We start from the raw sequence: 43,818 nt of genomic DNA on the forward strand, positions 1-43,818 counted from the left end.
GCAGAAGATACGGCTGGGATCGGTCAAACGGGATGAAGCGGCTCATCGCGACACTCTACAGCCTTACCCCTTCACAGGGTACCCCAACCCGACAGGCTGGTAGGCCGTATCGAGGATATGGCCGACACCAAGCATGGCCATCCCGTCAGAGGCATAGACATGGCCGACGATATCCGCCAGCGCGAGGGAGTCCGTCGCTTTACATGTGGCGTAGCGGATCACGCCGTGCACCTTGATCGTGACCGGATGGCCGGTCTTGATGTCGATGCGCGAGGCGCCGAGGCCATGCGCCCAGCGAAGGAGGGAGTCCAGCCCCGGCGCGTTACGCCGTCGCTCCTCGACCCAGGCAAACCCTTTCCTGCCTTCATCCGGCCAGCGTTCGTCGGTCGTGACGGGGATGGTGATATTCATCGGCAATGCTCCGGATAACCGTAGTCGCTTCCGCGCCGGACGTGGCCCTGAAGCCCCGGCTGGCTCGCGATCCGGATCGTGCGGTCATTGAGGTGGAGGGTGTCTCCTCCTCCCACGGCGTCCTGGTGCTCGAACACGACGCGTGGTTCTTCGACGCGCCCGGCGTTCAGCAGCACCCGGTAGCGGGCCATGCCGGTAATGTCGCGCTGCAGGCGCGACAGATCGGAGAGGAAGATTTCGGTTGCCTGCTTTTCTCCATCTGCCCAGCCTTCCGCCACCCACTGGTTCCAGTGTGACACTTCCGCCTTTGTGCGGGGCAGGGCCGCGGCTACCGGGTGATGCGGTTTGCCCCATGTCCGGACGAGATACGTGCGCCAGTCCGGGGGCGCGGATGTCAGTTGTGCCTCCCGGGTGATCTCGAAAACACATTCTGTCTCGTGCGCCACCTGGCCGGTGTCATTGAGCGCAAAGGCCATCTGTGCCTCGGTGACGATGGGAGGCTGCATGAGGGTCTGGCCACTCCCGATCGGAAGCACGATCGACCGGAAATCATAAGTGGCGTCGAGTGTCTCCTCATGGCGCCGCAGCATCTCGTTGATGGCGAATGCCCGGGCGGCCAGACCGCCCTGCGCACCGTAAATATGCGCGGCTTCCCGAAGCTGGACGCTTCGACCGGGTTTCAGGTCATCGCCTGGCTCGTCATTGGGGCGGGTGTTCTCAAGGGCCTCAAGAGAGGGGGGCGCTTCGCCGCCGACCACCTCGTCGAGCGTTGAGGCTCCTGTCACCGGTTTATTGATGGGATTGGCAAGGGCGGGGTCAGCCCCGTCCACCTGATCCGCACCCGGCTGGGGCGGCTGTGGCTCCGGGACCAATGTGCCGCTGCGGGCCGATGGCGGGGATGGAGACGATGTCGGTAGCCGGACGTGCTGCCCCTCCTCAATGACAACCTTCCCCGTGGAGACAGACGCCGCATGGGTCGGGCTGCCTGCGGCCGTCACGACGATGGCCGAAGATAGAAAGAGCGCCATCTTACGCATGCCATGCCACCGTTATCGCGTGGTGAAGCGGGTCTACCGAGACCATGGCCTGATCTCCGGCCTGATCGCCCAATGTCCGAAGGATATCCACCACGGCGGCAACGCTGTTGGTCGCGACGTGCATTGCTCGGGGATGGCCGGTGACAGTCACGCTATAGCCAATCTCCTGGCCAAGTTTTGCGACGGCCTTGCCCAGCGGGCCGTCCCACACGAACCAGATCCGGCGGGTCAGGTCATCGGGGAGCGGGGGTTGGTTGGTAGATGCAACGACCGGAGACGGGCGGATGCTGCCAAGTTCCCGAAGATCAGTCGTGGTCTCTGCTATTGACCGCTGCAAGGCCAGTTCAGGATTGGCCATGCCGGTCGTCGCAATGGGAGAAGGTGACGACAGGCTCTGCGCACAGGCGTTGAGCGCCATGGACAAAAGAAAAATGAGCAGAGAATGTTTCATGAGCTTCTCCGGATGATGGGAGAAGCTTCGAAGATCATCTTGCGACTGCTACAGCAAAAATTGGCTGCGTTGCTTTTTATTTCATGCAGGCCCCGAGAGCAGATTTGGGTCTTCTTTGGAATTTGCTTTCGCTAAATTGACCCGCAGGGTCATGGCAGGCGCTTAGTACGACTTGATATATCCTAATTATTCCCTATTATGGGATCAATTGGAGACGCACATGATAGAAATCCAGCCCGTTACCCCACGCGAAGCGCAGTTTCTAATCGGTATGTCAGAAAAGGATATCAACCGGGCGATTGATCGTGGGGAAGTAGAGAAGATCAGCGAGCCGGAAGAGGGCATGCCGGTTCACGGTGTGGAGAAAGGGCGTAGGCGGGTACGAAAGATCGGCCTCTCGGAGTTGTTGTTTCTGGCGCTTGAAAAGCAGATGCATGCGGATCTAACTCCGATGGGGCGTCGGAAGCTATATCAGGCCTTCAAAAAAAATGAAGCAAAAGCCAGAACCGTAAGCTTTGGTCCTTTTAAAGCCAATATTACCGAAATTCAGCGTAACTTTCTATCCAAATACAAGAAACTCCTCGATGCCAAGAAAAATATATTAGAGGAGGATGGGACTGATCCTGTTATCAAGGGAACGGATATATCTGCTTATCGTGTTGCTGCCCTCGCACAGGGACAGACAATCAAGGAGATCAAAGCGGACTATCCGACCCTGACCGAGGAACAGATTGAATCTGCTATTGCTTACACGGAGGCTTATCCCAAACCTGGGCGTCCATATCCGGTCCGTAGTTTCCGGCGGGCGGCTGGTGCATTGGCCGAGATGGGTATTTTTGATGCCATAGAGACTGGAACTGAATCGGCAAAAGAATGATATTACTTCCCAGTGATCTGGACACCGATGGTCTCGGCTAACTCGACTAGAGCCGCATAAGTGTCTTCATTTTCCACGATATCGACCGAAGGTGCAATACTGCTCAATGGATCTGGTGGCAAGCGATCTCCAAATAGGATGATAGCGCGCGCACGGTCGTCCTGACGCGACACCCACTCTAAACCTTGAACGTCTGGGCACTGAGCGTGAATGGCTTCGGCCCACTTGCGCGTTTGAGGATATATATCCTTATCAGTCTCAATGAGATCAACACGTGGAATACCGAGCTTGCGCAAGGCTGTGCTGCTAAGATCTGCAAGCGTGAGGTCAGTCGAGGACTGAAGTTGTGAATATTGATGGTTCTTTAGCTTTCGCTTTGCAACGGTCTTCAGTCCTGGCTCATGGGGAACATCATGGAAGACGGTCTCCATGGCTGCACATTCTAACGTCGTGCCGCCATAAATGGTCGGAATGGATATACCATTTGCATCAATGATCGGGCTAAATCGGGCATTTCCTTGGGGACCAGGATTGAACGTATTTGCTCCGTAAGTCTCAGGATGGATGCGGTGGATTGTCTTGTCTGCCGACCAAATCGTTTTTTTTACGAGAGCATTAAGGTCTGGAGGGGGACGCGCGATTGTGCAGGACGTTGCTGTGACGGCGACAGGCGGGGTCGACGGTGACTCTGTCGTCTTCGGTTTTGCGCGAGATGTGGATATCTTCGTTGTACCGGAATGCGCGGTGCTACGAGGCTTTGGCTGAGTTGGCCGCCTCGGTTTAACCATGGAGCACACCTGCAATTTCGTCTTCTGCTGCCGCTAAGACGCGCTCTGGCGCACTTTTAAGTAAATCCTTAGGAGCCGTGCCGCCAAGAAAGCTGTTTGCTGACGCAAACCAGATTGCAATGTCCCATGCATCCAGTTTGCCTTTGAACACCTTTAGAATTGGGACAAGTCCCTTGATTGGGCGGTATTGCATGTCGCGGTCGAGTGCATACGCCGGATACAGATCATTCCCGTCATGTCGCAAAGCAAAAACTTTTCCTTCGCGTTTCCATTTGTTTGGCTGGGCGCTGGCATTTTGGCCTTTGAAACCTGCAATTTCAGATAGTCGAACAGCGCTGATCCACTCTGCGCTCTCAAGAACCGTTTGCCGAGCATCTGCGTTCATGCGTGCCTCAGTAATGAGGTGCTCGGGAGGAGACGCAGCCGGAACAAGTGCATCAACAAGCTTCTTGAGGGTCGCTGTTTTATGAATGGCAAGCCGATCAATGATCAGGGGAGCAATAAGCCGAACGGCCTCTGCAAATGCCGATGCGGTGCTTTTATTGGCATGTGCAAGTTGAAACACAACGAATTGATTGTTGTCTGTATCCTGCAGACTTTCGCGAATTTCACGAACAGAGCCAGTTATCGGCTTAATGCCGGTGTTCGTGATTTCTCGATTTGGGACTGCGACCATGATTCCCTCCTGGGATATGATAGATAGATATATATATAGATATCCTACCTAGTCAATGATGGTGAGTAGCGGTGATCGTTCCGTGACGGGTGATGCAGCAGGCGACGCCTAACACCACTTGTGAGGTGGCGAGTTCGAAGTCGATTGAGGCACGCGTAAGGGCTTTGGGCAACATGGGAACGAACAGGGCCTGGGGCAGCATTGAAGGCAAATTTGGTACCTTGAAGACCGATGCTGCGCCCGAAGCAGGGGGGCGGATCTGCGCTCTTTTTTATACGCACCTGCACTATGGCGGGGAGTGCGAACACCGTTTTCTACGCGAGGAGCCGACTGCTGGTAGGAAGGGTGCCGTAAAAGGCGGGTGCCAGAGTTCGCAGAAGGTCATATATGACGGTATAAGGCGTGTTGTATGTCAGATATGAATTATAGTCATGGGCTCACCCAAATTTCGCTTGGCTCTTGAACAACTTGGCCATGACCTTCGTGGCGCGCGCCTGGAAAAGGGAGATTCCGGTGTTGGGATCGGCACTCTGGCCGACCTGATTGATATCCGCATGGACGATCTGGGACTGGCGTTGACTGCTGAACGTCAGCCTCGTCGAGGCCGAGCTTCCGCGACCACGTTACGCAGGCAGCAGGACAAGGATAAGGCCGCGCATGGGAGAACGGGTGTTATTGATCTGGACGGTGCTTCGTTCTGATGCCTGATTTCAGCGCCAATATCGTAATCGGCGTTTGCTTCAACATCGCTGTAACATTCAAGACGTGAGGCAGTCAGGCGAATATCGGTCACTTTCTACCCAGTGGTAAATTCGAGTTCCGATTGTTCATCAATGGCGCGCAGGGTTTCATACAATCCTGCGGCCACGCCTCTACCTTCCACGATCTCATCCGCCAGTTCATCCAGAACGCTGGCAAATGCTTCATCGGTCGCGAGACCGAAAACATTCATGCGCTCGCTTTTTCTGCGTTCGATCTCGCTATTTGCTGTTCCCGAGGGAAATACGGTGGCGAGCATCCGCAGGGCGCGGGCAAAATGGATCCGTTTATAAAGGCGCGAACGGAGCGCCGTGTCGCCAGGCGTCGTTGAGAAAGACCAGAGTTCGATTGGCCCCAGGACGTTCACCAGAAGCTGTTCATACTTTGCTTCTCCGGCCGACATGTCCACGAAGAATGGCGCACCATTCTTTCCCGGACCCGGCAGCGCGTTGCGAATGACATAGGCGCTGGCATCGGACAGCTTGAAACGTCGGATAAGACTGTCTGCCGTCTCCTGATCACCGCATTTGAGGACCCATCGGGCGGTTGATATCTTGTAGAGATCCTCGCTGAAATCGGTATGGTTCTGTGAAATGAAGGCGAGCTGGACGTTGTGCTTGCGTCCCTCGCGGCCGTCGCGCACAGCCTGCTTGTCTACCTGGGGCGCGGGTTCGGTGCGGTGCCACTCATCGAAGTCGACACGTTTCGTCGTTTCGTACATCTCCGTGAAACGGGCGAGATGATAGTCCCGCATGGACGGGGGCATATGCGGGTCGTCCGCATAATCGGGATGCAGAAAGAAATTCCGGGCCAGGATATGGCGGCCAAGCATATACATGAGTGCCGTCTGGCGGTTGGCTGCGGGAGAGCCGGAAGGTGCCACCTCGGCAAGATCGAGAACGATCACGCGCGCATCCCCCATATCCAGCCTTGTCGGGGACGCCAGCATGGGAAAATTCTTGATCACGTTCATGATGTAGCGATCAAACGTGTCGATCAGGCTTTCACCAGTTTCCAGGGTGATCTTGGAATAGCGTTTTTCGATTTCCGGGCTGCGGGCCGCAATCAGCAGATCCTGCAGGACCGGTATGGCATGACGCTGGGCAAAACCTGCGAGGCGGTACTCCCTGAGACTGACAAGGGCATCGACGACATCCCGCCACCATGTCGGATCGTCCTCTCCCGCATGGTGGGGCAGGCTTATGCCCAGCGATGTTATTGCGGCATCGACATCCGGCTCGATCCCTGGCGTGTAGATTTTAGGCGTGCTCCCCTGCACCCCGGTACAGAGGCGGTAGGCTTCATCAATCACGTCCTCTACCAGGTGGTCCATGCCCTCCCAAGGCCTGCCATCCAGCGGCGTGGCAAGGAGCGAGATGAAATTCTGCAGGAAAACGCGCTCGAGTGGCAGGGGATATTCCAGTCCGACCTGGGTATCGAAGACATTGACCTCGAAGCCCGGGATTGCCTGCATTTTGACGTAAACCGCCTCGTGCTGGCGTTCGGGGCCAAGCGCGTTGCGCAGCATCTCGATCAGTCCGCGCGAGGACGGCCCTATATCGAGCTTGCCGATATAGGGGAGCTTGGTGCCGTGGCTGCTGATCGCGGCGCTGCTGAGGATCAAGCCCAGCAGAATGGTATTGGCCAGAACGGATTTTCCGCCGCCAGGCGGGGCTACGATAATGTCTACGACGGATGGGCGTAGCCCGCCCCCGGTCGGATCGTAGGGCCAGATTGAACCATCGGGTTTGCGGAAGAGGATGGATCCTCTCTGCCACGGTGATGCACTGCGTGCCCACGGCATCATGGAGAACGCGTCACCGACAAGGGCGAGCGATGAGGTCGCAGTCGAACCGAGCGCCAGGGCAGGGACAGAACCCATGGCCGCTTCCAGCGGATCGCCGGAAATCCGAGTTGTCTTGCTGTTGCCCCACGCATCAATCGCCTGGGAGAGGTCCGACGCCTGCCGTCGCAGCTTCGCCTCTGCTCCAACCGGAGCCCAGGTTGTGGCGGTCATGCGCATCCGCACGGAATTATGGTTGTTTTTCTGGCGCTCCAGCTTGAGTGCGGCAAACGCCCGTCGAATGTCGCTATTTCCGGGGAACATCGCCAGAAACCCGGCTCCGGCTTCCTTGAAGCCGAAGGCGGCGCGGCCACCACCCTCCAGGATCATGGCGCTGCGCCATGGCAGTCTCTTGCGGCCAAGCACGCTGGAGAGTTCGGAAAACGGGCGCGGATCCTCTGGGCCAATCGTCATGTCGACCGGGGCGTATGTATAATCCCCCACGGTCACGAGTTGTCCGCCTTTCGTTTCGGCGTCGGCATTGAAAATCTGGTCCCGGATCGCCGGCCAGAGCAGGCCCTGCGGGTGTGGCTGCGGATCATCCAGATCGTCGGGAAGCCGTGGCATGACCCGGTCACCCAGCAGGGTCGGTTTCCAGGCGGACCCCGCCGTTTCACGATAGGTCGCTTCGCGCGCGACCTGCAATGCCTGATGTGGACCGAGGAATTCGCAGGAAATGTCGAACCCCTGCAGGGCAGCCTGGACGCGTGAAATGAACGATTCATGGCGGGCCGCCATGATATCGGAGCGCAGGGCAAAACGTTGGGTATTGCCCACGCGGGGAAATTGGGAGGCAAGGGTCCGGCGCTCCTCTGCCACCTGTTTGCGGTCCTCACGTGTCAGTACGCTGGGCCGGGTCCACAGGACATAGCAAGTGGCCTCCCAGCGCATGACGTTTGGCCAGCGCCGGCGCCTCTCTTCGATGACGTCCGAAAGGTCTGCTCCGATCTGTCTGGCTATGGACCGGCAACCATTGAGACTCAGGCGGTCAATCTCGATACCTGAGCGCTCGGGATCGGAAATATACCATCCCACAATGGCATGGCCACGTTCTTCAAGGAGACCCTGCAATTCTATACGCTGCTGCTCGGCGAGCGCTTCCACTTCCTGCCGCGTGCACATGCGACGCAGGCCATTGATGCGCAGTACGGAGACATATTCACCGCGTTTGGTGATGAGATGGTCCCCGTGCGTACTTTCCACATCGCAGAATGAGGCAAGGGGCTGGCGCAGCCCGAGGCTGATGCCGGCCAGCAGACTGGAAAGAATACCGCCCATTGATATGATCCTGTCATGTCATGACCGGTTGGGGATCGGCATCAAGCCATTCCCTGACGAGCGCCGGGTAGATGTCGGTGGGGCCGTTGTAGAGACGGCCCAGGGGGAAGAGCCGGATGCCGTCCATCAGGGTGGTCGCGCTTTCATTGATCTGCGGGTCAGCCCGGTTCGCCATCAGCAGGGCAGTCGCCAGCAGTCGGGGAGAGGTTGTCTCCAGCCGCCGCCGGGCTTCGGTCGTTCGCGCGTGCAAAGCGCGGAGCACAGCGAGAGCGCTTTTGCATTGCGCAGGCATCATCGCGGTGTCCGACCCTGACGCAATCGTGTCCATTGCACGATGCCAGACGACATCCTGTCCGTTTGGCCCATTGCCGAGCGTCTGGATGAGGGCCTGATGCGCGCAGCGGGTCAGGGTCATGATGCGGGCCTGCGGCAGTTTCGGCCACCATATCAGGACGGCTTCGCGTTCAATGGCCGGACGGGTCGGATCCTGCAGAATGTTGCATAAGGCGCAGACAGGCCCGGGTCCGTCACCATGCCATGGAAACCTGCGACCAGGCGTTATCAGGCCGCAGCAGGCACATGTGAAAAGGCCCGACTCACCCATCTCCCTGGCGCCTGGCGCTGACGGATCCCATGGGCGCGGCAGCAGCCGGAAAGACTGTGTGAGACGGGCCATTGCGATCGGGTTCCTAGCCGCCGCTCGTGAACTGATAGGCCTGAGCCTGCGTACCAACGGTTGCCGAGCCGCCGGACGCGGTGTTGGCAGCCTTGTTGATCCACTGCGGACCCGTTGCGAACAGACCGCACAGCACGATGCCGGCGATTGCCATACCGACCTTTCCGGGCGAACGGTTCTGTTCGTTGCGGCTCTGCCAGGCCGCCCATACGCCGCCGATGAAGCAGATGAAGGCAGCGACATACATGCATGCAGCAGCGACAAAGCCGCCCGCTGTCAGCCCCTCCTGGGCGGTGGCCTGCATCTGGGCCCCGATACCGTTTGCGCTGCCGGTTGCGGATTGGGCCAGCGCATGGCTGGCAATGAGGATCGGGACGGCCAATGTGCCAAGTGCCGTGACGGCACGCTGTCTGTATCCGGCCCGTTGTGTCACCAGACGCGTCAGTCGCGCCGCGTCGGGGATGCTTGTGCGAGAGAGGTTCATGGTCAAGGGCTCCGTTAAAGAGGGAGGCATGTCCCTCAGAGGAGTCTTCGGCCAGTAACATGCGACTGCGAATGTTTTTTCCGAAAAAATCTACCTTGTCGAACATTACACTATGACTTCGGTATAAAAATGGCTATCCGGCGTTTGGGGTTGATGGGCTGAATCCCCGGCTGGTTGGGAAGGCAGCTCAGGCCACCGCCTGAGCTACCATATCGGGGTGCCGTCCGATGACCCGAACGTAGGCTACAGCGAAGTCGGGGGCCATCGCCCGTGCCTGCTCCCAGTCCCGTAATGTACCGACAGGAACGCGGAAACGGCTGGCAAATTCGACCTGAGACAGACCGAGATCGTTACGGGTTTTACGGATCAACCGCGCCCTTTGCCCACGCTCCATGCCTTCGATGGATACCGCGCGGTCTTCGGAATCCGCCGGATCAGCAGGCAGAATGATATGCTCTCTCTTCACCTTTGTTGCTCCTTCTCACGGAAATAAAGCGGGGCAGATCGTCCCGCCAGACAAACACACCGGTGAACAGCTTCTCGCCCACGACGCCAACCACTTTGTAGCGATCCTCCTCATCCTCAATGCGGATGGTGGGCAAGATCAGGTGATTATCGTCCTCGAAAATACGGTCGCCAAAGGCCAGAGACAGTTTGTGCTTTTTTTGGTTGGCGAGGTCTTTTGCGGGGTCAAACCTGTTATCCATGAGACGATAATACGGGATTACCGTAGTTGCTGTAAAGTGAAAACTACGGGCATCCCGCAACTTTTAGCCATTTCGACAGGTCACCATCAACCTCGTATGCCCGATAGCATAAAAATCCGGGGCATATATCTTTATCCAGAATCGCTCGAATATTTAGTAATAATGAAATATTTCTTGTTTAATTTCTATAAAATATGAACAGTAAGCGAAAGTGATCGAGAATAGTTTAGGTATTAACGTGAATACACCCTTATTTCTGCATGGACATCAAATTTTATGGGTCTGTTATACTAATTATAAACAAGTATCATACGATCAACCATTGATTGGAACGGACGATAAACTCTCAATTATCCTTGATAGGCATTTTAGAAATACCATAACCAAGAACGCCAATGATGATTGGCATGCCAATAAAGGCGAAGAACTGCATAAAGGTCATTCTCGAAGCCCTCCTAAAACGGCTTGTGCCCGCTGATGGAGAAAATACGCCATTCCCAGCCAGAAAGCGACTCCCAAGATAACGATATGAGTAGGAACGCGGTTGGCTGTCAGATTAAAAAATGACGCAGCCAAAGGAGATAGAACACCTAGCGAAAGGCAAGATCCCGCAGCGGTATTCAGCAGGTTTGCCCGCAGCTTGGTCCGTTCGTTATGAACAAGATTACCCATCCCAGCCATCGCGTTCGGCGGCTTCAAGTTCCCTTGCGATCAGCCGGCGGATTGCTCCAGCACGGTTAATGCCCTGGCGCACGGCCACATGTGGCCATCTCTCCAGATGGGGCGCGCCCCGCTTTTTCGGGTTGTTATTTCCCAATTTTATCATGTTTATCGGTTATCAAAAAAATGCGCAGGAAGGAAAGTGTCGAACCTTGGCCAATCTCAGCGCTACGGGTCGGGTCATAATTTTAGCCGGACATTGTCCAGTGGCTCAGGATCCAGGTTGCTTCCTTGACGGGATTGAGGAGGATCACGCCGAAAACGAACTGGATGAGGCAACTGAGTTTTGAGCGGTTTGTTTTTCCGGTCGCCGACGCGTTCCACGCAACGACCGCCATGAACGCCGCCCAGGCGCCGAACATTTCGAAGAACAGGGCGAAATCACTGACGATTGACAGGATGGCATCCTCTGGGCCTGTCCCGGAAATGACGCTTCCGGTCGCGGCATCCGTGTAGCCGGTGACAGAAGCTCCCAGCGAAACCTGCGTATCGAGACCGGCAGAGGTGGTGGATTTGGTGAGTATCCTGTCAAAAGTGGCGAAGACGCCGGACAGGACAATCCCGATCCAGGGCACCCAGGGACGGCCGACGAACGGGTTCTGGGGCTGGCGCTGCTGCCATAATCCCCATGCCCCGGTCAGGAAGGCAATCCACGCTGCAATATAGCAGGCCATTGGCAGCAGCCAGGCCATGGCGAGAGCGAGATCGTTGACGAGGTTGACCAGACCTTGCACGTCGATGTGTCCTTGCCTTACTGGATGATGCCGCGTTCAGCCTGGATCACCCACATCGTGCCGCGTTGAGAGATGGCGCGCACTCGACCATATCCGCGGAGATCGGTGCCGATTTCGATTTCGGACTGCGGCGGTTGTCCGGCCGGCGCAGCGTCGTCCTGCACCATGGCAAGCTGGGGAGATGCGGCAAGTATCCGGTAGTGGGGCGTCCATGTCGGGGGCGGAGAAGGAGGCGTCGGGCGCATTTTCGCTGTCCGGGACGCTGGAGATTGCGGCGGCGTTGGTGCTGGCTGCGGCTCGGCCGCCGCCGCTTCCAGAGCTGCCCGTGCCTTGTCGGCCGCGGCGCGTGTGGCGGCCGGTCCATCTGACGGGGGCGCTTCGGCGTCGGCCACGGCTCGTTTGGCTTCGAGGAGCGACATCCGGCGGTTGAGATCCGAAGCCTTTGCCGTATCTGCGATACGCAGCCGGTCAAGATCCTGCCGGAGTGCTGCGATGTCGCTGCGGGTCCGCTGCACCAGTGCTGCTTCTTCTGTTACAAGCTGCAGTACCTGCATCTGGTCGTCCGATGTCAGGGGAGCCGCTTGCAGGCGGGTTGCTTTCTGGACCGCATCGTCCGTCGGAACAGCCTTTTCGATGCCAGTGTCGTGTTTCTGCGCGGGCGTGTTCTCGGCCGACGGGGTAGCCGGTATTGGGCCGGCGGGATGGGGCGGCTTTTTCATCGCAAGGAGTGCCTTGAGATCCTCATCTGTAGCCGAGACCTGAGATGCCGGGGGTGATGGCAATGATGTAGGTGAGTTCCCCGGCGCTGGAGATGCTTTGGGGCCTGATGGCAGCGGGGCGGAAATCATTCCGACTTCCTGGCCCAGAGGAGACGCCTGCCTCTTTGCTATGCCCATCACGAGGAAGAGGGAGAGCAGACTGCCGACGGCAGTACCCGCGATCATGACCTGCCTGCGACGCGGAAGCGCCCTGAAAAGGGCTATGGCATGTGGAACGGGTCGGTTCCTGTCAGGTGCTGCTGTTACAGGTTGAAGGTGAGGGGAGGGTGGCTCGGCAATTGTGTCCGCCTCGGGCGAAGGGTCAGGCTCGGGCATTGTGCCCAGCTTGCGGAACGGAACAGGTTCGATGCCGCGATCCGCGCTGAACGGATCCCGGGACGTCGTTGCGGTTGCGGCTGAGGTCATGGTGAATGCTGCCTTCTGGTAGAGAGTGCAGAATTCGTCGATATCATGCGACCGGTGCCCGAAACCTTAGAGACTGTTTGAAAAGTCAGCACATCATAGCATTTTAAAATTAAAGGAAGTTTTTGGTGAAGCTTTTTGCAAAAGCTTCGAAAGAACGCCGACTTTTTGAAAAAAGGCAGCACCCAAAAACTTTTATTATTTTTTATCAATGGGTTGTTTTCAAACAGTCTCTTACTTCTTCATGACGACGTCCGACATGAAGATCACGCCAACACTGACCTGAGCGGCAAGATTTACGCGCGGCTGGGTCGGCATCTGCTGCATGAGCGCGCTGTTGACCTGCGAGGCCGCTGCACCGGCCGCCACGCCCAGTTGTTGCGGGAAATTCAGTGACTGGACGTAGTTGACGTTGCCGAGGGCTCCGATCGAACCGGTCGTGTTCGACGTCATCTCGATCGCCTGCCCGAGCCCCTGGACAAAGGCGGCTGCGGCGGGAAGAACAAAGCGCTCAACGTATAGCTGGTCAACGCTTGAGGCCACGGCAGCTTCCATGGTGTCCGGCGCAACCACCATACCTTCGACCTGGATCGGGGTTGGATCATTTTTATGGAAGACCTGATCAACGCGGACAACCAGCCTGTTCAGATGTCCCCCGGCCCTTCTGACGGATGCTTTCATCCTGTCGCCAGCGAGTGGACCTGAATCAGCTTCCAGGATGATTTCTCCCCCGAGATCGCTGTTGGTTGCTGAAACCGTATGGGCGTAAATCCCCCGCCCGGCAGGAACAAGGACGCGGGAGAGGGCCGTCTGGGAATTTGCTGTCGCCGCCGAAGTTATTGAAGGGGAGACCATCGGTTTCTTTGTCTGCTCCCTTCCGGTTTCCGTCTTTTCATACAGTACATTTGTGACAGGAAAGCGTCCATCAAGACGGCCTGCAAGATCCATGATCGCATGTCTGTATGCGGTGATGGCGTCCTTCTGGAGCTGCGGGTCACGTGGCACGGCGGCGCGGAAGGCTGCATCCGTCTGCACTGGTACGACGGGAACGCTTGGTACGACCTCAGGCGCGTGCGGGGCTGGCGCCGCGGCGGCCTTGGCCATCGCCGGGTTGACGTCCGCCCCGACCTCCTGGGCGACTGCGGGCGGGGGAGGCTTGTCGTCGGGATGGGTGGGCGTGCCCGGTGCAATATCGGGTGAATACGATTGTCCTGCAGTCTGTGCCCGGTCTGCCTCGTCGTGGATCTGATCTTCGCGGAGTTCCTGCTGGCGCGGATTGGAATTCAGGCCGCCGGGCAGGGGGTTGGCGGCGGGCGGCCTGCCGGGGTCCGAGCGTGGAAGCTCCTTACGGTGGATGGTGGAGATGAGCAGCGTGACACCCAGAACGGTGCCGATACTCCCAAGGATTGCGAGCAGACGCCGGTTTCCGCCCCGCGACGCATCACTGAACAGCTGGTTGAATCTGGGTTTCATCACTGTGCGTCCCTGATATGGGCCGAGACCGTCCGTCCCGCATCGGAGAGAAGGACAACGGGGGACTCATGGAAGGCATAGAGCGTGTATCCCCCTTCACCCTGCTCCATGCTGTCCGAGGAGGGCGTCATGAGATGAAGGCGCGTGCGAAGATAGACCTCGTTTCCAATCCGCCAGGCGCGCACGTCGTCGGGTGAAATACCCTCGACGGCCAGCGGAACGGCTGACGCTGGTGGAATGCCGCTTAGCATGGCGTTCATGTAGGGCTCGCCTGTCGCGGGCACTCCGGGGCGGCTGTCGACCGGCTCCCGGGCATTGGGCCCTCCCTCGGACATGCGAACGGTCAGGTTGTCATCGTAGGATCCACGTCCCGCGATCAGCAGGAAGGAGACCGGCTTTGGCGCGTTCTGAAGCGTTACGAGCAGTCCGCCTCTGGGCTGGAGCGACATCGGTTCGACATTGATGGTATTGGAGCCCTTGAACGGGACGCAGGTATAGAAACCTGTTGTCTCAACCGCAGGATTCCCGGCTGATGCGCCGCTTTTGCCGGAAGCACAGTTCGTGCTGCCGTCCGGGTTGGCGGAATTGCCAGACGTATTCCATGCGATCGGCCAGGGCTGTCCCGTGCTGTCCACGAAGGACAATGCGGTCGGATAGCCTTTTGTCGTAAAGATCAGGCTTGTCTGCTGACCAGGCGCAAAGGAGACACGGATCGCCGGGCGCGCATTAGGGGTCGCGAATTCCGTACCGACCTGCTCCGTGGCACGACGCACGTCCTTCAGGCGTTCCCCCAGTCGAAGGATTTCTTCGGGCGTGAAAGGAATGGCCTCATGCTCGGCTTCATCTTCGGCTGCCTGATCCTGATCGTCTGCAGGTGTCGTTGCCGCAGGCCCGGGCTGTGATGGCTGCTGTGCGAGTGCCGCAAGTGGCAGGATGGACAGGGTCAGCGGAAAGAGAGAAAGAATTCGCACAGTTGTCACTCCCTCCCCGACGAGACGACAAGCTGTTCGATGGCCAGTCCATCCGGGTGATCCAGGTCCTCCACGCGATCAATCGTCACGGTTGCCATCAGCATTTGCGTATTCTGCTGGTTGACGTTTTCGCAGGTCTGGATGAAAGGGAACTGTATTACGTAGCGCGCGTGTCCCTGCACGACAGTCTCGGCGCGTACGGTCGCGGCCCGTGTCGGCTGCGCGTAACAGAGCAGTTTTGCATCCCTGAGTTTCGCCAGATTCCCCTGCGTAATGAAAGACTTTGCAAAGGTGTTCCATCCGTTGAGCGTGTAGTGAGCGCCCGCGGTGTTCATCTGGGTTGGAAAATCACGATAGTTGATGTTGTAGGGTGCGATCGCCCATTTGACGGCCCAGCCGAGAAGCTGGTCCTGGCCAAGTACCGGACTGGTGAGCGCCACGGCCGGTCGGGGAGCATTTTGGCCGTCAACGTAGAAATAGAGGGGTGTGGGCGGGTGTGCACGGATATAGGCGTCGTGCGCCGAGAACACGATGACCACGCCCGCCAGTGCGATGTTGAGCAGCAGTGATCTGTCTACAACAATCCCCTGAAAGTCGGGGTCGGTAAGCCGCCTGGTTACTGCGGAATTAAACAGCCGCATGGCGCGCCTCCCTTACGGGGGCATGAAAAAAGGTGGTCATCACTCTACTCTCATTTCCCGACGGTGATGAGAGCAGGCTGGAAGTCTATCTTGCGACCAGCACGTTTTTTCTTTGACGGTTCCCGGCACTACTCAGGCGGCAATGCCATGCGTGGCGGCAATGCTGCGGCGGTATCGTCTGCTGACCCGGTCACCACCCTTGCGGGTGGTCCAGAAAAAGCATCCGCTCTTGCAGAGGCATTCCCGCCGGATGTACTGGTGTTCGCCGATATAATATTCGGCCCTCGCGTGAATGAACCAGGGCACTTTGGCGCCGCGTCGTGGCGGAAGCTGCTCCCAGCAGCTTTGGGATTTCAGCGCGCTTTCCGAAATAAGGAAGTCCCGCGCAATTTCACGCGGGTTCTGAAATGCAAAATGGCGGTAGGCGATTTCAATGTTGGCGGCCTCGTGCCACCGTACCTTGTCTCCTCCCTTATGTCCTGTGAGGGTCAGCCTGTTGAGGCTGTTCCTGACAAGCCATGTCCGTCCCCGCCGGGCTTCATGAGGCAGCAGGGAGGCCTGTTCCCATGTCAGGACAGCTTCGGGATCTGCGGGAATGGCGCTCCGCTTTTCGGCAAGTATGGTCTCCGCCTGTATTTTTGAGAGCCTGATGCGCGGTGGCAGGCCAAGCTGCTTTCTTTTTGCACGCACGCTCCCGGCCGAGCGGCCAAGCATCTCAGCTATGTCGGCGGTTTTATCACCACAGAGCCAGCGTTGGCCAAGGATGAGCAACTGGGTCCTTGTCCATGCTCCCCTGCGTGCAGGCGCTTCGTAAAAAACATTCTGGGGTCGGTCGGCCCATTGCGCGACTGACTCCTTCACCTCCTGCACTGTCAGGGTGAGCATGGTCGCCACAAGGACCTCGTCGCGCAGCCTGGCATAAAGGGCGCGTATCATTTCTGGCGTGGGATAGGTCTGAAGCCATGTAAACAGACCGTGTTTTATAACCTGGCCGAACGATGCTGACTTCATGGCGGTATGCCCTCGTCATCGCGTTTTCGGGATAGGCTGCGTGTTTTGGGAATAATATCTCTTAAGCGTTATATAACCGTCAAGAAATAAATAGCGCAGAACGCGCTAATATGACTCCAGACGCGGTTTCCGGTCCGCGTTGGTGATCCGCCGGGCCACATCACCTGGAATGGACAGCCCAAGGCATAGGGTCTGCCATAAGAAAGGAGACCTCTTTCCTGACAGTCTCCATACCTTCATCACCCGGTCAGTGGTTTGCGATATCGTCGAGGTGACCAATAATGGACTCGAGATCAGCGAGGGCTTCGAGTTGTGATTGCGCGGACATTGCCCACGCGGTCATGTCCAGGGAACGCAAGAGGTCTGCGTCGTCATGTATTCCCGGGATCAGGTAATAAACGGAGACGGACAGTCCTTCGGCAATGCGATAAACCGTTTCAAGGCTCGGATTTCTCAGCCCTGCTTCGATCAGGCTCAGGCTGGTCAGGGAAACATGTGATTTATGGGCGATCTGGCTCGCTGTTGCCCCCTGAAGCGTCCTGAAGATCTGAATCCTGCGCCCAAATATCTCGAGGAGGTCCTGCCGTTCCCCCGAGGTGAAGGCGACACTGTGTGAATAATGATCGATCGGCAATCTGACCGGTATTTCCGGCAGGTTAAACGTCTTTGAAATATTGCCAATAATGTCGCGTAATTTCTGGATTGCCAGATTGTAGTCCGAACACTGCTTCATGGTCTTTTTCAGCTGCGTGGCGGATGCCACCAGATCCAGATGGGCAAACCATGTACCTTCTGGTGCGCCTTGCGGAAGAATATCGCGCGGATCTATCTCAAATACCCGTAGCAGCGCCGATAATGTTTCCAGGGAAACCGGACGACCGGCTTCGATGCTCCGTATGACCGATACATTCAACCGTGCCAGTTTGGCGAGGTGTACCTGCGTCCAGTCAAGCGCAGTGCGCCTGTCATAAATGATTTCCCCAATGTCTCTATATAATTGGCCGGATGCAAATAAAGCCTCGGCTTGCATCTTGCCATTGTCATGGGACATTTTCGTTTACTCTCACGGCGGGCGTTTTCCTCGGCAAAAGAAACTTCCAACATCCAGAAGATATCGACTGGTCACGTCCTGACAGGGGATCACGCGTGACGGAACGTCATGATAGTCGAGTTGGAGCCCGCAAAAAAGGTGTCTGAGGTCGCAAAGGCCGCTGCTCTGGTCAGGAGAACTTGATGGAGACACTCATATGCCTGTTATGCCTGCCGTGGTTATGGCGCTGGCCTCTGGCCCCATATCTGTCACACCTGCCGCGTTTCATCTTGTCCAGACAACTTCTCCGGACACTCCGTCCCAGCCGGCGTTGATGGGGACAACCGGCGGGGAAGCCTTACCATCACCGGGAGACGCTGGGCAGGAAGGTCCGGGCGCATTGGCTGATACTGGTGTGGATCCTCGAACATCCGGGAATGTTCCAGCCCGTCGGTATTTCCATATCGCCAGCGGTTATGGAAAGCAGGTCCCACTTGGTTTCGCCGTGCGTCAGATCGTTCCGCATGGGGTGCGTGTGGTGTTCGCGGCGGACGTGGACACCAGCGTTCCTGTTGACTGGCAGGGCGGCCGGGAATGGAACAAGGTTCTGGCGACCACGGTAGCCCAGGCGGGTGACGTCATTGATGTTGGTCATAATAAAGTCGCGGTCCGACGTCGAATTCGCTGACTGGTCGCATGATGGCCCGACACCTTCGTCGTAATCACCCGAGGAAGGTTCCATGAACAAGCCCTCATCCGTCCGGAAATCCGGACTTTCTTCCCCGATGCCCAATGTCTCCCTTGCGCTGGATGCGCTCGGCGAGATCTGGCGCATCAGGGGCGGGGAGGACGTCATCGCGATGTTGGACAATGATATGACAGCGAGGACGGCCTGGCACGCCATCCTCGCTGGTGTCGCGCCGCATGAATGGCCGGATCTGGTCAGCTCCCTTGACGCGCTGATCCCCTATCTGCGCGGCCGCAGGGACCTGTTGTCGGCGGACAGCCCTTTTGGACGGGGCGTAATCTCGGAAAGCAGGCGCCAGGCGCTTCATCGCCTTCTTGCTCCGGAAAGGATTGCCCTGCTGGAGGCTGTGACGCGTCCGGCTACACGTCAGGAGGCCGCATGATCGGTCTGCGCTTCCGTGTCCTGTTGTCAGTGGCCGCCGCTCTTGTATCGATACAGGGGCATGCGCAGACCATGTCATCAGCCGCCTCTGGCGCCACGACATCTACGGGAAGCGTCGGCTGCGCCGCCCTGACCCAGGCGGCGGCAACAGCCGTAAACGAACGCGTTCAGGCCAACGATGCTTACGAAAAGCAGCCGGATAGCGTCAACGGCCTATCCTGCCTGAGCAATTTTTTCAACGGCACCGGATTGAATCTCATCACGAACGGCCTTGACCCCGCGGCACTCCTGCAGGCCGTCGAGGGCCAGATAGGTGGCCAGGTCTGTCAGGCCGCACAGGCGGCATGGGGTAACGCCATGGGGTCGACCCAATGTGGACTCAGTTTGTCAGGCGTTAACCTGGGGCTCGGTTTTGGCTCGAGTAGCGGGCTCATGTGCCCGAGCCTGAGTTTCGGTGGTGGTGGGCCGCCAATCGCGACCGCCATTGCGGGGACGTCGAGCGGTACGACTGATCTGTATATCAACGGATCTCCCCAGCTTCCGACCGGATACAGCCTGAGCAATCTCGTGGACGGAGTGTTCTGATGCGCAGGCTGCAGATGGTTATCATTGGTGTTGCTTCGTGCGTCTGCGTGCTGGCAGTCACGCCGCGTCCGGCATACGCGCTTTTCAGTGACGCCGCTGTCGTTGCAGCGATCAAGCTTCTTCAGGCGTTCACGGGCAACGCCCTCAATACGATGACAAAAAATCTGACGGACAGCATCGATTCAAACCTCAGTAGCCTTACAAACCCGAATTCCGTTGCGTCTCTCCTGACGAAGGGTTTCACGCAGGTTGCCAATTACGCGAAAGCCCAGGTCGGTGCCCAGTCGCAACTCATGGATGCCCAGGACGCAGCGATGGCCGGATTTCTACGGCGCCAGCAGGAAACCGGAATCCGGGACGAGCATATGATGAACCCGGAATTCTGCGCGGGCCTTGACGCCCAGCAGTCCACCGTGGCCGCGTCCAAAGCGGCGCGCTCTGCGGTGTACGCCATTGCGACCGTGAGCGATCCCCGCGGTGAGGCAGGTCAGGGAACGCCCTCCTATTACGGCAAGTCACAAGGCACGGATGCGAACATGTCCCTGCACCTCAAGCGCTACTGTTCGTCGGACGACGTGGCCCAGGGGCTCTGCTCTTCCGTGTCCCGGCTGCCGAACGCCGACCAGCGTGCTGCCAGCCTGTTCGGCGCTGATACCCTATCTGCGGATGGAGCTGTGGATGCAGCCAATGATTATGCGACTACCCTCATCCAGCCAGTAGCGCCGGCGGCCCTGCGTGGCGAGCAGCTGTCCAGCCTTCGTGGACGTGAAGCCGCAACCCGGCGCCGGTCATACAACAGTCGTATGTCTCTTGCCCGCTGGGTCACGGGCTACGTCACATCTCTTGGCGTGCCGTCCGTCACGCTGACGCGTGACCAGAAGGCTGAAATGACGGCTGAGGGGCTCACACCGCTCGACAAGGCGTCATGGCTGCAGGCCATGGCGCTGGAAGTCAATCGCAGGGTCTCCAGCGTAAGCTGGAACGCCTCGCTCCAGGCAATGCCTCCCGCGTCGGTCATGCGCGAAGTTGCCACCGAGATGGCGCAGTCCAATTACCTTGCGCTGCAGAACTACCGTCTCGGGCTCTACCTCGCGACCATGGGAGCTGCCCGGGTCGCGCAGGGAGAAGAGGTCGCCTTCAAGGACGGCCTGACACCGATGCCTTCCCCCACGATCAATCCCTAGAGGTTTGCCATGTCTGAGGCCCAGCAGAAAACCGGCGATATCGAGGATGTGCTGAAAACCCTCGATCGCGTGCAGTCCGAATACAGAAAGCAGGCGCCCGGGCAGGCCGCCGCATATGACCGGCTGCGGCAGGAATCCCGTGAGCCTGACGTCCAGAATGATCCCGGGTTCCGTACGCGCGTCGCATACGCCGTGCAGGATGTAGAGCGCCTTTTGGGACCGACGCTTGAAAAGGAGCATCCTCTCCGCGCCGAGATGACAGAGCGCGCGGCGCATTACCCAGGTCTGAACGAACCTGTGGTCGCTGCGATGATGCGTGAAACGCATCGCCTTCAGCAGCCAGAAGTAAACGCGATCCGGACACTTGCCAGTGAACTGGTTGAAGGACATCAGGATCCGGACCACCCGGACATCGCGCACACCATCGAGAGCCTGAGGGCGACCGTCTTTCCCGAACCGGGGCACCAGCCAGCGCCAGGGCAGAATCATGCTGCCGGGTCTGCGCACGATGAGAAAGGTCAAGCGGATAAAACCCGTGGAATGGCGTCCCCGGGTGGGGGCGCTCCGCAAGGACCGGAGCAGTCGGCCAGCAGCCAACCCGGACAGACCCATACGATGGATCCTCAGAAGGACTTTCGAGAGAAACAGACAGGTCCCGCAAAAGATGCGCCGGAAAGCCGATCGACGATGGATGACAACGGCACAAAGGAAAAGGCGGCAGCGAACACACGGGAAACGAACGCCGCTACCAGGGAGCAGGAGGAAGTAAAGGTTATTCGCGGCGGGGGCTTTGCCCGCCTCGCGGAAGCGATTGCCTCGCGCATTGATAGCCAGCCTGCGAGCCCGGCATCATCATGGATGGAAAAGGCCGTCGATTTCAGCACCCGGCTGCACAACGCGCGTGACGAAAAGAGCCTGGAGGCGACCGAACGTCTGGGAAAGCAGGCGGTGGAGGCCCTGCGTGACCTCAGGGAGCGGCCAGCTTCCTCCATCATGGCGGCGATTTCAGATGCAGGAAAGGGTGATCCTGACGGTGTTGCCGGTGTGTTGTCGGAGATGAAGGCCGGTGGCCGGTATGCCGATCTGCATAGCCAGTTTGTGACGGAGAAACAGAATAACCAGGCGTTCGCGGCGCAACTGGAGAATGTCACCAGCAGGCTCGAAGCCTACGGAAAGGGAAGGGACGCCGCCGAGGCAACAGGCCAGCGCATGGGAATGCCCGGCAGTGTGACGCAGCGCTTCACCCAGCTCGATGCCGAGATCGGCAGGACTGCGGCCGAGGTGCCCGGAAAAAAGGAGGGGGCCAGTGCGCTGGAAGATGTGAGCGAAAAGGTCCGCGAGATGATGCACAAGGCCGTAACCGCGGTGACGGATTTCATGACGCGGATGAATCCCGGTCCCACCGCCAGTCCTGCGCCGTGACTTCGCCGCTGGAGGACAAACCATGACGCCCTTTCGTCGCCTTGTATTCGCCATCCTGCCGCTCCTGTTTCTGTCGGCTCTTACCGTGTCCGCTGCAGCGCAGACGGTCGTCGCGACCGGTTCAGGGGATGCAGCCAGCAGCACGGGCTATAACGTGACATGGGACCTGCTTGATCCGGGCAGTGATTGGGCGGCGCAGGTCATCCGGTCCGTATTCCCGGTTTTCGGGCAGGATACGGGCGCGCCCAGCATCGGCAACGAGGCGACCGTCATAGGAACCATGATCGGGTGGTTCTCCGGGTTTGTCATGGCATTTGCGATGGCGGTCGTAAGCTATATCTACTTCATGAACATCCACCGGGGTGCAGAAACAGCGCAACTCCTTGGTAACAACCAGACCAGCATGTCGATTGTGCGGATCGGGATTGCGGCCATCCTGATGTGGCCGCTTCCGACAACCGGCTTCAATGCGGCGCAGGCCGTTGTCGTGCAGGGCTCGCTCTGGGGCATCGGTATGGCGAAGGTCGTCTATGACAAGGCGAAGCAGGCGATCGGACCCGACGGCAAGGTCATCGCACAGCCCCTCATCCCCGGCACAAAGGGGATTGTGACCGGTCTTGTGAAAAATGAGTTCTGCCGGGCCATTATTAACATTGCTGCGAATAACACGAACCTGATTGAGGCCCCGACCGGGCAGACCGTCCTGTCCGTGACCGGCGGGAAGATGGGGATCATCAACTATTCTTACAATATGGCAGCCGGCGCAGGAGACGGGACACCAGTTTGCGGGGCCGTAAGTCTGCAGGCGCCCAATACTGACGCGGTGAATCTGGCCGGTTTTCAGGTCGACCAGGCGGGTATGCAAAAACAGGTCCTTGATTCCGTGATCCTTGGCGACATTCGCAGCCAGGTTGCGCAGGTGGCCCAGAATTACTGGCAGACGAAAACGACAGCGTCCCTGGCCCCACTCATGACCATCATCGTCAATGCCACCAACGATTATGCGTCGCGTCTCACGACGCAGGCGGCACAACTGCGGTCCAAGCTTCAGGACACGGTCAACAATCAGACCCTCGCGCTTCACCAATGGGGGATTTCGACGAACGGAGATTCGGTCAACACCAGCAACCAGATGGATACTCTCGGGTGGACCGGCGCAGGAGCCTACTATCTCGAATTTGCGCGCCTCAATGGCCAGACCCTGTCTCTCATGACCGCAACGCCAACCATCACCACGCCATCCTATTCCGGCCTCGGAAACTATCTTGCCTCGGACATTGCGCCTCTTGTGCAGTCTGCGGACACCTTTATGGAGAACATTGACAGCATGGTTGCAACGCAGGATGGCGTGACCGCGCCAGGCGGGAATGCTGACCTGTACACAGGAGCGATACCGGGCGGAGACGGTGCGGGTGTGCTCGACCAGCTGTTCCGCGCCCTGCACCTGAATGATTACGCCCTGCAGATCGTGACCGGATTTATCGAGCCGTCCGGTACGAACGGCTACTGGACGGATCCGTTTGGCAATCTCATGTCACTTGGCAACTGGATGATCACGACCGCCCTTCTCACCATGGGCACTGCGTCGGTTCTTTCTTCTACGGCCGGCACCGTCGGTATTGGCGTGCTGTCGCTTCTGAGCGGAAATCCTGAAGGTGCCGTTGCGGCAGGGGCCGGGCACGCACTGATGCACTTTTTTGGCGCGCCGATTATCGGCGGCTGTTTCGCCATGCTTATGCCAGGCCTCACCATCGCCTATGTCATCCCGATGATCCCGTTTGTCATGTGGATGTTTGCCGTGGCTGGATGGTTCATCATGGTCTGTGAGTCCGTGATTGCAGCGCCTCTGTGGATGCTCGCGCATATGACCATGAACGGGGAGGGGCTGCACGGTCATGCAAAACAGGGTTATGCCCTTCTGTTCAATGTCATCTTCCGGCCGGTGCTGATGCTGTTCGGACTTTTCCTTGGATATTTTATATTTGATTCAGTGTCGTGGCTGATCCACATGTGTTTCGGCATTGCGGCCGGACTGGTGCTGTCAAACGGCTGGATTGTGAGCAACTTCCTCGGCATGATTGTTCTGGTCAGCCTGTTTGTCATGATTCATGTCACTTTGGCGTTCATTTCATTCAGGATGATCTCGATCCTACCCCAGCGGGTTCCCGCCATGATCGGATTTGGTGACGTGGACCGGGTCGACATCGACCAGTTCAGCCGGGACGCCGCCGTTGTCGGTATGGCGGGCACGTTGCTCTCGATTCAGCAGTCGCTCGGTGGGAGCGATCGAACTGCGACCCAGCCTATGGATGATAAAAATAGTAAGCAAATATATACGGGTGCAAATAAAGCTGTAGATACGACAATGAAAAAGATCCTATAGTGCGTTACACTTGGAGGGCATGAAATGTTTGGTGGCAACGGGTTGAGTGGGCCGGCAGGCTTCATACTCGGACGCATGTCGTGTCAGTATAGCGAGAGCTTGCAACGCAATATCCGACAGGCCCTTCATGGTGCTGCTCCGCCGCATTTTAACGAACTCGAAGAGCAGGTTCGGTTAATCAGTCGCTTGACCGAGGCACTTAATCTGGCAAATGCTCACTCCGATAAACTCGAAAGCCAGTTGGAAGACTGGAAAGACTACGCTCATGGCCTGGAATCCCAGATCAGAGAACTGAAAGACCATTTTTGTCGGACGAGTGCTCATGCTGAGCAGCTTGCCAACGATCTCAAAATATCAAGGGAACAGGAAAAAGACCGGGCGCAAGAACTTGAGGCAATCCGTGTCAATTACCGCCGACTCAGCGATGACCATGTCACACTGACAACCAAGGCCGAGAACATGGAACGACGGATTTGGGGCTATCTTTCCATGGAAAATGAATGGAGAAAGCGGCAGTCCTAGTCGCAAGATACTTGGTCAGGATGGTCTCCTCTAAGCGGGAGACCATTCGTGAAACATCTCATTCTACCTCTTGTCCTCTCCCCCTGGCTTGCGGCATGCAGCGCTGGCAACGTGTCGTCTGCTGCCCATGTGCATGGCCCAAAGGCTCCGCCGACCAGGCATGCGCGTTATGATCCGCACGCTGCCTACGGATCGACACGTGTAATCTGGACACCCCCTACGTGCGATCGCGCCGGTACGATCGTCCGGCCTGATGATCCACGGGTGATGCAGGGGCGCGAGGATTATGAACACGCCTCTTGGGCAACAGGCGCTCAGGGCGGCGACAAGAACGCGCCTCCCGGGACGTTCTGAGTGCTCCGCCGATCCTATCTATTCACCAGCGCAATGCAGATGGACTTGCGCTTACGGCTTGCGGGGAATGAGGCTGTCGGCGGTCGCGACAAATTGGCGGGCGGAACACAGGCGGCGTTCGCGGATCTGCCAGTTGAGCCACGCGTTCTGAAACGCCACGAGTGCCAGAAATGTCCAGAAGGGTGCGAACTCCAGCGCAGCAAGGAGTTGGGTGCCCTTCCAGTGGGAAAGGAGCATCTCTCCGGCCCAGCCAAGAATCAGACCTACAGCGAGCATACTGGCAGCAAGCGCCCGCCTGTATGTCTCATGCTGTCTCCGATCGAGTAAGATCGCCACAACGCGGGGTTCGACGCCATATTCGGCAGCGATCGCGGCGATATCAATAGGGGTACCGTCTGGCGCCCGCGGGCCCTGCATACTGGCTTTAGGCTTCAGTAATGCCTTCCCGAGGGCTTCAATCAGCGCGGCGTTCCTCGTCACATCGGACCAGGCGACCAATGTACGTGGGTCGCCAATCATCAGGCGGGCCACTTTGCGCGTTTTTGCAAAAAAACGCCGCGGGCCGGTCTGGTCCTGTCGTGTCTTCATTGCGAGACCGAGGTGAGAAACGTGATGACATCCGTGGGAACGCCGTCGAGCCGGCCGATCCTGCCATTGCGGTGCATCCAGACGAAGGTTGGGGTCCCTGTGAGCCCTATCTGCCGTGCAATCCCGGTATTGCGGGCAAGCTTCTCCCCACTATCCGGTTCAGGTACAGTCAATCTCGGGTTTAGACGACCGTTGACCCACGCTTGTGCCATCTCGTTTGCCGGAAGCGACAGCATGGCTCTCGCATTGACGGTACTGGCGCCATTATCCTCGTAATCAAGCAATGACAGCGGGACTATTTTCAGGCGAACTTTCCCCGCATCGATTGCGGGCTGAAGGATATGCATTGCCTTCATCGAGTAGATACATTGCGGGTCTATGAACATGATGACTTCCGGGGCTGAAGGTGTCCCTATAAGGCCTCCCGAGAGACCCAGAAGCCCGGACTGTTCGTTAGTGTCGGATGAAGGGCCAGAGATACTGATTTCTGGGACGGCTCCGGGAATGTCCCTGATCTGGTCTTTCGTGATGTCCTGTCCAGTGGCGCCCCACATGCGGGCCGCGACTGCTGCCTTGCCATCCGGGGTCGCATAGACGACCTGAAAACGGTTATCCGCCCGAACAAACATTCCCCTGATGCCTTCGACCGGCGTGAGATCGTGGGCGCGCGATCCGGCCAGGGAACGTAGGGTGTCGTATGGTACCGGAACCAGCGTGCCGCTAAGCACGATTGCATGGCTTTCCGGAGCGAAAAAGACGAGGAGTTCGTTCCGGGTATGGGCGATGCCAGCTTCGAAGCCGTGGAGATCGGGCAGTTTTTCGATGTTGGCCCCTGCTATCCCAAGGTGGGCGACTGCATCAGTCCTACCTTTATTATCATGTTCCAGGGGCGGCCCTATGGTGTTGCTCCTGGACACAATCGGAGTGGACACAGAGCATTGCTGTCCTCGCGCTGGCGCGTGTATGAGCAGGAGAAATGGCAACACGTAGAAACTGCGCATGGCGGACTCCGGACAATACCTATGTCCCGTACGCCCTGATCATGCGACTGCGATTAAAAAAAATCATTCCTTTTCGTTCCCCCTTTCTCGAGACAGGGGATTTTCAAAAGGGGGGGTGATCGGGGAGAGAATAAACGTCTCTCCTGCTTCGCTTCCTAATTCGTCGACCGACATCTCACTTATCATTTTTACAAGAATATCAACGCGGAGTTGCAAATAATGGGAATTCGGATGGTCGTCTTTCAACTGACGGCCTTTTTCGTGGCAAAGCACCAGAATGGGGTGCAATGATCTTGCCTGCTCACGCCTGGCAGTTGATGTTTTCGCTGGAGAAGCAATGTATTCAATATTGCATCTCAGCGCTAAAATCGCCTGAACCAGCGTCAGACATAGCTGTCCGGATTGTTCGTCATCGATAAGCTCGAAACGCGAGCGAAGTTCATCAAACTTCATGTCATCCTCACACGGATCAAGACGAACACACTGAAGCAACGCAGTGCACGGTTGCCATGTTTCTTACGGAGCGCTGGAGCGGCATAACCCGATATACTTTGCTATTATTCACGATTTTCGTCGTGATTTAATCTGGTCACCTAGCTACACGGAATCATGATCAGGCTGCCCAATCTACACGATTCCGTCTTGTTGTAACGTATATCTCATTATTGTTACCGAGTGTTTCATAGATATTCTGCGGGCAACGTATGTTCGAAACATGCGGAGCTATTGCTGGGTGATCGAAGGGCAGTCATGCCTGGATGGCAAGAAAAAGCGTCTTCTACGTCATCTTGCGATCGGTCGTGGCTTGAAGCAACCACCAACATGCTGGATGACTGACGTATCGGAAGACATCCGCATCGTACCATCCGACCCATAGATCGCAGGAAATGATCCATGCATGCTCCAAGCGAAGTTGCAAAAGGCTGAAAGAAGTTCAGAATATCTGTACTTGGATAATAGATCATGTTAGCATCATGCGATGCGCAGGACCAATATGACATCCAGAAGATCAACGAGCGCCGTTCCCCCAGAGAAAACAATACAGCTTGGACTGTTCCCACTATCGGTCCAGTTGCGCCGTATTCAACCCAGTTTCAATGAGTGGCGGTATTACGGACTGTCAGTTCAGCCCGACCTGTTCGGTGGTGCCGCGCTTGTTCGTAACTGGGGCAGGATCGGGACAGCTGGCACCCAGCGCGTGGATCTCTATCCGGATGAAGGCGCCGCGGTGAATGCCCTGACCGCGATGATCCGTTATCGCCTGAAACGCGGCTATATCGTTACACAGCCATGACTGGCTGCATTACCTGCAGGGGTAACCCGGTGTGATCATCGGACAGGTGATAGAGATAAATACTGTATCCGCTCACCACGTCATGGAAAATTCGTGTGTGGATATATTCGGACTAAAAAACTTATCATCGACATTGGGGTGAGCCGTAGTTTTCGTGAAAGGCCCGCTGCATAAGCCAGTTTACGCCGTCTGATAGCGTAATCAGGGGCAGGCTCCGCCGCATACAATTTGCGTAAAACTTGATGTTCATGGTGCAATGTGATCGATGTAGGCAACGTGCCGCAATATATAATTCAGCTTTCGATACGCCATATTTTGCCGATTGCATAAAGACTTACACTCCGGCAATGTTATTCGGTAAAAATATAGCGGAGAGGCTTTATCATGGACCAATCAGACGACCTATCCCCGGCAATTGTAATTGCCATGAGCGACATCGTGGCAGCGCATCTCGGCAATACCAATACCTCTCTGCCGACAGAACATGTCCCGGCGTTTATCCGCGATGTCTACGCTGCTATCCGCGAAACAACACCGGCCACAGAGAAAAATAGCAGCATCCCTGCCCAGCAGCCTGCAGTTCCAGTCGGGCAGTCGGTATTTCCTGACTACATCGTCTGTCTGGAAGATGGCAAAAAACTCAAAATGCTCAAGCGTCACCTGCAGACAAGGTACGGAATGACGCCAACGCAATACCGAGAGAAGTGGCAACTTCCTATGGATTATCCCATGGTTGCTCCGGAGTATGCCAAAATGCGGGCGACTCTGGCGCGAGACGCGGGCCTTGGACGTAAGGTTTTGGTGCCCCAGACCGCTCCCGTGGACGAAGCAACCGCAGCACCTTCTGTCGATAGTGCGACGAAAGAAGTGTTGGTCGACACTGCTGAGGCTGTATTACCCCCCAAAAAAACGATTTCGAAGCGATCCAGGTCGTCGGCAACTGAAACCGGATCTTCCGCGGCATCGCCAAAGAAAACGCCGGGTTCCAAGACTTCAGCGAGACCGCGTGCGGTACGGAAGACCGGCACGAAAGCAAAAGGGGCCAAGGTCTGACTGATCAGCCCGGCCTATCCGGCTTTGTCATAAGGCAGCCAGGCATCACCCGAACGTCAGGATGATCAGATGGTGAATGTTCATGAGGAAGATGTTCGAGTTATCATTGCGCCAGTTCGCGCCACACTGCTCAAACTGGAAGATCTCGTCGCCGGGATTACCGATCTGAACGGGCATGATGAAATTGACTTTGGACAGTCTGTAGGTGACGAAAGCTGGTGAACACCAAATCGCAGGTCACGTGGGTTCCGGACTGCGGCGACATTGTCTGGTTGGAATTTGATCCCTCAGCCGGGGCGGAAACGGGCTGTGCATCGGCCTGCGGTGCTTCTCAGCCCTGCAAGTTATAATGCCAAAGCGGGGATGACGCTTTGCTGCCCCATGACCACTAAAATCAAAGGCTATCCGTTTGAAGTAGCCGTAGTAGTAAAACCCGCCAGTGTGGTCCTCTCTGATCAGGTGAGAAGTCTGGACTGGCGGATGCGGAACGCGAAGCTCAAAGGAAAGGTCTCGGCAAAGGAAATTGAGGCAGTTCGTCAGCATGCCAGATTACTGGCTGGCCGAGGAAAACAGGGAAGCCCGAACATTTCTATGTATTCAAACATGTCCTGCCGGACTTCTTAATATGTGTTGTAGGTTCGACGCTCCATGCGCTTGTCTGATGAGCGATCAACCACGTTCTACGCCGACATACAGGGCAACGTTGGCCTCTGCGCCAGAAAACGGAAACATGAGATGTGCAGCACAGCCGAACAGGGTCACGTTCGGTTGCGGCTGCCAGCACATTCCTGGCGGTAGGTTGCTATACGTTAGCAATGGCACCGGGCTGTGGTCGGGTTTTGTAATCTAATTGGGCAGGGGTGTGAAATCACCTGTTTCAGTCTGGGTGCGGGGTGAGTCTGGAGCCTTATCCTGACGCCGATGAGCGTTCAAAACGCCGGGTACCGGCTAGACGAGCCATCAGCCCGCATATGAGTGCGGCTGCACAACGCGGGCCTATGTATGATACCGGTGATCGGGTTGAAAAAGGCAGAGCTGGGTACCGAGGGCACGACAGCATCATGTCCGTCCGTAGCAAGGAACTTTAACAGATGCTCAAATCCGAGATACGAGCCTAGCCAGCTGTGGCAGAGCAGCACAAGTGGGCAAGACGCCACGCCTTCGGTGGGTGTTATTGACAGCCAGTCGGTTAAAACCGCTACAACAGCGGCCGCTGTGGTTATGACGCGAGCAAAAAAAATCAAGGGTCGCGAGCGGCATATCTCGACCGACACGCTGTGTCATGTCGTGGCAGCTGTCGTGCATCCCGCCGACATTCAGGATCATAACGGTGCGCCGCCGGCAGCAACCAAAATACGCTCATTGTTCGCTTGGCTGCGCCATCTGATTGGTGAGGGTGGATATGCTGGCGAGAAGTTGCGTGGTGTGCTGGTCGAACGTGGCCGACGGACGATCGAGATCGTCAAGCGCAGCGATCGGGCTGAAGGCTTCATCATCATGCCGAAACGCTGGATCGTGGAGCGTCGCTTCGTATGGCTCGGACGCTGCCGCCGTTTCACGAAACATGTCGAGGCACCAATCTCGTTATCCTGTGCACAGTTGATGATTGTCCATATCTGCAGGGTGCTGAGACAAATCAATCAAACCGCTTTCTAATTCAGGCTCTAACAGAGCCTTAAATTCACATATGAAATTATCGCTTACTCTAAATATAGAAATGATAATCATTTTCATAATATAAATTCTCTTTTGTAGACCGGATGTTCAGGTTCACGTCAGGTTTCTCTGTTACCGTCAGAAAGTCATCGTCGTGATGGCAGGAACTTTATGTACGCCGGGGAACAGACGCTTATTATGCAAAGGATAGTGCGGGATAGTCTGTATGCAGCCTGTATTTTCTTCCTAGGGGTGTCGGCCGCTTGGGCGGATGATGGGACAGAGGGCATATGTATGACGGTCCGGCATGGTATACGTTTGCATGTAGATGGCATGTATGGGGGTTATCCCCATTCCGTACTGCGTGACGCCGTGCTGCAGGGCGTGGCGTGCCCCTCTGATGAAGCTGAACGGCATGTCTTCGGTCTCATTGCCGACCCGCCGCCACACCTGCGTATTTCCGTTACGAGGCCCATGGGGCAGGGGCAGCAGGGGGCGATTTCGGCCCGGCTGTTCTCGCAGGGGCATTTTGTCATCGGGGAACGCATGTCCCTTTCGCCCCTGGCGCGTTCGCAGTCCCCGTTTTCGGTCACGTCCGAGATCAATCTGCTGATGGCGCGACTGTGGAGCGATTTGGCCGAACGGATCAGCCATGGTGGTCGCGCCATTCCATGATGGCCTGAAGCATGAACCGCGCCATCCCCCCCATCCCCCCCATCGTGTCGATCGCCATGGCCTGTGCCCTGCCATGGATGGCCCTGGCCCAGGACGCCCGCCCTGGCCCATCCTTCCATGAAGCCGTCGGCATGGCCTGGGCGATCGATCCCGTCCGCACCGAACTTCAGGTCGGCCATCATTCCGCCCGCGCCCGCGCCAGCGCTGCCGGGTCATGGTTTGCCGGCGGCCCGACCCTGTCGGGTGAATACATGGATGACCACATGCTGGGCAGTAACGAAGGCTATACAACCTATCAGGGCGGCGTATCGGTGCCGCTGTGGTTGCCGGGGCAGGGCAGTGCAACAAAACAGGTAGCCAGCGCGGAAGCCGCGTCGATTGATGAGCAGCTCAATGTCGAACACATGGCGCTATCCATCCGGGTGCTGGACGCAGCTGCCGCCGCCCTGATTGCCCGTACCCGGATGGATGTGGCCCATGCCCTGTACGATGCGACAGCGCGCATGGCCGGCAATGCGACGCATGCGGTGCATGGTGGGGAACTGGCCTCGGTCGATGGGCAGATGGCGCAGGCGGCGATGGAGAACGCGCGCAATGAACTGGCCCTGGCACAGGAGGAAGCGCAGAACGCGACTACGGCCCTGGAGGTGCTGCTGGGGCGCCCGGTTGTGCCTGACCTGAGCCGTTATGGTGGCGGCGACGTGACGCAGGCCCGTTTTGTCAGCCCGCGCGACATGGAAGACAACGATCCCCGCATAAAGGTCGCGCACCGCAATGTGGAAGCCGCCGAAGCGAACATGAAACTGGCGCGCCGTTCGTTCATGCCCAACCCGGAAATCGGCGTGGACGCCATTCATGAAAAGCAGTACGGCAGCCCGTGGGATGATCGTGTGGGCGTGAATTTCAGCATCCCCCTGCCCAGCGAGGTCCGTAACACCCCCATCATGTCCGAAGCCCGCAACCGCCTGGCCACGGCCACCAGCCAGGAAACGCAGGCGCGGCGCATGGTGCATCTGGAAATGATGCGCGTGCGTGAACGCCTGATCGCGGCCACCACGGCACGACAGGCTACCCGCAGTGCCGCAGAGAATATGGAAAAGCGGGCCCAGGCGCAGGAACGGGCCTGGCAAGTAGGCGAAGCCGGTGTGGATACGGCGCTTGCCGCCCGGCAGGCGGCCGCCAATACCCGACTGGCCAGTGTCCGGGCTGAAGTGGAATGGCATGTCGCCAGCATCCGCATGCTGATTGCAACAGGTGTCGTGCCATGAAGCGGATTGCCTCCATCCTGTTTCTTCTCGGCCTGTCCGCCCTGCCTGCCCATGCCGGGGAGGGGACGCTGCCCCCGATCGTGAAGCTGGACGGGGCGGCGGTTGCCAATGAAGGGGTAACCATCGTCACAGCCACGCCGGGTCGCGTGGCACCCATGCTGCCGGTCATGAGCCGGGTCATGCCCGATACGACGCGGGTCGTTCATATCCATCCCGCCGGCAGTGGCAAGGTGCTGGCAGTACTGGTACAGCCCGGAGCATCCGTGCAGCGGGGGCAGGCGCTGGTGCGCTATCAGGATCATTCCCTGCATGTTGCGCGCCTGCAGGCGGTTCAGATGCGTGCAGCGCTTGCTGCCGCCATTGCGGCCCGGACCGATGCGGCAGGCGCGGTGCAGCGGGCTAGGGCACTGGCTGGCGAGAGCATATCATTGGCCGAACTGCGCCGCAGGCAGGACGTGCTGGCACAGGCGGATGCCACCATGCGTGCACGCCAGGCGGATGTGGACACGTTGGGCCACCGTTTTGCCGAGGAGTTCAATTCATCATCGGAGCAGGACAGTCAGGGCGCGGAAGACGAAACCTCGACCCTGATCTCCCCTGTCAACGGCATGGTGCAGGTGATCGGTACGTCAGTGGCGGGTGATGTGGACCCGAGCATGGATGTGGCCACCGTCGCGGATCTGTCCAGCATATGGCTTGTCTCCGACATCCCGCCGGACCAGGCGGCGCGGATCGCACCAGGCGGCCAGCAGGTAACGCGGACGGCAGACGGCCCGTTTACATCCCGTATCGATACGGTGGACGGGATGGCCAGTTCCCTGACCGGGCTGGTCCGGGTCATAAGCCGTGTGTCAAACCCCACTGGCGCGCTGGTGCCCGGTATGGTGCTGGATTCCGCACTGGCTCAGCGTGACAGCGTGGCGGGTCTTGTCGTGCCGTCCGAAGCCATCCAGCAGATTGACGGGCGCAGCGTCGTGTTCGTGCGGGTGAACGCGACGGACTACCGGCCGGTCGTGGTCGATGTGGCACTGGATGACGGGCGGCAGGCAGTGCTGCGTTCCGGCCTGACAGAGGGCGAGCCGGTGGTGGGTCATGGTAGTTTTGCCCTGCGTTCCGTCATCGGTCTGGCCGGAATGGATGCAGACTGATGGCACATGCCTACCTTGCCACCCTGATCCGCGCGCGCATGCTGGTGCTGGGCGGTCTTGGCCTGCTGCTGGCCGCGGGCATCATGACTGTCCTGGGCCTGCCGGTGGAAGCGGTGCCGGATATTTCGCCCCGGCAGGTTCTCGTCTCGGTCGTGGCGCCGGGCCTTGCGACGGAGGAAGTGGAAAAACTCATCACCTTTCCCGTCGAGACCAGCATGACCGGAATCCCCGGCATGACTGACCTGCGTTCCGTATCGCGCGGCGGCGTCTCGGTGGTGTATGTGCAGTTTGCCGATGATACCGACATCAACCTGGACCGCACCCGCGTGAACGAGCGCATACAGCAGGCGCGCGCCAGCATATCCGTGCCCGGCATTACCGTCAGCATGGGGCCGCTGGCTACCGGCATGGGCGAGATCATGCAGTTCCAGATCCGTGGCGCGGGGGGTTCGCTCATGGAACTCAACCGCATCATGAACTGGACCGTGGTGCCGCAGATGCGTCTTGTACCCGGTGTGGTGGATGTCAACGTCAATGGCGGGGCGGAAGAAACCTATGAGGTGACGCTGGACCCCGCGCGGCTGATCGGCAGCAACCTTTCGGTAGGCGAGGTCTATCGTGCGGTGGATGCCGGCAACGCGGCATCCGGCGGCGGATGGATCACGCACCATGCCGAACAGCAGAGCGTGGTCGGACGCGGGCTGGTCGGCAGCCTGGCCGACTTTGGCAACATTGCCGTGCGCACCAACCCCGATGGGTCCGCCGTGCGGCTGCGCGATCTTGGCCGCGTGCGCGCAGGCGCGCGCACCCGTCTGGGGGCGGTAACGCGTGACGGGCAGGGCGAGATCGTGATCGGCGTGGTGATGATGGAAAGCGGGGCGAGTTCCAACGCAACGCTTGCCGCCATCAACCGTGCGCTGCCGGGCATACGGCAGGCTTTGCCCGCAGGCGTCACGATCGAACCCTATTACACCCGCGCCACCCTGACCGGGCAGACCATCGCCACCGTGCGTGACAACCTGGTCATGGGCGCCGTGCTGGTGGTGGGGGTGCTGGTGGTGGTGATCGGGAGCTGGCAGGCCGCCCTTGTCATTGCCTCGGTCATTCCGGTTGCCCTTGTCTGCGCGATGGCGGGCATGCGGCAGTTCGGTATCTCGGCCAACCTGCTCAGCCTTGGCGCAATCGATTTCGGCATGATTGTCGATGGTTCGCTGGTGGTGATCGAACATGTGCTGTCGCGCAGGGAGGAGGAGCCGGACGCCGAATTCATTCCGCTGGTCATCTCCTCCGTGCAGCAGGTCATGCGCCCGGTGGGGTTTGCCATACTGGTCATCATCATGGTCTATCTGCCGATCCTGACCCTGCAGGGGATCGAGGGGCACATGTTCCGCCCCATGGCGCAGACGGTCATCATGGCGCTGCTGGCGTCGCTGGCGTACTGCTTCATCTGCGTGCCCGTTCTGGCCGCCCTTGCGCTGGGGGGCGTGCGGCCTGCGGGTGATACGCGGCTGATTGCCTTCCTGCGCCGGCCCTATACCCATATGGTGACATGGGGGGAAACCCATCCACGCATCCTGTTTGGCGGTACGCTGGTGGTGCTGGCCCTTTCAGCGGGGCTTGCGATGAGGCTGGGCGGTGAGTTCATTCCCCAGCTTGATGAAGGGGCGCTGGCGGTCACCACCACGCGGCTGCCCTCGGCCTCGCTTGATACGGTTCTGGCGTCAGTCACGAAGCAGGAGCAGATCCTGCGCCGCTTCCCCGAAGTGCGCGCGGTGGTCAGCAATACCGGCACATCGGCCATTCCCACCGACCCGATGGGCGTGAACGAGACCGACAGCTTCATCTTCCTCAACCCACCCGCCACATGGAAAACCGCCCGCACGCAGGCGGGGCTGGTCGCCGCGATGGATGATACCCTGCGGCGCGAACTGCCCGATGCGCTGTATTCATGGAGCCAGCCGGTGCAGATGCGCATGGATGACCTGCTCTCTGGCGTGCGCACGCAGATTGCCGTCTCGATCTTTGGCGATGACCTGGCCATGCTGGCCGAGCTGGGTGACCGGGTGGTGGCGGCTATGTCCGGCGTGAAGGGGGCAGCGGACGTGGCGGCTGCGGGGGACGGCACCGTGCCGCTGATCGTGGTCGACATTGACCGCACGCAGGCTGCCAGCCGCAATGTGGCGGTGCAGGACATTCTCGATACGGTGGAGGCCATAGGCGGGCATATCGGCGCCCGGCCGGTGATCGTGGATAACGCCATCATCGGCACGCAGGTCCGCCTTGACCCCCGCGTGGCGACATCCGCCGCCGCCATTGGCGCGCTGCAGGTCCGGCGGATGGACGGGCAGGGGAATGCGATGCTGTCACAGGTGGCGCATGTGCATGAAGTCGATGGGCCGCCGCGCATAAGCCGCGACCGGGTACGCCGGCGCATGGTGGTGCAGGCCAATGTGCGCGGGCGTGATCTGTCTTCCTATGTAGCCGAAGCACAGGCCCGTGTGGCGCGGGACGTGAAGCTGCCCGCGGGCTATACCATGCAGTGGGACGGGCAGTTCCGTAACCTGCAATCAGCTACAAGGCGGCTGGAGATCGTGCTGCCCGTTGCCCTTGGCCTGATCTTTGCGCTGCTGGTGGTGGCGTTTGGCGCAGTGCGGCCCGCGCTGCTGGTGTTCGTCAACCTGCCGGTGGCGGCAACCGGCGGCATCGTGGCGCTGACGCTGCGCGGCATGCCGTTCAGCATTTCGGCGGGGATCGGCTTCATCGCGCTGTTTGGCGTGGCGATCCTGAATGGCGTGGTGCTGGTCAGTGAGATCGCAGCCCTGCGGGCACGGGGAATGGCCGTGGCACAGGCGGCCTTTGCGGCCGCGGAATCCCGCTTCCGTCCCGTCATGGCTACAGCCCTTGTCGCCAGCCTTGGCTTTTTTCCCATGGCGTTTTCCGAAAGTGCGGGCGCGGAAGTCGAGCGCCCGCTGGCCAGTGTGGTGATCGGCGGGCTGGTCACGTCCACGTTGCTGACCCTGCTTGTGCTGCCATCACTGTATGCCCGGGTCATGCGGGAAAAGGATCAGGACTGATGCGTATCCTTATTGTCGAGGATGAATACGATCTGGGTGTGGCGGTGCAGGAGCGCGTGGGTCTGGACGGGCATGCCGTGGACTGGTTCACGACGCTGGAGGACGCGCGCGCGGCCATGGCAACGGTGGATTATGATTTCATGCTGCTCGACCTTGGCCTGCCCGATGGAAGTGGGCGCGACCTGTTGCGTGAGGTCCGTCGGACATCATCAGACATCGCCATCCTCATCACCACGGCAGAGGACCAGATCAGTGACCGTATCGCGGGTCTGTCCGAAGGGGCAGATGATTATATCGTCAAGCCCTATGACCTGAATGAACTCGTGGCCCGTATTGCGGCAGTGGCCCGCCGGTATGCATCGCCGCGCAGGCACGCGCACTGCCGCGTGGGAGAGATTACGATAGACCGGGAGAACCGGTCTGTATCGCGTGATGGCGAGCGGCTGGACCTGACCGCGCGGGAATGGAGCATCATGGAACTGCTGTCGCGCAGTCCGGGCCGGATCTATTCGCGCCAGCAGATTGACACCGCGCTGTATGCGCTGGACCGGGACGTGGACAGCAATACCGTCGAGGTTTTCATCAGCCGCCTGCGGCGCAAGGTCGGCAACACGGTCATCCGGACCATACGCGGCCGTGGCTACTGCCTCGATGCAAGGGACGGCGCATGAAAAGCTGGAGCCTGTCTACCCGGATCATCATCAGCGTACTCATGGTCGTGATACTGGGGCTGCTGATCCTCAGTGTCGCGGTAGGTGGATTTACCCGCTACGAGGTAACGGAACGGCTGGACAACTCGCTGCAGGAAGTTTCCGAGCGCCTGCAGACGGCTGTGGAGACACGACTGCATGATCCGGGTGCGGCGTCATCCATCGCCTGGCTGCCGGAAGTCGGGCCACGCACCCTGGCCTATCAGATCGTGGATGTGACCGGGCATGTCGTGTTGCGTTCCCAGAATGCCCCGCAGGACGCATTCGAGCGCGCGTGGCGGACCGGGTTTGCTAATGTTCCGCATTTTCGCGTTTATGTCGCGTCACCCGTGGCGGAGAAATACCGCGTTCTTGTGGGGGAACCGACCTTCCACCGGCGCGAGGCCGTCCGGCGCGCGATGCTGATCTCTGTCGTGCCCATGCTGCTTTTCATGCCGGTGATCTGGTGGCTGGTGCGCCTGATCGTGCGGCGCGCCCTGCGCCCGCTGGACCTGCTGCATGACGAGATGCGCGCACGTGGCAGCGGCAACCTTCAGCCCATTCCCCCCCTTGATCTCCCTGACGAACTAGTCTCCATCCAGCGCTCGATCAATACGCTGTTGGCGCGGTTGGAGGCAGCGCTCTCTACCGAGCGCGCCTTTGCCGCAAGCGCTGCGCATGAACTGCGTAACCCGCTTGGAGCCCTTCTGGCGCAGGTACAGATGCTGGGCCGACTGATGCCGGCGGGTTCGGATACGGGCCGGCGGGTGGAGCTCATTGCCGACCGGACCCGCAGGCTGGGCCGCACGGTGGAAAAACTGCTGCAGTTTTCCCGCGCCTCGTCCGGCGTCGCTTTCCGGCGCGACCGTTTCGACCTGATGACCGTAGTGCATGTCCTTGTCGATGATCTTGGGCATAATCCGTGTGACGGGCAGGGCATTGTCATCGCGCCAGACGGGATTCACCACATATTCGTACATGGTGACATGGATGCGACCGGCATCATGTTGCGCAACCTGCTTGAAAACGCCCTGCTGCATGGAGGGCACCATATGCCCGTGCGGGTGGCCGTGCTACCAGATGGTGGAATCGACATCACCAATGACTGCCCCGCGCTGCCACCCGGCATATTCCAGCGGCTGACTAGCCCATTCGTGCGCGGCGGGACCGGTAATCATGGCAGTGGCCTGGGTCTCGCCATTGCCAGTAATATCGCTACCCAAATGGACGTTACTCTGCGCTTACGTTCCCCACTTACAGGATCTGCCAGAGGATTTGGTGTGTGTGTCACCTTTCCAAACTCGAAGGTAACCTAATTCATGACAGTAGAGGAACAGACGCGCAGGCAACTCCATTTTGCGTACTCTACTCCCCTATGTCACGAATGCCCTGCGTCACGGTTGCCTGGTACAGCAGCCCGTTGGCAATATTCTTAGAGGCTGCTTGGGAAAATCAGTCAACACGTGCCTATGGGTGGTGGGGTTGATGCCTCTTTCGCTGCGTACCGACTACGCTTTCCGTGTGTTGATCCACTTGGCGTGTAATCCTGATTCGCGTGTTACCGTCAGGAACATCACTGAGTTGCAGGGCATTTCGCACAATCATCTTGTGAAAGTTGTACAACACCTGTGTCATGCCGGGATCGTACAAGGTACCCGGGGAGGTACTGGTGGCATCCGTCTGGCTGTGTCTGCCAGAAACATCAACGTCGGTCATATTATGCGGCTCATGGAAACTGAAAAAGAATCCCCTGGCGCCTGTCACCCATCTGGCAATAACCAGTGTATACTGGGCAATGCTTGTCAGTTTCGCCATCTCATAGTACAGGCCGTTGATGCATTTATGGCATTTTCCGATGGAATGAGCTTATACTACGGGCTATCACCTTTGACCTATATGAGCCCATTTTCTGAGGCCGATGGATCGGATGGTCTGTGGCAGGGCGGTGAGGTTGTTCCATGCGGTGCATGCGGCTTCGATGATGTGTTCGATGCCGCTGAACACGGTGTTGGACAGCCAGTTGGCGCGTAGGAACTGCCAGATATTCTCGACCGGGTTCAGTTCGGGCGCGCGGGACGGCAGGAAGATCAGGCTGACGTTGCGCGGCAGTCTGAGTTTGGGTGTTGTATGCCAGCCGGCACGATCGAGCAGGACGACGGCATGCGCTCCGCGTGCGACGCAGCGTGAGATTTCCTCGATATGCAGTTGCATGCTGGCCGTGCCGGTAAACGGCAACACCAGGCCTGCCGCCTTGCCGAGTGCGGGGCAGATGGCGCCGAACAGCCAGGCATTCTCATAGCGTTGATCGGCAGGCTGGCGTGGTCGGGTGCCACGCCGCGCCCATTGCCGGACAAGACCGTTTTTCTGCCCGATGCGGGCCTCGTCCTGCCACCAGAGTTCAATCCGCCTGCCTCTGGGCAGATGCCCGGTGTGGGCGCTCAGGATCGTGGGGAAGTTTTTTTAAACGCGTCCATGACGGACGGATCCTGTCCGGGGTGACGCGGACGCGCGCTGACGTGGCTGAACCCAAGCCGCTTCAACAGGGCGGAGACATGGCGTTCGTGATAGGAGACGCCAAAACGCTCTTCGATGACCCGCTGAAGATCGACCCGACGCCAGCGCACCACGCCGTCCCGGGCACGGTCAGGCCCTGTCGTGACCAGCGCCGATAATTCTGCCAGTTGGTCCGCTGTCAGGCGGCAGACCGACCCGTTGCGCCACTGATCGTGCAAGCCATCCGGCCCCGCAGCATTGAACCGGTGCACCCAGTCCCGCAGGGTTTGCCGGTCCATCCCGCCGATCCGCGCCGCTTCGCCCCGGCTGGCACCGTCGCGCACCGCAGCCAGAGACAAAAGGCGCCGTGCAACATTCGCATCCCGCGTACGAGAGGCCAGACGCCGTAACGCAGAAGCCGTATAATCCGTCCGTAAGGCAATCGCACCAGCCATTCCCGATCCTCCCTCTCACGACAGAATCAGAACAGGCCCTTCGCGTCACTTCACAGATGAGTCAGAGACAGTAGCCCTTGGTATTACTGGATCTCACTAGTGGTTCAGGATAATGTGTTTGCTCACTTTTCCATCCTGGCATGATGCCTCCCTCAAACAGTTGATAGAACATTTGAAGCCGTCGATGAAAAAAATGTCACTGTAGTCATAGTGAATCTCGTGTGAAGTAAGATTCATATAATCTTCAGGTGCAAAGTTCATTTTGTTGCGGGTAATATAATGATAGCGGACGTTATTATTATTACGGTGTTGAAAGATTTTTACCAAAGTACGGACGGCTTCTAGGCTCGGGACACATAGCCAGAACATGACGGTTGCGGTGAGACAGATGGCTGAGAAGAAGACGGTCGGGCATCTGTTGTAGCGGGTTGCAACCCGCCGCCAGCCCTTGAGCCTTCCGAATATGATCTCGATGCGATTGCGGCGTTTATATTTTCTCTTGTCGTATCTGACCGGTTTTCCGCGAGATTTCTGTCCTGAAATGCAGGGCTTTTATACCTTTTGCTTCCAGGGCGTCCCTGAACCAGTCGGCGTCATCCCCGCGATCTCCCGGCATCCATTGTGCTTCAGGAAGACTATCCAGCAGGGCAGCGGCATCGGTATAATCGCTTATCTGTCCCGCAGTCATGAAAAAGCTCAGCGGTCGCCCACTCTGGTCGGTGATCGCATGCAGCTTCGTGTTTATGCCCCTCTGGTGCGGCCGATCAAGCGACCTGGATCCCCTTTTTTAGCCGCACGCTCGAAGCCGTGCGGTGTGCCTGGAGATACGTCGCATCAGTCATGATGGTCTGGGGCTCTGCCTTTCCGGCAGCCAGACCGTCCATCATCCGGGCGCAGATCCCCATGGCGCCCCAGCGCTTCCAACGGTTTTAGAGCGTCTTATGTGGACCGTATTCCCGGGGCGCATCGCGCCAGCGCAAGCCGTTCCGATTGACAAAAATGATGCCGCTCAGCATTCGGCGGTCATCAACGCAGGCTCTACCATGGCTCTTAAAGAAAAAGGGCCGCAGACGCTCCATTTGTTCGTCCGGCAGCCAAAACAGGTCGCTCATCTCCAGTCTCCTCACAGAGCCTGAATCAGATTCCCGCACTTAAATCAATGGGTTGTTATCATAGGGGATGAAGCCAGTCTGGAAAGCACTCGGGGGCTCAACTCGCGTTCATCACCATTTTCCCATTCGACCGCGAAAGTGTGTTGTCGCCATGACACGGACGCTGCGGCTTCATGGGCTACGTGGGCGAAATGCACCGTGACATTTGCCTGCCGCGCTAACTGACTACTGGCGGAGATCACCATCATGACACCCGCCACGACCATGGCGGCATGACCAATATGGTGAAACAGGCGATCATGCAGGTGCGGCAACAGGTACTTCATGATTATTGATGACAGAACCGCCGCCGCAGCAACAGCGATACCCGCAATGCTGGCCCGGGTATTCAACAGGCCGAACTCAGCGTAGAGAGCGATCTTGAGCACATGCAGCATGATTTCGTTGGCCGCGCGGGTTGCGACGATTTCTTCCTTCCGCAGACCAAGTCGATAATAAAACCCATTGAACACCAGGCCGACCGCTCCGGTAAAACCGGAAATGAAGCCGGCGGTAGCACCCAGCACGTGCAGTTCGATAGCGTGGGGCGTTTTCACAGTGACCTGGGGTGCAGGCTTGCGAAAGAGAAGGGGAAGATTCCCCATCAGGAATACGCCAAGAAGCAGCGACAGATAGGCTGGCTCCATACGGCTCAATGCCCATGCGCCCAGGGCGGCGAAGGGCAACGCGGTGGGCGCAAAATGCCGGACGATGTCCCACCGGATCGCCTGCCGGAACGAGATGATGCGCGTCGCCGAACTGGCAACTGTCCCGATCGACAGGGCGGCTGGCACCTGAGTGCCAGGCAGCACCAGCCCCAGCAGGGGCATTAGGAGCAGCCCGGCACCGCCTCCCGACACGGCGCTCAGGCCAAATGCCGCGGCTGATGCAACCAGAATCAGGGACCAGAGCAGCATGGTTTGTATGAATCCCGATTTGGATCCCTGCTCGCCGGGACCGTTGCAGGCGGCCACATCGCATGGGCGCGCGGCATCATTATTTCTGGCGAAAGCTCACGGGGATGTCAGCTTACAATGCCCCAATCTTCAGTCGTATTTGCACATCTCTAACCAGCCAGGAGGTCTGCTGTCTATGAGGCCGTGAAGGCTAGAGCTCTATGGGTAATTTAACGATACACCTTACGCCAGGGTTGTTGTGAGACAAGACGATCGTGCCCCGGTGCAGTTGTACTACGGCTTTCACCATGGTAAGCCCTAGCCCGTTACCGTCATGCGTACGGCTTGTATCAAGACGGACAAAGCGGTCGAATACCCGAAGCATGGCTTCGTCCGGAATGCCTGGACCATTATCGGCTATTTCTATCGTGATGGTCTTGTCCGAAAGCATTATGGTCGCTGTGATGGTGGTCTGGTCGGGCGTATGGCGTACGGCATTCTCGATCAGGTTGGAGAACGCCTGCCGTAAAAGGACTGGATGACCGGTGACGGTAGGGCAGGCGGGAATGATTTCGGTTTCCAGGCGCTGTCCATTGTCTTCGATAACGGAGCGATACGGTTCTAGAACTGATTCCAGAAGTCGTGCGGGATCGAGGGGTTCCATTTCGTTGTTCCATGCCCCGGACTCAAGTTGCGCCAGCTTGAGCAGCGAGGAAAATATTTCCAATGCGGCATCCAGATCCTCGATTGCACACTCGACCTGCTCATGCATGGTATCGGAAGGTCCATGTGCCCCAATGGCGCGCTCAAGATTCTGGCGCATACGCGCCAGCGGGCGGCGCATGTCGTGCGCGATGTCATTGGAGACCTGTTTCAGACTTGCAATCAGGTATTCATTCTGGTCGAGCATCGCATTGAGGCTCTCCGAGAGATGATCAAGCTCATCATCCGGGGACTATCCTGAATTTTGTGCGGTGTGGTGATAAATTGCTCGAAGAGGAGCCCCCGCATGAGCATTGATAAAGACCTCCTGGACCGCCTGATGGAAGG

General features: G+C 58.4%; 42 protein-coding genes and 3 pseudogenes. 19 read left to right on the forward strand and 26 right to left on the reverse strand.

What is annotated here, in order from left to right; translation table 11 throughout:
- Window positions 1-63 precede the first annotated feature (63 nt).
- The 3 genes from CDI09_RS12490 to CDI09_RS12500 are packed head-to-tail and all read right to left on the reverse strand — an operon-like array spanning window position 64 to window position 1,899.
- The gene (locus CDI09_RS12490) at window positions 64-411 is read right to left on the reverse strand and encodes a hypothetical protein (protein WP_236944624.1); all 348 of its coding nucleotides are present in this window, start codon (window positions 409-411) and stop codon (window positions 64-66) included.
- A complete protein-coding gene (locus CDI09_RS12495; protein WP_249034024.1) occupies window positions 408-1,439 on the reverse strand; it encodes a type IV secretory system conjugative DNA transfer family protein in 1,032 nt (343 codons plus the stop codon). Before CDI09_RS12495 ends, CDI09_RS12490 begins: the two co-directional genes overlap by 4 nt.
- 1 nt (window position 1,440) lies before the next feature.
- Complete coding sequence (locus CDI09_RS12500; protein WP_078524687.1) at window positions 1,441-1,899, reverse strand: DotD/TraH family lipoprotein; 459 nt, start codon at window positions 1,897-1,899, stop codon at window positions 1,441-1,443.
- Window positions 1,900-2,119: 220 nt separating this feature from the next.
- Here CDI09_RS12500 and CDI09_RS12505 point away from each other — a divergent pair, with 220 nt between their 5' ends.
- Complete coding sequence (locus CDI09_RS12505; protein WP_048852619.1) at window positions 2,120-2,776, forward strand: DUF433 domain-containing protein; 657 nt, start codon at window positions 2,120-2,122, stop codon at window positions 2,774-2,776.
- 2 nt (window positions 2,777-2,778) lie between these two features.
- Here the strand turns inward: CDI09_RS12505 and CDI09_RS12510 are convergent, their stop codons facing one another.
- A complete protein-coding gene (locus CDI09_RS12510; protein WP_236944623.1) occupies window positions 2,779-3,564 on the reverse strand; it encodes an RES family NAD+ phosphorylase in 786 nt (261 codons plus the stop codon).
- Complete coding sequence (locus tag CDI09_RS12515) at window positions 3,557-4,240, reverse strand: hypothetical protein (RefSeq protein WP_010512313.1); 684 nt, start codon at window positions 4,238-4,240, stop codon at window positions 3,557-3,559. Before CDI09_RS12515 ends, CDI09_RS12510 begins: the two co-directional genes overlap by 8 nt.
- Window positions 4,241-4,671: 431 nt before the next feature.
- Between CDI09_RS12515 and CDI09_RS12525 the strand changes: the two genes are divergently transcribed.
- Window positions 4,672-4,941 (forward strand): DNA-binding protein, encoded by a 270-nt coding sequence (locus CDI09_RS12525; protein WP_167370176.1) that lies wholly within the window; start codon window positions 4,672-4,674, stop codon window positions 4,939-4,941.
- Between the two features lie 95 nt (window positions 4,942-5,036).
- Here CDI09_RS12525 and CDI09_RS12530 read toward each other — a convergent pair whose 3' ends face one another.
- The 13 genes from CDI09_RS12530 to CDI09_RS12595 form a co-directional block, all read right to left on the reverse strand.
- A complete protein-coding gene (locus CDI09_RS12530; protein WP_078524686.1) occupies window positions 5,037-8,120 on the reverse strand; it encodes a secretion protein in 3,084 nt (1,027 codons plus the stop codon).
- A 13-nt stretch (window positions 8,121-8,133) separates the two neighbouring features.
- On the reverse strand, window positions 8,134-8,535 hold the full coding sequence (locus tag CDI09_RS18575) for a hypothetical protein (protein WP_236944622.1): 402 nt from the start codon (window positions 8,533-8,535) through the stop codon (window positions 8,134-8,136).
- A gap of 274 nt (window positions 8,536-8,809) precedes the next feature.
- Window positions 8,810-9,280, reverse strand: a complete 471-nt coding sequence (locus tag CDI09_RS12540) for a hypothetical protein (RefSeq protein WP_078524684.1) — start codon at window positions 9,278-9,280, stop codon at window positions 8,810-8,812.
- A 187-nt stretch (window positions 9,281-9,467) separates the two neighbouring features.
- On the reverse strand, window positions 9,468-9,746 hold the full coding sequence (locus CDI09_RS12545) for a helix-turn-helix domain-containing protein (RefSeq protein WP_003625676.1): 279 nt from the start codon (window positions 9,744-9,746) through the stop codon (window positions 9,468-9,470).
- The gene (locus tag CDI09_RS12550) at window positions 9,715-9,987 is read right to left on the reverse strand and encodes a BrnT family toxin (RefSeq protein ID WP_048852463.1); all 273 of its coding nucleotides are present in this window, start codon (window positions 9,985-9,987) and stop codon (window positions 9,715-9,717) included. The genes CDI09_RS12545 and CDI09_RS12550 overlap by 32 nt, the downstream gene beginning before the upstream one ends.
- Before the next feature lie 908 nt (window positions 9,988-10,895).
- Entirely contained in the window at window positions 10,896-11,441 is a 546-nt protein-coding gene (locus CDI09_RS12560; RefSeq protein ID WP_010511980.1) for a hypothetical protein, read from the reverse strand.
- A 17-nt stretch (window positions 11,442-11,458) separates the two neighbouring features.
- Window positions 11,459-12,160, reverse strand: a complete 702-nt coding sequence (locus CDI09_RS12565) for a hypothetical protein (RefSeq protein WP_010511978.1) — start codon at window positions 12,158-12,160, stop codon at window positions 11,459-11,461.
- Between the two features lie 696 nt (window positions 12,161-12,856).
- Entirely contained in the window at window positions 12,857-14,095 is a 1,239-nt protein-coding gene (locus CDI09_RS12570) for a DotG/IcmE/VirB10 family protein (protein ID WP_078524683.1), read from the reverse strand.
- On the reverse strand, window positions 14,095-15,075 hold the full coding sequence (locus CDI09_RS12575) for a DotH/IcmK family type IV secretion protein (RefSeq protein ID WP_078524682.1): 981 nt from the start codon (window positions 15,073-15,075) through the stop codon (window positions 14,095-14,097). Before CDI09_RS12575 ends, CDI09_RS12570 begins: the two co-directional genes overlap by 1 nt.
- Window positions 15,072-15,707, reverse strand: coding sequence for a DotI/IcmL/TraM family protein (locus tag CDI09_RS12580; protein ID WP_014106834.1), 636 nt, complete (start codon window positions 15,705-15,707; stop codon window positions 15,072-15,074). The genes CDI09_RS12575 and CDI09_RS12580 overlap by 4 nt, the downstream gene beginning before the upstream one ends.
- Before the next feature lie 132 nt (window positions 15,708-15,839).
- Complete coding sequence (locus CDI09_RS12585) at window positions 15,840-16,718, reverse strand: hypothetical protein (RefSeq protein ID WP_205836671.1); 879 nt, start codon at window positions 16,716-16,718, stop codon at window positions 15,840-15,842.
- A gap of 247 nt (window positions 16,719-16,965) precedes the next feature.
- Complete coding sequence (locus tag CDI09_RS12590; protein ID WP_048883528.1) at window positions 16,966-17,769, reverse strand: helix-turn-helix domain-containing protein; 804 nt, start codon at window positions 17,767-17,769, stop codon at window positions 16,966-16,968.
- A gap of 343 nt (window positions 17,770-18,112) precedes the next feature.
- The gene (locus CDI09_RS12595) at window positions 18,113-18,490 is read right to left on the reverse strand and encodes a hypothetical protein (RefSeq protein ID WP_029329627.1); all 378 of its coding nucleotides are present in this window, start codon (window positions 18,488-18,490) and stop codon (window positions 18,113-18,115) included.
- Between CDI09_RS12595 and CDI09_RS12600 the strand changes: the two genes are divergently transcribed.
- From CDI09_RS12600 to CDI09_RS12625, 6 genes are read left to right on the forward strand one after another with little or no spacing between them, the layout of a single operon-like run.
- Window positions 18,489-18,878 carry a hypothetical protein gene (locus CDI09_RS12600; protein WP_223846643.1) on the forward strand — a complete coding sequence of 130 codons (390 nt, stop codon included), beginning with the start codon at window positions 18,489-18,491 and terminating at the stop codon, window positions 18,876-18,878. The two genes, CDI09_RS12595 and CDI09_RS12600, sit on opposite strands and share 2 nt — an antisense overlap.
- Window positions 18,875-19,462, forward strand: coding sequence for a hypothetical protein (locus CDI09_RS12605; protein WP_010515543.1), 588 nt, complete (start codon window positions 18,875-18,877; stop codon window positions 19,460-19,462). The genes CDI09_RS12600 and CDI09_RS12605 overlap by 4 nt, the downstream gene beginning before the upstream one ends.
- Window positions 19,462-20,646, forward strand: coding sequence for a hypothetical protein (locus tag CDI09_RS12610; RefSeq protein WP_078524680.1), 1,185 nt, complete (start codon window positions 19,462-19,464; stop codon window positions 20,644-20,646). Before CDI09_RS12605 ends, CDI09_RS12610 begins: the two co-directional genes overlap by 1 nt.
- A 9-nt stretch (window positions 20,647-20,655) precedes the next feature.
- Window positions 20,656-22,068 carry a hypothetical protein gene (locus CDI09_RS12615; RefSeq protein WP_078524679.1) on the forward strand — a complete coding sequence of 471 codons (1,413 nt, stop codon included), beginning with the start codon at window positions 20,656-20,658 and terminating at the stop codon, window positions 22,066-22,068.
- A 22-nt stretch (window positions 22,069-22,090) separates the two neighbouring features.
- The gene (locus CDI09_RS12620) at window positions 22,091-24,451 is read left to right on the forward strand and encodes a DotA/TraY family protein (RefSeq protein WP_078524678.1); all 2,361 of its coding nucleotides are present in this window, start codon (window positions 22,091-22,093) and stop codon (window positions 24,449-24,451) included.
- A gap of 24 nt (window positions 24,452-24,475) precedes the next feature.
- On the forward strand, window positions 24,476-24,973 hold the full coding sequence (locus CDI09_RS12625) for a hypothetical protein (RefSeq protein ID WP_019086203.1): 498 nt from the start codon (window positions 24,476-24,478) through the stop codon (window positions 24,971-24,973).
- 405 nt (window positions 24,974-25,378) lie between these two features.
- Here the strand turns inward: CDI09_RS12625 and CDI09_RS12635 are convergent, their stop codons facing one another.
- The 3 genes from CDI09_RS12635 to CDI09_RS12645 form a co-directional block, all read right to left on the reverse strand.
- The gene (locus CDI09_RS12635) at window positions 25,379-25,915 is read right to left on the reverse strand and encodes a hypothetical protein (protein WP_025440166.1); all 537 of its coding nucleotides are present in this window, start codon (window positions 25,913-25,915) and stop codon (window positions 25,379-25,381) included.
- A complete protein-coding gene (locus CDI09_RS12640; protein ID WP_025440167.1) occupies window positions 25,912-26,916 on the reverse strand; it encodes a thiol:disulfide interchange protein in 1,005 nt (334 codons plus the stop codon). Before CDI09_RS12640 ends, CDI09_RS12635 begins: the two co-directional genes overlap by 4 nt.
- A gap of 63 nt (window positions 26,917-26,979) precedes the next feature.
- Window positions 26,980-27,369, reverse strand: coding sequence for a hypothetical protein (locus CDI09_RS12645; protein WP_078524676.1), 390 nt, complete (start codon window positions 27,367-27,369; stop codon window positions 26,980-26,982).
- A 541-nt stretch (window positions 27,370-27,910) separates the two neighbouring features.
- On the opposite strand from CDI09_RS12645, the gene CDI09_RS12650 reads away from it, so the two are divergent.
- Together CDI09_RS12650 and CDI09_RS12655 are read left to right on the forward strand one after the other, a co-directional pair.
- Entirely contained in the window at window positions 27,911-28,210 is a 300-nt protein-coding gene (locus CDI09_RS12650; protein ID WP_039736669.1) for a WGR domain-containing protein, read from the forward strand.
- Between the two features lie 384 nt (window positions 28,211-28,594).
- Window positions 28,595-29,263, forward strand: a complete 669-nt coding sequence (locus tag CDI09_RS12655; RefSeq protein ID WP_019086198.1) for a MucR family transcriptional regulator — start codon at window positions 28,595-28,597, stop codon at window positions 29,261-29,263.
- 45 nt (window positions 29,264-29,308) lie between these two features.
- Here the strand turns inward: CDI09_RS12655 and CDI09_RS18855 are convergent, their stop codons facing one another.
- Window positions 29,309-29,440: a hypothetical protein gene (locus CDI09_RS18855; RefSeq protein WP_007396711.1), complete on the reverse strand. Its 132-nt coding sequence runs from the start codon at window positions 29,438-29,440 to the stop codon at window positions 29,309-29,311.
- Between the two features lie 147 nt (window positions 29,441-29,587).
- Here CDI09_RS18855 and CDI09_RS12660 point away from each other — a divergent pair, with 147 nt between their 5' ends.
- From CDI09_RS12660 to CDI09_RS12700, 9 genes and pseudogenes are all read left to right on the forward strand, one after another.
- The gene (locus tag CDI09_RS12660) at window positions 29,588-29,887 is read left to right on the forward strand and encodes a type II toxin-antitoxin system PemK/MazF family toxin (RefSeq protein WP_078527732.1); all 300 of its coding nucleotides are present in this window, start codon (window positions 29,588-29,590) and stop codon (window positions 29,885-29,887) included.
- A 519-nt stretch (window positions 29,888-30,406) separates the two neighbouring features.
- Window positions 30,407-30,919, forward strand: a pseudogene (locus CDI09_RS12665) (transposase); the annotation flags it as partial.
- 198 nt (window positions 30,920-31,117) lie between these two features.
- Complete coding sequence (locus tag CDI09_RS12670; protein WP_370664434.1) at window positions 31,118-31,594, forward strand: hypothetical protein; 477 nt, start codon at window positions 31,118-31,120, stop codon at window positions 31,592-31,594.
- Between the two features lie 11 nt (window positions 31,595-31,605).
- Window positions 31,606-32,862 carry a TolC family protein gene (locus CDI09_RS12675; RefSeq protein WP_019086195.1) on the forward strand — a complete coding sequence of 419 codons (1,257 nt, stop codon included), beginning with the start codon at window positions 31,606-31,608 and terminating at the stop codon, window positions 32,860-32,862.
- A complete protein-coding gene (locus CDI09_RS12680) occupies window positions 32,859-34,010 on the forward strand; it encodes an efflux RND transporter periplasmic adaptor subunit (protein WP_019086194.1) in 1,152 nt (383 codons plus the stop codon). Before CDI09_RS12675 ends, CDI09_RS12680 begins: the two co-directional genes overlap by 4 nt.
- Window positions 34,010-37,084 (forward strand): efflux RND transporter permease subunit, encoded by a 3,075-nt coding sequence (locus tag CDI09_RS12685; RefSeq protein WP_019086193.1) that lies wholly within the window; start codon window positions 34,010-34,012, stop codon window positions 37,082-37,084. The genes CDI09_RS12680 and CDI09_RS12685 overlap by 1 nt, the downstream gene beginning before the upstream one ends.
- A complete protein-coding gene (locus CDI09_RS12690) occupies window positions 37,084-37,755 on the forward strand; it encodes a response regulator transcription factor (protein ID WP_007396721.1) in 672 nt (223 codons plus the stop codon). Before CDI09_RS12685 ends, CDI09_RS12690 begins: the two co-directional genes overlap by 1 nt.
- A complete protein-coding gene (locus CDI09_RS12695) occupies window positions 37,752-39,089 on the forward strand; it encodes a histidine kinase dimerization/phospho-acceptor domain-containing protein (RefSeq protein WP_078524675.1) in 1,338 nt (445 codons plus the stop codon). Before CDI09_RS12690 ends, CDI09_RS12695 begins: the two co-directional genes overlap by 4 nt.
- A 169-nt stretch (window positions 39,090-39,258) precedes the next feature.
- A pseudogene (locus CDI09_RS12700) lies at window positions 39,259-39,582 on the forward strand (RrF2 family transcriptional regulator); the annotation flags it as partial.
- A 72-nt stretch (window positions 39,583-39,654) separates the two neighbouring features.
- Here CDI09_RS12700 and CDI09_RS12705 read toward each other — a convergent pair.
- The 4 genes and pseudogenes from CDI09_RS12705 to CDI09_RS12720 all read right to left on the reverse strand — a co-directional run bounded on the left by CDI09_RS12705 (window position 39,655) and on the right by CDI09_RS12720 (window position 43,678).
- Window positions 39,655-40,721 (reverse strand): IS630 family transposase gene (locus CDI09_RS12705; protein WP_110571345.1). Its coding sequence is split into 2 segments (ribosomal slippage): window positions 39,655-40,235 and window positions 40,235-40,721, totalling 1,068 coding nucleotides; the frame shifts between segments, so codons are not numbered across the junction.
- Between the two features lie 357 nt (window positions 40,722-41,078).
- Window positions 41,079-41,833: pseudogene (locus CDI09_RS12710) on the reverse strand (IS5 family transposase); the annotation flags it as partial.
- Between the two features lie 44 nt (window positions 41,834-41,877).
- A complete protein-coding gene (locus CDI09_RS12715; protein WP_010509936.1) occupies window positions 41,878-42,789 on the reverse strand; it encodes a sulfite exporter TauE/SafE family protein in 912 nt (303 codons plus the stop codon).
- Between the two features lie 190 nt (window positions 42,790-42,979).
- A complete protein-coding gene (locus CDI09_RS12720; protein ID WP_249034025.1) occupies window positions 42,980-43,678 on the reverse strand; it encodes a sensor histidine kinase in 699 nt (232 codons plus the stop codon).
- Between the last annotated feature and the right edge of the window lie 140 nt (window positions 43,679-43,818).

The organism is Komagataeibacter nataicola, assembly GCF_003207795.1.
GTDB classification, from domain to species: Bacteria; Pseudomonadota; Alphaproteobacteria; order Acetobacterales; family Acetobacteraceae; genus Komagataeibacter; species Komagataeibacter nataicola.

Coding starts and splice junctions, on each gene's coding strand:
- CDI09_RS12720 (WP_249034025.1), bottom strand. CDS start 43,678: ATGCTCGACCAGAATGAATACCTGATTGCAAGTCTGAAACAGGTCTCC.
- CDI09_RS12570 (WP_078524683.1), bottom strand. CDS start 14,095: ATGAAACCCAGATTCAACCAGCTGTTCAGTGATGCGTCGCGGGGCGGA.
- CDI09_RS12655 (WP_019086198.1), top strand. CDS start 28,595: ATGGACCAATCAGACGACCTATCCCCGGCAATTGTAATTGCCATGAGC.
- CDI09_RS12675 (WP_019086195.1), top strand. CDS start 31,606: ATGAACCGCGCCATCCCCCCCATCCCCCCCATCGTGTCGATCGCCATG.
- CDI09_RS12690 (WP_007396721.1), top strand. CDS start 37,084: ATGCGTATCCTTATTGTCGAGGATGAATACGATCTGGGTGTGGCGGTG.
- CDI09_RS12635 (WP_025440166.1), bottom strand. CDS start 25,915: ATGAAGACACGACAGGACCAGACCGGCCCGCGGCGTTTTTTTGCAAAA.
- CDI09_RS12680 (WP_019086194.1), top strand. CDS start 32,859: ATGAAGCGGATTGCCTCCATCCTGTTTCTTCTCGGCCTGTCCGCCCTG.
- CDI09_RS12590 (WP_048883528.1), bottom strand. CDS start 17,769: ATGTCCCATGACAATGGCAAGATGCAAGCCGAGGCTTTATTTGCATCC.
- CDI09_RS12670 (WP_370664434.1), top strand. CDS start 31,118: ATGCAAAGGATAGTGCGGGATAGTCTGTATGCAGCCTGTATTTTCTTC.
- CDI09_RS12695 (WP_078524675.1), top strand. CDS start 37,752: ATGAAAAGCTGGAGCCTGTCTACCCGGATCATCATCAGCGTACTCATG.
- CDI09_RS18855 (WP_007396711.1), bottom strand. CDS start 29,440: ATGCCCGTTCAGATCGGTAATCCCGGCGACGAGATCTTCCAGTTTGAG.
- CDI09_RS12550 (WP_048852463.1), bottom strand. CDS start 9,987: ATGGATAACAGGTTTGACCCCGCAAAAGACCTCGCCAACCAAAAAAAG.
- CDI09_RS12595 (WP_029329627.1), bottom strand. CDS start 18,490: ATGGAACCTTCCTCGGGTGATTACGACGAAGGTGTCGGGCCATCATGC.
- CDI09_RS12585 (WP_205836671.1), bottom strand. CDS start 16,718: ATGAAGTCAGCATCGTTCGGCCAGGTTATAAAACACGGTCTGTTTACA.
- CDI09_RS12525 (WP_167370176.1), top strand. CDS start 4,672: ATGGGCTCACCCAAATTTCGCTTGGCTCTTGAACAACTTGGCCATGAC.
- CDI09_RS12610 (WP_078524680.1), top strand. CDS start 19,462: ATGCGCAGGCTGCAGATGGTTATCATTGGTGTTGCTTCGTGCGTCTGC.
- CDI09_RS12530 (WP_078524686.1), bottom strand. CDS start 8,120: ATGGGCGGTATTCTTTCCAGTCTGCTGGCCGGCATCAGCCTCGGGCTG.
- CDI09_RS12500 (WP_078524687.1), bottom strand. CDS start 1,899: ATGAAACATTCTCTGCTCATTTTTCTTTTGTCCATGGCGCTCAACGCC.
- CDI09_RS12540 (WP_078524684.1), bottom strand. CDS start 9,280: ATGAACCTCTCTCGCACAAGCATCCCCGACGCGGCGCGACTGACGCGT.
- CDI09_RS12600 (WP_223846643.1), top strand. CDS start 18,489: ATGAACAAGCCCTCATCCGTCCGGAAATCCGGACTTTCTTCCCCGATG.
- CDI09_RS12580 (WP_014106834.1), bottom strand. CDS start 15,707: ATGCGGCTGTTTAATTCCGCAGTAACCAGGCGGCTTACCGACCCCGAC.
- CDI09_RS12645 (WP_078524676.1), bottom strand. CDS start 27,369: ATGAAGTTTGATGAACTTCGCTCGCGTTTCGAGCTTATCGATGACGAA.
- CDI09_RS12715 (WP_010509936.1), bottom strand. CDS start 42,789: ATGCTGCTCTGGTCCCTGATTCTGGTTGCATCAGCCGCGGCATTTGGC.
- CDI09_RS12685 (WP_019086193.1), top strand. CDS start 34,010: ATGGCACATGCCTACCTTGCCACCCTGATCCGCGCGCGCATGCTGGTG.
- CDI09_RS12565 (WP_010511978.1), bottom strand. CDS start 12,160: ATGAAAAAGCCGCCCCATCCCGCCGGCCCAATACCGGCTACCCCGTCG.
- CDI09_RS12505 (WP_048852619.1), top strand. CDS start 2,120: ATGATAGAAATCCAGCCCGTTACCCCACGCGAAGCGCAGTTTCTAATC.
- CDI09_RS12515 (WP_010512313.1), bottom strand. CDS start 4,240: ATGGTCGCAGTCCCAAATCGAGAAATCACGAACACCGGCATTAAGCCG.
- CDI09_RS12510 (WP_236944623.1), bottom strand. CDS start 3,564: ATGGTTAAACCGAGGCGGCCAACTCAGCCAAAGCCTCGTAGCACCGCG.
- CDI09_RS12490 (WP_236944624.1), bottom strand. CDS start 411: ATGAATATCACCATCCCCGTCACGACCGACGAACGCTGGCCGGATGAA.
- CDI09_RS12495 (WP_249034024.1), bottom strand. CDS start 1,439: ATGGCGCTCTTTCTATCTTCGGCCATCGTCGTGACGGCCGCAGGCAGC.
- CDI09_RS12650 (WP_039736669.1), top strand. CDS start 27,911: ATGACATCCAGAAGATCAACGAGCGCCGTTCCCCCAGAGAAAACAATA.
- CDI09_RS12625 (WP_019086203.1), top strand. CDS start 24,476: ATGTTTGGTGGCAACGGGTTGAGTGGGCCGGCAGGCTTCATACTCGGA.
- CDI09_RS12640 (WP_025440167.1), bottom strand. CDS start 26,916: ATGCGCAGTTTCTACGTGTTGCCATTTCTCCTGCTCATACACGCGCCA.
- CDI09_RS12615 (WP_078524679.1), top strand. CDS start 20,656: ATGTCTGAGGCCCAGCAGAAAACCGGCGATATCGAGGATGTGCTGAAA.
- CDI09_RS12620 (WP_078524678.1), top strand. CDS start 22,091: ATGACGCCCTTTCGTCGCCTTGTATTCGCCATCCTGCCGCTCCTGTTT.
- CDI09_RS12605 (WP_010515543.1), top strand. CDS start 18,875: ATGATCGGTCTGCGCTTCCGTGTCCTGTTGTCAGTGGCCGCCGCTCTT.
- CDI09_RS18575 (WP_236944622.1), bottom strand. CDS start 8,535: ATGACCCTGACCCGCTGCGCGCATCAGGCCCTCATCCAGACGCTCGGC.